The organism is Streptomyces sp. NPDC059875, from assembly GCF_042731085.1.
In the GTDB taxonomy this organism is placed as follows: Bacteria; Actinomycetota; Actinomycetes; order Streptomycetales; family Streptomycetaceae; genus Streptomyces.
In genome coordinates this window covers 1-57671 of sequence record NZ_JBHWJZ010000045.1, presented here as the reverse complement: position 1 = coordinate 57671, position 57671 = coordinate 1, and the positions used below count along the sequence as shown (strand labels likewise).

Genomic DNA, 57671 nt, shown 5'->3' with positions numbered 1-57671 from the left:
GTCGGAGGCGGGCTCCTGGGCGAAGCGTTCGACCGCGCGCAGGATGCGGGCGGCTACCGCGCCGGCTGTCAGGCCCGTACAGGTCTTGAGGACCTCGATCAGGCCGTCGTCGCCGAGCATCCGGGTGCCCTCGCGGCGTTCGGTGACGCCGTCGGTGACGCAGAGCAGGACGTCGCCCGGGTCGAGCGTGATGGTCTGCTCGTACAGCTCCAGGTCGTCGAGGACGCCCAGGAGGGGCTGGGGATCGGCTGCGGGGACGACCGTGCCGTCCTGGCGCAGGCGGAGCGGCAGCGGGTGGCCGGCGCAGACGACCTTGAGGATGGCCGAGCCGTCCTCCTGCGGCCACAACTCGCCGTACAGCAGCGTCAGGAAGCGGCTGCGGGCGCCCTCGTCGAGGATCGCGGCGTTGAGCCGTTCCAGGACCGCCGGGCCGCCGAAGCCCTCGCGGGCCAGTAGGCGCAGGGCGTGCCGGGCCAGGCCCGTGACGGCCGCGGCTTCCGGGCCCGTACCGCAGACGTCGCCGATCGCGAAGCCGTAGGCGTTGTCGCGGATCGGGAAGAGGTCGTAGAAGTCGCCGCCGACCTCGTTGCCCTCGCCGGCCGCGCGGTAGATGACGTCCACCTCGACACCGGGGATGTCCGGGAGGCCGGGCGGCAGCAGACTGCGCTGGAGGGACTGACTGATCGCCATGCGCTCCGAATAGAGGCGGGCGTTGTCGAGGGCCAGCGCCGCTCGGCGGGAGAGATCCTCCGCGAGCTCCAGGATCTCCTGGCGGAAGTGGTCGTCGGACGGCTTGCCCAGGGTGAGCATGCCGATGACGCGGTTGCGGGCCACGAGCGGCAGGACCACGGTCTCCCCGCCGACGACGGCCGCGGTCGCGAGCGTGGTGTCGATGCCGGAGGACAACGGGCCGCCCGTACCGCCCAGTTCGCGCAGCGAGGTGGAGAGGGCGGCCCGGTGGGCGGCCTCGCCCGGGGCGGCCCAGACGCGGGCGCCGGGGGTGGGCACCGGGTCGGGCGGGGCGATGGACGACAGGAGGGCCTTCAGTCCGTCGATGCGGTCCTCGTCCTCGTGGAGGACGTACGAGAGGTACGGCTCCGAGACTTGGTCGGCGATCGTGTAGACGGCGCACCAGGTGGCCAGGGTCGGGACCGTCATCTGGGCCATCAGGGCCAGGGTTTGGTCGCGGTCGAGGGTGCCGGCCAGGAGGTCGGAGGCCTCGACGAGGAAGCTGAGGGAGCCGCGGCGGAGGCGTTCGAGCTCGCCGAGGCGGGCCGATTCGACGGCGAGCGCGATGCGGTCCGCGGCGAACTGGAGGCGCAGGGCCTCCTCGTTGGAGTAACGGTTTGAGCTTTCGGCGGCGACGCCGAGGGAGCCGGTGAGGCGGCCTTCGACCTTCAGGGGCACGGTGACGACGGAGCGCATCCCGGTGCCCTCGAGGAGGGGTACCGCGCCGGGGACGGCGGCCAGGTCCTCGTGGACGGCCGGCATGCGGGCGGAGCCGTAGCGGCTGGCGCCGGTCTCGACGGGGACGCGGGCGAACCGCTGGCGCGCGGAGGGGAGGCCGGTGGTGGCTCGTACCTCCAGCTCGGTCTCGTCGTCCGTGGCGAGGAGCAGGAAGGCGGAGTCGCCGTCGAGCATGTCGCGTGCGCGCTCCACGGTGCGCTGGAGGAGGCCGTCGAGGTCGTCCGGGGCGGGGGAGCCGATGAAGACCTCGAAGGGGTCGGTGGTGCGGCTCTCGGCGCCGGAGTCGGAGACCGCGGGGCGCTGCGGGGTCTGGAGGACCGCCCGCTCGTACTCCCGTACGAGGAGGCAGACCGTGGACGGCTCGCCTTCGGCGTCGCGGACGCGCAGATGGGAGGCGTACACGGGGATGACCCGGCCGTCGGCGCAGCGGATGCCGTAGCTGCCTTCCCAGCGGGAGAGCCGGAGGGCTTCGACGAGGCCGGTGCCGATGCCGGGGGTGTGCGGCCAGGCGGCGAGGTCGCCGAGGGGCTTGCCGGTGACCTGCTCGGCGCTGTAGCCGAAGAGTTCTTCGGCGTCCTCGTTCCAGGCGGTGATGGCGCCGGCGCGGTCGATCTGGGCGACGGCGACGCGGACGCGGGCGTCCGTGACCGGGAGGAGGGCGTCCGGGAGGACCGGGCCCGCGGAGCGGGTGCCGATGGCACGCTCGGGCAGGTCGAGCTGGAACCAGACATGTTTGTGCGTGGGGGTGTACTCGACGCCCCAGCGGGTGGCGAGGGCGGCGCACAGGAGCAGGCCCCGGCCGTTCTCCCGGTCGGGGTGGGCGAGCGTGCGGCCGCCCTGGACGGGGATCTCGCGCTCGGGGTAGTGGTCGGCGACCTCGACGCGGACTCCGTCGTCGCTGCGCAGGCACAGGACGTCGGCTGCGGTGCCGGCGTGGATGACCGCGTTCGTGACGAGTTCGCTGGTGAGGACGACGGCGTCGTCGACGACCTCGGCGTACCCCCACCCCTGGAGGGTGTCCCGGACGAAGGCGCGGGCGGTCGCGACGGACCGCCCGACGGGGTCGAAGGTGGCAGCCGCCCGCGCGGTGATCACAGAACTCCTCGTACGCGTCTCGACGCCCGGCTCCGCCATGGTCGGTCTGCCCCTCCCGCTGCCCGGTGGTCGTCTTCGCGCCACCCCACCCCCGCCGGGCGGACCGGGGCGGTTGGACAGCCGGATGCCAGGTTACTTACCTTCGCTGTCCGAGCGGATGCCGGTCACCACTGTTTCCGTCCCCCGAGGGCGGGGACGCTATGCGAAGTCGCCGAACTGTTATGGCCGGGTTCGGCTGCGGTGAAACACTGGGCAGGCTTGTGGTGACGGCCCGGGCAGTTCGGTCAACCCCTTCGGGAGGGACACGGTGGAGTCTGGCACGGCGGCGCGGCGCGGCAGCATCAGCGGCACGCGCGCGAAGGGCGGGCGGTCCCGGAGTGGTGGGACGGTGCAGGTGGACGCAGCGGCCATGGAGCGGCTGCTCGCTGCTCTGGTCTCGATGCGGGACGGGAATTTCCGCAAGCGGCTGACGGTGTCCGGCGACGGTCTGATGACGGAGATCTGCGCCGTCTTCAACGAGGTCGCCGACCGGCAGATGCATCTGACCGGCGAGTTGTCGCGGGTGCGGCGCATGGTGGGGCGCGAGGGCAAGCTGTCCGAGCGGCTCGAGGCGGGGGCCAGTGAGGGCACCTGGGCTGCGGCGATCGAGGCCGCGAACGCGTTGGTCGACGACATGACGCGGCCTGTGTCGGAGGTGGGGCGGGTCCTCTCGGCGGTGGCCGAGGGCGATCTCGACCAGCGGATGGACTTGCGTTCGGACGGGCCGGACGGGGCCGCGCGGCCGCTGCGTGGGGAGTTCCTGAAGGTCGCGCGGACCGTGAACAACCTGGTCGACCAGCTGTCGGCGTTCACGGACGAGGTGACGCGGGTCGCGCTGGAGGTCGGTACCGAGGGAAAGCTGGGCGGGCAGGCCCAGGTGCGCGGTATGTCCGGTTCGTGGAAGGATCTCACTGATTCGGTCAACACCATGGCGTACCGGCTGACGGCGCAGGTGCGTGACATTGCTCTCGTGACGACGGCGGTCGCCAAGGGCGATCTGTCGCGGAAGGTCACGGCGCATGTGGCCGGCGAGATGCTGGAGCTGAAGAACACCGTCAACACGATGGTGGATCAGCTGTCCTCGTTCTCCTCCGAGGTGACCCGTGTCGCGCGTGAGGTGGGCACCGAGGGGGAGCTGGGTGGCCAGGCCGAGGTGGCCGGGGTCGCGGGTGTCTGGAAGGACCTCACCGACTCCGTCAACACGATGGCGGGAAATCTCACCAATCAGGTGAGGGGTATCGCCGAGGTGACGACGGCGGTCGCCAACGGCGATCTGTCGCAGAAGGTCACGGTGAGCGCGCGCGGCGAGGTCGCCCAACTCGCGGACACCATCAACCAGATGACCGAGACGCTGCGGACGTTCGCCGACGAGGTGACGCGCGTGTCCGGCGAGGTCGGCGCGCAGGGTCTGCTCGGCGGGCAGGCGCAGGTGCCGGGTGCGGCGGGTACGTGGAAGGACCTGACCGATTCGGTCAACACGGTCTTCCGGAACATCACCACGCAGGTGCGGGACATCGCGCAGGTGACGACGGCGGTCGCCAACGGCGATCTGTCGCAGAAGGTCACCGTCGACGTGGCCGGCGAGATGCTGGAGCTGAAGAAGACCGTCAACACGATGGTCGACCAGCTGTCCGCGTTCGGTTCCGAGGTGACCCGGGTCGCGCGGGAGGTCGGCGTCGAGGGTCTGCTCGGCGGGCAGGCGGAGGTGCCGGGTGCGGCGGGTACGTGGAAGGACCTCACGGACTCGGTGAACACGGCGTTCCGCAACCTGACGGGTCAGGTGCGGGACATCGCGCAGGTGACGACGGCGGTCGCCAACGGCGATCTGTCGCAGAAGGTCACCGTCGACGTCGCGGGCGAGATGCTGGAGCTGAAGAACACCGTCAACACGATGGTGTCGCAGCTCTCCTCCTTCGCCGACCAGGTGACGAGGATGGCCAGGGACGTGGGCACGGAGGGCCGCCTCGGCGGTCAGGCCCGGGTCGACGGCGTCTCGGGTACGTGGAAGGAGCTCACCGACTCCGTCAACTTCATGGCCGGCAACCTGACGTCGCAGGTGCGCCAGATCGCCCAGGTGACGACGGCGGTGGCGCGTGGTGATCTGTCGCAGAAGATCGACGTGGACGCGCGCGGCGAGATCCTGGAGCTGAAGAACACCATCAACACGATGGTCGACCAGCTGTCCGCCTTCGCGGAGCAGGTGACCCGGGTGGCCCGTGAGGTGGGTACGGACGGCCGGCTCGGCGGTCAGGCGCAGGTGCCGGGCGTCGCCGGTGTGTGGCGCGATCTGACCGACTCGGTGAACGGCATGGCCGGGAACCTCACCGCCCAGGTCCGTAACATCGCGCAGGTCGCCACTGCGGTGGCGCGCGGTGACCTGTCGCAGAAGATCGACGTGGACGCGCGCGGCGAGATCCTGGAGCTGAAGAACACCCTCAACACGATGGTCGACCAGCTCTCCAGCTTCGCGGAGCAGGTGACCCGGGTGGCCCGCGAGGTGGGTACGGAGGGCATCCTGGGCGGTCAGGCCGAGGTGCAGGGGGTCTCCGGCACCTGGAAGGACCTCACCCAGTCCGTGAACTTCATGGCGAACAACCTGACCTCTCAGGTGCGCAACATCGCCGAGGTCACGACGGCGGTCGCCAAGGGCGATCTGTCGAAGAAGATCACCGTCGACGCCAAGGGCGAGATCCTGGAGCTGGTGACGACCGTCAACACGATGGTCGACCAGCTGTCGAACTTCGCGGACGAGGTGACGCGAGTCGCCCGCGAGGTGGGTACGGAAGGCATCCTCGGCGGGCAGGCGCGGGTGCGAGGCGTCACTGGCACCTGGAAGGACCTGAGCGACAACGTCAACCTGATGGCCAACAACCTGACCAGTCAGGTGCGGAACATCTCCCGGGTCTCCGCGGCCGTCGCCAACGGCGATCTGACGAAGAAGGTGACGGTCGAGGCGCGCGGCGAGGTCGCCGAGCTCGCCGACACCGTCAACACGATGGTGACGACCCTGTCGTCGTTCGCGGACGAGGTGACGCGAGTCGCCCGCGAGGTGGGTACGGAAGGCGAACTGGGCGGCCAGGCGCGGGTTCCGGGCGTCTCCGGCACGTGGAAGGACCTGACCGAGTCGGTGAACTCGATGGCGTCGAACCTGACCGGTCAGGTGCGCCAGATCGCGACGGTCACCACCGCCATCGCCAAGGGCGATCTCACCAAGAAGATCGACATCGACGCGCGCGGCGAGATCCAGGAGCTGAAGAACACCATCAACACGATGGTCGACCAGCTGTCCAACTTCGCCGAGGAGGTCACGCGTGTGGCCCGCGAGGTGGGTACGGACGGACAGCTCGGCGGCCAGGCGCGGGTCCGGGACGTCGACGGCACCTGGCGGGACCTGACCGAGTCCGTGAACGAGATGGCCGGGAACCTGACCCGGCAGGTGCGCGCGATCGCGGCCGTCGCCACCGCGGTGACCCGCGGCGACCTCAACCTGAAGATCGACGGTGTGGACGCGGCGGGCGAGATCCAGGCCCTCCAGGACAACATCAACACCATGATCGCCAACCTGCGCGACACCACCCTCGCCAACGAGGAGCAGGACTGGCTCAAGGGCAACCTGGCCCGCATCTCCGGTCTGATGCAGGGCCGGCGCGACCTGGACGACGTCGCCTCGCTCATCATGAGCGAGCTGACCCCGGTCGTCTCCGCCCAGCACGGTGCCTTCTTCGTGGCGATGCCGACCGGCTCCGCGACCGGCAGCGCCGAACTCGGCGGGCAGGGGGAGGGCGCGTACGAGCTGCGGATGCGCGGCAGTTACGGGTACTCGGCCGGGTCCATGCCCACGTCCTTCCGCCCCGGCGAGACGCTGATCGGGACGGCGGCCGAGGAGAAGCGGACGATCCAGGTCAACGTGCCGCCGGGCTATCTGAAGATCTCCTCCGGGCTCGGCGAGGCGGCACCGGCGCATGTGATCGTGCTCCCCGTCCTCTTCGAGGGGAAGGTCCTCGGGGTGATCGAGCTGGCTTCCTTCCAGCCGTTCACGCAGATCCAGCGGGACTTCCTCAACCAGCTCGCCGAGCTGATCGCGACCACCGTCAACACCATCAGCGTCAACACCAAGACCGAGGTGCTGCTCCAGCAGTCGCAGGAGCTGACCGAGCAGCTGCGGGAGCGCTCGGCCGAGCTGGAGCACCGGCAGAAGGAGCTTCAGGGCTCCAACGCCGAGCTGGAGGAGAAGGCCGAGCTGCTCGCCCGGCAGAACCGGGACATCGAGGTGAAGAACACCGAGATCGAGGAGGCCCGGCAGGTTCTGGAGGAGCGGGCCGAACAGCTCGCCGTCTCCATGCGGTACAAGTCCGAGTTCCTGGCCAACATGTCGCACGAGCTGCGCACCCCGCTCAACTCGCTGCTGATCCTGGCCAAGCTGCTCGCCGACAACGCGGACACCAACCTCTCGCCCAAGCAGGTGGAGTTCGCCGAGACGATCCACGGCGCGGGCTCCGACCTGCTCCAGCTGATCAACGACATCCTCGACCTGTCCAAGGTCGAGGCGGGCAAGATGGACGTCTCCCCGACCCGTATCGCGCTGGTGCAGCTCGTCGACTACGTCGAGGCGACGTTCCGGCCGCTCACCGCGGAGAAGGGGCTCGACTTCTCGGTCCGGGTCTCGCCCGAGCTGCCCGCCACGCTGCACACCGACGAGCAGCGGCTGCTGCAGGTGCTGCGCAACCTGCTGTCCAACGCGGTGAAGTTCACCGACACCGGCGCGGTGGAGCTGGTCATCCGGCCGGCCGGGACGGATGTGCCGCAGTCGATCCGCGAGCAGCTTCTGGAGGCCGGTTCGCTGCGCGACCCGGAGGCCGAGCTGATCGCTTTCTCGGTCACGGACACCGGCATCGGGATCGCGGCGGGCAAGATGCGGGTCATCTTCGAGGCGTTCAAGCAGGCCGACGGGACGACCAGCCGCAAGTACGGCGGTACGGGTCTGGGGCTCTCCATCAGCCGCGAGATCGCGCGGCTGCTCGGCGGTGAGATCTACGCGGCGAGCGAGCCGGGCCGCGGCTCGACGTTCACCCTCTATCTGCCGCTGAGCCCGAGCGAGCTGCCGCCGCACGGGTACGGGCAGGGGGAGCCGGGTGCGATGGACCCGCAGTCGGGTCTGGAGGCCGGTCCGGACGACGTGACCGCGCACTACGCTCCCGCCCCCCTGGCGGCCGATCTGCGCTCCGGCGCGGGCGCGCTGTTCCGGCACCGCCGCAAGACGTCGCAGGCCGGGGTGGACGCGCGGGCGGCGCTGCCGGGCCAGCCAGGCCGGACCGGTCAGACCGAGCAGACGGCGGCCGACGACCGGGCGGATGCCGAGCCGCGCCGTACGTTCTCCTTCGGCGGCGAGAAGGTGCTGATCGTCGACGACGACATCCGCAACGTCTTCGCGCTCACCAGCGTCCTGGAGCAGCACGGTCTGGCGGTGCTGTACGCCGAGAACGGCCGGGAGGGCATCGAGGTCCTGGAGCAGCACGACGATGTGACGGTTGTTCTGATGGACATCATGATGCCCGAGATGGACGGATACGCGACGACGACCGCGATCCGGCGGATGCCGCAGTTCGCCGGGCTGCCGATCATCGCGCTCACGGCGAAGGCGATGAAGGGCGACCGGGAGAAGGCCATCGAGTCGGGCGCCTCCGACTACGTCACCAAGCCCGTCGACCCCGATCACCTGCTCTCCGTGATGGAAGAGTGGATGCGCGGAAACGGAACCGGAGGTTGTTGACGGACTGTCGCCGAGGGCGTGTGAGAGCGCGATATTCGGGGAACCTTCTGGTCTCTCACCGCGTTTCTGCTACGTGCACAGTGACATCGCGGTGACAGGGTGTGGCGACAGGCGGGGTGCGGCTACCATGACCGGCACAAGGACGGACGGCGCATGGGAGTCGTCTTCTGGGGCGGCGCCCGGTGCTTCCCCCGGCTCGGCGAGTCGGGGAGAGCCGATGCCGGGGCGAGGAGGACGGGGCATGGTGCAGAAGGCCAAGATCCTCCTGGTCGATGACCGGCCGGAGAATCTGCTGGCGCTGGAGGCCATTCTCTCCGCGCTCGATCAGACGCTGGTGCGGGCATCGTCCGGGGAGGAAGCGCTCAAGGCGCTGCTGACCGACGACTTCGCGGTCATTCTGCTGGATGTCCAGATGCCTGGAATGGATGGATTCGAGACCGCCGCGCACATCAAGCGGCGCGAGCGGACCCGGGACATCCCGATCATCTTCCTCACCGCGATCAACCACGGTCCGCACCACACCTTCCGTGGTTACGCCGCAGGTGCGGTCGACTACATCTCGAAGCCCTTCGACCCGTGGGTGCTGCGCGCCAAGGTCTCGGTCTTCGTCGAGCTGTACATGAAGAACTGTCAGCTGCGCGAGCAGGCCGCGCTGCTCCGGCTCCAGCTCGAGGGTGGCCACGGCGGCCACGCCAAGGAGTCGGCCGGACTGCTCGCCGAGCTCTCCGCCCGCCTCGCCGCGGTGGAGGAGCAGGCCGAGGCGCTGTCCAAGCAGCTCGACGACGACTCGGCCGACGCCGCGGCCGTCGCCACCGCCGCCCATCTGGAGCGCAAGCTCACCGGGCTGCGGCGGGCCCTCGACGCCCTGGAGCCGGGCACCAGCGGTCCGCCCGTACTCCCCTCGCAGAGCTGACATATCGTCATCGATCGGGCGCCCGCGGTGAATGGGCGTCAGTTTCGTGCCCCGGTAAGCACGACACGAACGGGTGAGCCCGGACGCGCACGTGTCCGACGCCGCTCACACCGGTAACCTCAGCATCATGGCCTCACGTACGTCCGGCAAAGGTTCCCAGGGCACGGCGGGCACCGCGAAGCCGCGCGCCGGCCGTACGTCGGGCGCCGCGAAGAAGGCGGCGTCCGCGAAGTCGCCCGCCAAGCCCGCCGCGAAGAAGACCGCGGCCAAGAAGGCCGCGCCCGCGAAGCGCGCTCCCGCCAAGAAGACCGCGGCGAAGAAGGCCGCGCCCAGGCCCGCGCCGTCCCCGACCGGGGGCGTCTACCGGCTGGCCCGTGGTCTGTGGCTCGGCCTCGCGCACGGTGTCGGGGCGATGTTCCGGGGGATAGGGCGCGGAGCGAAGGGTCTCGACCCGGCGCACCGCAAGGACGGCATGGCGCTGCTGCTGCTCGGTGTCGCGCTGATCGTCGCCGCCGGGACCTGGTCCAATCTGCGCGGCCCCGTCGGCGACCTCGTGGAGATGCTCGTCACCGGCGCCTTCGGCCGCCTCGACCTGCTCGTACCGCTGCTGCTGGGTGCCATCGGCATCCGGCTGATCCTCTACCCGGAGAAGCCCGAGGCCAACGGCCGGGTCGTCATCGGCCTCTCCGCCCTCGTCATCGGCGTGCTCGGGCAGGTCCACATCGCCTGCGGCTCCCCGGGACGCGGCGAGGGCACCAAGGCCATGCAGGACGCCGGCGGGCTCATCGGCTGGGCCGCGTCCAAGCCGCTCGTCTTCACGATGGGCGAGGTCCTCGCCGTACCCCTGCTGGTGCTGCTCACGATCTTCGGGCTCCTCGTCGTCACGGCCACCCCCGTCAACGCCATCCCGCAGCGGCTGCGCACCCTCGGCGCCAAGCTCGGCCTCGTCGAGCCCGCGTACGACCCCGAGGCCGCCGAGGAGGGGTACGAGGAGGACTGGCGCGAGGCCACCGCACAGCCCGCCGCCCGCTCCCGGCGCGGGACCCCCGGACCCGCCCAGGTGTACGACGTCGACCGGGCCGAGGAGGAGGCGCTCACCCGGCGCAGCCGCCCGCGCCGCCCCTCGGTGCAGCCCGCCTTCGACCGGCCCATGGACGCGGTGGACGTCGCCGCGGCGGCGGCCGCCGCCCTGGACGGCGCCGTGCTCAACGGGATGCCGCCCTCCCCGCTGGTCGCCGATCTGACCCGGGACGTCACCGCCGAGCGGGCCGCCGCCCTGGCCGCGGCCGCCGCGGCGGCCGCCGAAGCCGGCGAGGCGCCGCCCGCCGCCCCGCTGCCGACCGCCCGCGGCGAGAAGGCCGGGCGCATCCCCGGAGCCGTACCGGATCTGACCAAGCCGGCCCCCGAGCACAGCGAGCTGCCGCCGCGCGCGGAGCAGCTGCAGCTCTCCGGGGACATCACGTACGCCCTGCCCTCGCTCGACCTGCTGGAGCGCGGCGGCCCGGGCAAGACGCGCAGCGCGGCGAACGACGCGGTCGTGGACGCGCTCTCCAACGTCTTCACCGAGTTCAAGGTCGACGCGGCCGTCACCGGCTTCACCCGCGGGCCGACGGTCACGCGATACGAGGTCGAGCTCGGCCCGGCCGTGAAGGTCGAGAAGATCACGGCCCTGACGAAGAACATCGCGTACGCCGTGGCCTCCCCGGACGTGCGGATCATCTCGCCGATCCCCGGCAAGTCCGCGGTCGGTATCGAGATCCCGAACTCCGACCGCGAGATGGTCAACCTCGGCGACGTGCTGCGGCTGGCCGCCGCGGCCGAGGACGACCACCCGATGCTGGTCGCGCTCGGCAAGAACGTCGAGGGCGGCTACGAGATGGCCAACCTGGCGAAGATGCCGCACGTCCTGGTCGCCGGCGCCACGGGCTCCGGAAAGTCCTCGTGCATCAACTGCCTGATCACGTCGATCATGATAAGAGCGACCCCCGAGGACGTCCGGATGGTGCTCGTCGACCCCAAGCGGGTCGAGCTCACCGCGTACGAGGGCATCCCGCACCTGATCACGCCGATCATCACCAACCCGAAGCGGGCCGCCGAGGCCCTGCAGTGGGTCGTGCGCGAGATGGACCTGCGCTACGACGACCTGGCGGCCTTCGGCTTCCGGCACATCGACGACTTCAACGAGGCCATCCGCAACGGCAAGGTCAAGCTGCCCGAGGGCAGCGAGCGCGAGCTCAAGACCTATCCGTACCTGCTGGTGATCGTGGACGAGCTGGCCGACCTGATGATGGTCGCGCCGCGGGACGTCGAGGACGCCATCGTCCGCATCACCCAGTTGGCCCGCGCCGCCGGCATTCATCTGGTGCTCGCCACCCAGCGGCCATCGGTGGACGTCGTCACCGGTCTGATCAAGGCGAACGTGCCCTCGCGGCTCGCTTTTGCGACCTCCTCGCTCGCCGACAGCCGGGTCATCCTCGACCAGCCCGGAGCCGAGAAGCTCATCGGAAAGGGTGACGGTCTGTTCCTGCCGATGGGCGCGAACAAGCCCGTCCGCATGCAGGGCGCCTTCGTCACCGAGGCCGAGGTCGCGGCCGTCGTCCAGCACTGCAAGGACCAGATGGCGCCGGTCTTCCGGGACGACGTCACCGTCGGAACCAAGCAGAAGAAGGAGATCGACGAGGAGATCGGCGACGACCTCGACCTGCTGTGCCAGGCCGCGGAGCTGGTCGTCTCGACCCAGTTCGGCTCGACCTCGATGCTCCAGCGCAAGCTGCGCGTCGGGTTCGCCAAGGCCGGTCGCCTGATGGACCTGATGGAGTCGCGGAACATCGTCGGGCCGAGCGAGGGGTCCAAGGCGCGCGACGTGCTCGTCAAGCCGGATGAGCTGGACGGGGTACTGGCCGTCATCCGCGGGGAATCGGAAGCGTGAACCGCGAGGCATCGGAGGCGTGAACCGCGGGGCATCGGAGGCGTGACCGCTGGGCATCAGGTGTGGTCCGCGGGGAAGCCTTCCCATAACGAGACCGGGTCGAGACTCACCCGTAAGGGAACGGGGGCAACCGTTTCCCTTGGGCGTACGTCAAGTTGGAGGGAGGGACAGAAGGATGTCCCAGCCTCATGGCGTACAAACAGCTCCGCCCGGTTGCCCCACCCTTTCGTACCACCCATAGACTGAACGTCCAGCAGGTGGTTACACGCTCGAAAGGCGCTCTCGTGTCCATCGGCAACTCCCCCGAATCCCCCGAAGACGACCGGAACTTCCCGGCAGACGACCGGGATTCGATCGGTCGTGCTCTCCAGCAGGCCCGGATCGCCGCCGGTCTCACCGTCGACGAGGTCAGTGCCTCCACGCGGGTCCGCATCCCGATCGTTCACGCGATCGAGGAGGACGACTTCTCGCGCTGCGGTGGCGATGTCTACGCCCGCGGGCACATCCGTACGCTCGCGCGTGCCGTGGGACTCGATCCCGCGTCGCTGATCGAGCAGTACGACGCCGATCACGGCGGTCGGCCCGCGCCCACGCCCGCCGCACCCCTCTTCGAGGCGGAACGTATCCGCCCCGAGCCGCGTCGGCCCAACTGGACCGCCGCCATGGTGGCCGCGATCGTCGCGGTCGTCGGCTTCGTCGGCTTCACGATGTTCAACGGGACCGACGCGACGACCACCGGCGGCGCCGTGGCCGAGGGCCCGGCCCCCGAGAAGAAGACCACCACCCCCACCTCGAAGCCGACCAAGACCACCAAGCCGGCGCCCACCAACAGCGCCATCGCCGCCGTCCCGAAGGACAAGGTCACGGTCAAGCTGACCGCGATCGACGACAAGAGCTGGATCTCCGCCAAGGCGAGCGACGGAAAGCTGCTCTTCGACGGCCTCCTCCTCGAGGGCGAGTCCAAGACCTTCCAGGACGACGAGCGCGTCGACCTGATCCTCGGCAACGCCGGCCCGATCGAGCTCTACGTCAACGGCAAGAAGATCCAGGACAAGTTCGAGTCCGGTGCCGTGGAGCGGCTCTCCTACGCCAAGGGCGACCCCGAGGCCGGCTGAGCCGTACACCGGGCCACCACGGCCTGCACACCGGGCCACCACCCGGTTACACGCCGACCGTCGCGCAGGTGAACCCTGCGCGGCGGGGGTACGGCCAGGACGAAGTAGTCTTGAGTCCATGCCCGAACGCCGTACCGTCGCCCTTGTCACTCTTGGCTGCGCCCGTAACGAGGTGGACTCGGAGGAGCTCGCAGGCCGCTTGGCAGCGGACGGCTGGGAGCTCGTCGAGAACGCCGCGGACGCCGATGTCGCCGTCGTCAACACCTGCGGATTCGTCGAAGCCGCCAAGAAGGACTCCGTCGACGCCCTCCTCGAAGCCAATGATCTGAAGGATCACGGCAAGACCCAGGCCGTCGTCGCGGTCGGCTGCATGGCCGAGCGGTACGGCAAGGAGCTCGCCGACGCCCTGCCCGAAGCCGACGGCGTGCTCGGCTTCGACGACTACGCCGACATCTCCGGGCGGCTCCAGACCATCCTCAGCGGTGGCAGCGTGGAGGCCCACACCCCGCGCGACCGGCGCAAGCTGCTCCCGCTGTCCCCGGTGGAGCGGCAGCAGGCCGCCGCCGAGGTCGCCCTTCCGGGCCACGGCGCCGTCGAGGCGCCCGAGAACGTGCCGGCCGACCTTCCCGACGGGCTCGCCCCGGCCTCCGGCCCGCGCGCCCCGCTGCGCCGCCGGCTGGACCGCAGCCCCGTCGCCTCGGTGAAGCTCGCCTCCGGCTGCGACCGCCGCTGCTCCTTCTGCGCCATCCCGTCCTTCCGCGGCTCCTTCGTCTCGCGGCGGCCCTCCGACGTCCTGAACGAGACGCGCTGGCTCGCCGAGCAGGGGGTGAAGGAGATCATGCTGGTCTCCGAGAACAACACCTCCTACGGCAAGGACCTGGGCGACATCCGCCTCCTGGAGAGCCTGCTGCCCGACCTCGCGGCCGTCGACGGCATCGAGCGGGTCCGCGTCAGCTACCTCCAGCCCGCCGAGATGCGGCCGGGCCTCATCGACGTCCTCACGTCGACCGAGAAGGTCGCCCCGTACTTCGACCTGTCCTTCCAGCACAGCGCCCCGGACGTGCTGCGGGCCATGCGCCGCTTCGGCGACACGGACCGCTTCCTGGAGCTCCTGGACACGATCCGGGGGAAGGCCCCGACGGCCGGCGCCCGGTCCAACTTCATCGTCGGCTTCCCCGGCGAGACCGAGGCGGACTTCGCCGAGCTGGAACGCTTCATCACCCACGCGCGGCTCGACGCCATCGGCGTCTTCGGCTACTCCGACGAGGACGGCACGGAAGCCGCCACCTACGAGCACAAGCTCGACCAGGAGGTCGTCGACGAGCGGCTCGCCCACCTCTCGCGGCTCGCCGAGGAGCTCACCGCCCAGCGTGCGCAGGAGCGGATCGGAGAGACCCTGGAAGTACTCGTCGAATCCATCGACGACGAGGACGGCGTGATCGGCCGGGCGGCCCACCAGGCGCCCGAGACCGACGGCCAGGTCGTCATCACGGACTCCGAGGCGAGCCGCGACCTCGTTCCCGGCCGTATGGTCGTGGCCAAGGTCGTGGGAACGGAAGGCGTCGACCTGGTGGCCGAGTGTCTTTTCGAGGAGGCGGGCAGATGACCGGAGTGCCGGCATCCGCGACGGGCGGGACCGGTAGGCCCGCGCCCGGCGGCAAGCTGGGCACTGCGGCCGTCAATCAGGCCAGCCTCTGGAACATCGCGAACATCCTCACCATGATCCGCCTGGTGCTCGTGCCCGGCTTCGTGGTGCTGCTGCTCCAGGACGGCGGGCACGACCCGGTCTGGCGCGCGTGGGCATGGGCCGCCTTCGCCGTCGCCATGATCACGGACGTCTTCGACGGCCATCTGGCACGGGCGTACAACCTGGTCACGGACTTCGGGAAGATCGCCGACCCGATCGCCGACAAGGCGATCATGGCGGCCGGACTGATCTGTCTGTCGTCGCTCGGGGACCTGCCCTGGTGGGTGACGGCCGTGATCCTCGCGCGTGAGCTGGGCATCACGCTGATGCGGTTCTGGGTGATCCGGCACGGGGTGATTCCGGCCAGCCGCGGCGGCAAGGTGAAGACGCTTGCGCAGGGCACGGCGGTCGGCATGTATGTGCTGGTGCTCACCGGTCCACTCGCCACGTTGCGCTTCTGGGTGATGGCGGTCGCCGTCGTGCTGACGGTCGTCACCGCTCTGGACTATGTGCGAGAGGCGATCGTCCTGCGACGCAGGGGGTTGGCGGCGGAGCGGGCCGCGAAGGCCGACGGGCCCGGCGGATCCGGTGAACCCGGCGGGTCCGGTGGGTCCGGCGGGGAGTCCGTTCCGGGGCCCGCGGCGGGGCCGGAAGGCCGGGCACCCGAGACGGGAGGGGCGTCCGGGGCGTCCGCGAAGGGGCCGGCGGCGGGGTCGGCGCGATGAAGGAAGCCGCCCGGGTTCTGGAGCTGCTCGCGGAGCGTGGTCACACCGTGGCCGCCGCGGAGTCCCTCACGGGCGGTCTGGTGGCCGCGGAGCTCACTGCGGTACCTGGAGCATCGAAAAGCTTCCGCGGGTCCGTCACGGCGTATGCCACGACCCTCAAGCACGAAATCCTGGGGGTCGACGAGACCCTTCTGGGGGAGCGCGGCGCCGTCGATCCCGAGGTCGCGCTGCAGATGGCGGCGGGTGCACGCCTGCGCCTGGGTGCCGACTGGGGGGTCGCGACGACCGGCGTCGCCGGGCCCGAACCCCAGGACGGACAGCCCGTCGGGACGGTGTACGTGGCCGTGGCGGGACCCGTGGGGGCCGGGAAAGTGGCCGCATTGCGGTTGAACGGCGGCCGTGCGGAAATCCGTAGAGAGAGTGTACGGAGCGTGCTGGAGCTGCTCGTCGACGAACTCTCGGGAAATGAGCGGGCACAGGATACGGAACAGAACGGGGGGAATTGATGTTTGCAGCCCTGAGTGAACACGACATCGCTCCCCGCACGGCCGCAGCGCGAGGCGGTACGGTGGGGCGTGAAGGATGCGGCTACGCGGTCCGAGGAGGGAGCCACCGATGATTCTGCTCCGTCGCCTGCTGGGTGACGTGCTGCGTCGGCAGCGCCAGCGCCAGGGCCGTACTCTGCGCGAAGTCTCCTCGTCCGCCCGAGTTTCGCTCGGCTATCTCTCCGAGGTGGAGCGGGGGCAGAAGGAGGCTTCCTCCGAGCTGCTCTCCGCGATCTGCGACGCGCTTGACGTACGGATGTCCGAGCTCATGCGCGAAGTGAGCGACGAGCTGTCGCTGGCCGAACTGGCCGAGTCGGCAGCGGCGAGCGAACCGGTGCCCGCACCGGTACGCCCGAGGCTCAATTCGGTGTCGGTGACGTCGGTGGCAGGTGTGCCCACCGAGCGGGTGACCATCAAGGCGCCCGCGGAAGCGGTCGACGTCGTCGCTGCCTGAACCGAAGTGGGCGAAAGCCCCGGGTGGTGTCCAGTACGGGCACCGGCCGGGGCTTTCGTCGTCTCTGTGCCGGGTCCGGTCCGTGTGGGAGCCCGGGCCAGTTCGTCCGAGATGCCCGGCTTTGTGGGTTCGTGCCATGGTGGGGAGGAACGTACGACTGGTTGGAGATTCCGCATGTCTGTCGTGAAGAGCTCCCTGTCCGACGCCGACCTCAAGACGGTCGGCGGCGCCCTGCAGGGCGCGCTCGTCGACCTGGTCGATCTCGCCCTGGTCGCCAAGCAGGTGCACTGGAACGTGGTCGGACCCCGCTTCCGCTCCGTCCATCTGCAGCTCGACGAGGTCGTGGTCACCGCGCGTCAGCACTCCGATGTCGTGGCCGAGCGCGCATCGGCGATCGGCGTGACCCCGGACGGGCGATCCGCGACGGTCGCGTCGACGAGCGCGATCGGCACCGTGCCCGTACCCGACGGGTGGATCAAGGACGGGGACGCCGTGCGGATCCTGGTCGAGTCGCTCGGCGCGGTGATCGTACGGATGAGGGAGCGCATCGAGGTGACGGGCGGGCCCGATCCGGTCAGCCAGGACGTGCTCATCGGTCTGACGGCCGACCTCGAGAAGCATGCGTGGATGTTCCAAGCAGAGAGCGCCTAGGCGTGGCGCGGGTGCATCGCGCACCGTATTTCCGGTGCTCGCCGTGCTTGTCGTGTTCGGCGTGCGCCGGTTCTGCCTCCGGTGCGCCCTCCCACCGCGTGATACGCCCGGTCTAGCGTCGACCGGAGGAGGCGGCCATGGTACGGCGACGGGTTCCGCTGGTGACGCTCGCGTGGATCGCGGGCGGGCTGGCGGCCGGCGGGCTGTGGTGGTGGGCGGTGCTGCGACTGGTGCTGGTCCCGGAGCAGTCGGGGCTGGTGGAGGGGGCGGTCGCGGCCGGTGGCTGGGGGCTGAGTCTGCTGCCGGTGCACGTGACGGCGTCCGCCACCGTGGGCGGTCGGGCGCGTGTCGGCCGGGCCGTGGAGGGCAAGGGGGGCGCACAGGTCACCACGGCATCGCGACCCCGCCGTTGGGGCGGAGGATCTGACCCGTCGTGAACGACGCAGCGTCGGAGGCGAGGTGGAGGACCGCGTGTGCGATGTCCTCCGGCTCGCCCACCCGGCCCAGGGGGGAGTGCCGGACCATGGCCGCCTCCGCCTGCTGCTGCGCCGCGGGCTCGTGACGGTCGGTCATGGGGGTGCGGATCCAGCCCGGGGCGACCGCGTTGACCCGGATGCCGTGCGGTCCGACCTCGGTGGCCAGGGTCTTGGTCAGCTGCACGACGGCGGCCTTGGTGACGCTGTAGCAGAGCAGGCCCGGACTCGCGGTGTCCATTGCGCCCGAGGCCATCGTGACGATGGAGCCGCGGGTGCCGGTCGCGATCATCGAGCGGGCCGCCTCCTGGCAGGCGTAGAGGACCCCTTTGAAGTTGACCGCGAGAACGCGGTCCAGGTCCTCGTCCCGGGTGTCCAGAACCGTGCTCGTGTGCATGATTCCGGCGACGGCCGCCATCGCGTGCAGCGGGCCCGCGCTCGCGACGGCGGCGGCGAGGGCGGCGCGGTCGGTGACGTCGAGGGTGTGGGTGTGCGCGGTGCCGCCCCGTTCCTCGACGAGTTCCGCGGTCCCGCGGAGGCCAGGTTCGTCGAGATCCGCGCAGTGGACGGTGGCGCCCGCCTCAGCGAGGAGCGCGGCGGTCGCGCGGCCGATCCCGCTCGCGGCGCCGGTGACGAACGCGGTGCGGCCGGTGAGGTCGTACGCCGTGAGGGCCATGACCGGACCGTACGACCGTATCTGACGGTCCGTCAATTGGCGGGGGAGGATTGGTCGGTGGGGCCACCTGAGGGGCCCTTCTGGCAGCCGGGGCACCAGTAGGAGACGCGCTCGCCGAGCTCGGCCCTTTTGATGGGGGCGCCGCAGCGCAGACAGGGGTGGTTCCTGCGGCCGTAGACGTAGAGAGGTTGCCCGGGATGCCGGGTCGTGGTCGTGCGGCGTTCGGGGCGGTCCTTGTTCGCGTCGAGGAGGCGGTGGGCGGTGGCGACGAGCCGCTCGGGGACGCCGGGCGGGAGCTCGCCGACCGGGAGCCACGGGGTGACAGCGGCGAGGAAGGCCAGCTCCGATTTGTAGACATTGCCGATGCCCGCGAGATTTCGCTGGTCCAGGAGCGCCTCGCCGAGAGGGCGGGCCGGATCGGCGGTGAGCCTGCGGACGGCCTCCGCCGGGTCCCAGTCCGGACCCAGCAGGTCCGGACCGAGGTGGCCCACGGCGTCGTGCTCGTCGGCGGTGCGGATCAGTTCGAGGACGGGCAGGCGGTAGCCGACGGCGGTCTGCTCCTCGTTGCCCAGGATCGCCCGGATCTGGTGGGCGGGGCCGCCCCGCCAGCGCTCACCGGTGGCGTACACCTGCCACGCGCCCTCCATCCGTAGATGCGAGTGGAGGGTCAGGCCGCCGTCGAAACGGGTGAGCAGGTGCTTGCCGCGTGGGGTCACGTCCAGGACCGTGCGGCCGGTCAGATCGGCCGTGGCGAATCGGGGCACGCGCAGATCCGACCGGGTCACGACGCGTCCGGCGAGCGCGGCGTGCAGGCGACGGGTGACCTGCCAGACGGTGTCTCCTTCGGGCATGGCATCCATGATGCGGGACCGGGCGGGAGCACGGGGGCGGGGCGGTGGACCGCCGGGTGGGGTGCGGGACGGGGTGATGGCGCGGGACGGGACGGGGCGGGGTACGGGGCGGCGTGATGGCGCCGGGGCGGGCGCGGGTGCTACGGGCGGAGGCGGAGTCCTCTGGGGGTGGCGTGGAAGCCGGCGGCCTCCAGCGAGCGGGCGAGCGGGGAGGTGAGGGCCGCGGCCCCGTTGACCCGCTCCACCGTGACCGTGCCCAGGGATCCCGCGAGGGCGGCCGCGGCCAGCGACTCGGCCGCGGCTCTCAGCGCCGGGTCGTCCGGGTCGGCCGGCCAGGACAGCAGGGTCTTCCCGCCGCGCTCCATGTAGAGCGTCAGCTCCCCGTCGACCAGGACGACCATCGAGCCGGCCTTGCGACCGGGCTTGTGCCCCGCGCCGGTCGGCGGCTCGGGCCAGGGCAGCGCCGCCCCGTACGCGTTGGCCGGGTCGGCCGCCGCCAGGACCACCGCGCGCGGGCCCGCGCCCGCCTCCACGCCGCGGTCCCGGGCGGTCGCCGCCGCGCGCAGCCGGTCGACGGCTCCGTCCATCGCGAACTGGGCGGCGCCCAGCCCCTCCACCACGTAGCCGCGGCGGGCCTGCCCGCTGTCCTCGAAGGCGGACAGGATCCGGTACGTGGCCGAGAAGCCGCCCTCGACGCCTTCGGCGGCCACCGCGCCCCGGGTGACCACGCCGTGCCGGTCCAGCAGCGTGCGGGCCAGGGCGTGGGCGCGGTGGGTCGGCTCGGGCTCGGCGGGCGGCAGCAGCGACCAGCGGCCGCTGACGGTGGGAGGTCCGGTCCGTGAGGCGGGCCGGGCGGCCGCGGTGAGCGCGCCGTAACGGCCGCGCGGGACCGTGCGCTTGGCGCGGTGGGCCGTGGACCCCGCCGTACGGCCCGAGCCCAGGAGCGAGCGCAGCGGGGCGAGGGTGTCGTTGGTGAGCCGCCCCGACCAGGCCAGATCCCACACCGCGTCGGCGAGTTGGGGATCGGTGGCGTCCGGGTGGGTGGTGGCCCGCACCTGGTCGGCGATCTGACGGAAGAACAGGCCGTATCCGCCGGTCAGGGCGGTCAGCACCGACTCGTGGAGCGCCGTGGTCTCCAGCGGATGCGGGGGCGGCAGCAGCAGGGGCGCCGCGTCGGCGAGGTAGAGGGAGATCCAGCCGTCCTTGCCGGGCAGGGCGCCGGCGCCGGCCCAGACGACCTCGCCGGTCGTGGTCAGCTCGTCGAGCAGGGCGGGGGAGTAGTCCCTGACCCGGGACGGCAGGATCAGCTTCTCCAGGGCCGAGGCCGGTACGGGCGCGCCCTGCAACTGCTCCACGGCACGGGCCAGTCCGTCGATCCCGCGCAGGCTGTTGCTCCCGAGGTGCTGCCATTGCGGCAGGAACGTGGCGAGCGCGGCCGGCGGTACGGGCTCCAATTCGTGTCGCAGCGCGGCGAGCGAGCGGCGGCGCAGGCGGCGCAGCACGGCGGCATCGCACCACTCCTGGCCGATGCCCGAGGGATGGAACTCGCCCTGGACGACCCGGCCGGCGGCGGCGAGGCGCTGAAGGGCGCCGTCGGTGACGGCCGGGCCGAGGCCGAAGCGGGCGGCGGCCGCGGAGGAGGTGAACGGGCCGTGCGTGCGCGCGTGGCGGGCCAGAAGATCGCCCAGGGGGTCCTTGACCGGCTCCGTGAACGCCTCCGGAACCCCTACCGGGAGGGCGGTGCCGAGCGCGTCCCGTAGCCGGCCCGCGTCCTCGATCGCCGCCCAGTGCTCGGCGCCGCCGATCCGGACCCGGATGGCCCGTCGTGCGGCTCCCAGCTCGTGGACCCATGCGGGCTCGCCGCCGCGCTCGGTCAACTCCGTCTCGGTGAGCGGGCCGAGCACCCGCAGCGCGTCGGCGACGCCCTCCACGTCCTTGATCCGGCGGTCCTCCGTGAGCCACTGGAGCTCCCGCTCCAGCTCGGTCAGCACCTCCGCGTCCAGCAGCTCGCGCAGCTCCGCCTGGCCGAGCAGCTCGGCCAGGAGGCGGGAGTCCAACGAGAGGGCGGCGGCCCGCCGCTCGGCGAGCGGGGAGTCGCCCTCGTACAGGAACTGGGCGACATAGCCGAAGAGCAGGGAGCGGGCGAAGGGGGACGGCTCGGGGGTGGTCACCTCGACCAGGCGGACCCGGCGGGACTCGATGTCGCCCATCAGCTCTTGGAGCCCGGGGACGTCGAAGACGTCCTGGAGGCATTCGCGGACGGCTTCCAGAACGATCGGGAACGAACCGAACTCGCTTGCCACCTGGAGCAGTTGGGCGGCCCGCTGGCGCTGCTGCCAGAGCGGGGTGCGCTTGCCCGGATTGCGCTTGGGCAGCAGCAGGGCCCGCGCGGCGCACTCGCGGAAGCGGGACGCGAACAGGGCCGAGCCGCCGACCTGGTCGGTGACGATCTGCCCGATCTCGCCCTTGTCGAAGAGGGCGTCCGCCGCACCGATCGGGGCCTGGTCGGAGTCGTACGTCGTGTCGAAGTGCCGGTCAGGGCTCACCGGCTCCTGGTCGAGGAGGTCCAGTCCCATCAGGTCGGCGTCCGGCAGCCGCAGCACGATCCCGTCGTCCGCGTGCATGACCTGGGCGTCCATGCCGTAGCGCTCGGCGAGCCGGGCGCCCAGGGCCAGCGCCCACGGGGCGTGCACCTGGGCGCCGAAGGGGGAGTGGATGACGACCCGCCAGTCGCCGAGCTCGTCCCGGAACCGCTCCACCAGGATCGTGCGGTCGTCCGGCACATGACCGCAGGCCTGGCGCTGCTCGTCCAGATACGCCAGGACGTTGTCGGCGGCCCAGGCGTCCAGGCCCGCGGCGACCAGCCGCAGCCGCGCGTCCTCGGTCTCCAGCGAACCGACCTCGCGGAGGAACGCGCCCACCGCACGACCCAGTTCGAGCGGGCGGCCCAGCTGGTCGCCCTTCCAGAACGGCAGCCGGCCCGGCACGCCCGGAGCGGGGGAGACCAGGACCCGGTCCCGGGTGATGTCCTCGATCCGCCAGGACGTCGTGCCCAGCGTGAAGACGTCGCCGACCCGGGACTCGTACACCATCTCCTCGTCCAGCTCGCCGACTCGGCCACCGCCCTTCTTGGGGTCGGCGCCCGCGAGGAAGACCCCGAAGAGGCCGCGGTCGGGGATCGTGCCGCCCGAGGTGACGGCGAGCCGCTGTGCGCCCGGGCGGCCGGTGACCGTCCCCGTGACCCGGTCCCAGACGACGCGTGGGCGCAGCTCGGCGAACGCGTCCGAGGGGTAGCGGCCGGCCAGCATGTCCAGGACCGCGGTGAACGCGGACTCGGGCAGCGAGGCGAACGGCGCGGCCCGCCGGACCGTCGCCAGCAGGTCGTCCACCTGCCAGGTGTCCAGGGCGACCATCGCGACCAGCTGTTGCGCGAGCACGTCCAGCGGGTTCGCCGGGATGCGCATCGACTCGATCGAGCCGCTGCGCATCCGCTCGGTGACCACGGCCGCCTGGACCAGGTCGCCGCGGTACTTGGGGAACACCACGCCTGTGGAGACGGCGCCGACCTGGTGCCCGGCACGGCCCACCCGCTGGAGACCGGACGCGACCGACGGCGGCGACTCGACCTGCACGACCAGGTCCACCGCGCCCATGTCGATGCCCAGCTCCAGGCTGGAGGTGGCCACCACGGCGGGCAGCCGGCCCGCCTTGAGGTCCTCCTCGACCTGGGCGCGCTGCTCCTTGGACACCGAGCCGTGGTGGGCGCGGGCGAGCAGCGCGGGGGTGCCCTGCGCGGCACCGGACTGGGCCATGATCTCGGCGGGCGGGGAGGTGTCGGGGAGTGCCTCGCCGGTGGCACGCTCGTACGCGATCTCGTTGAGGCGGTTGCACAGTCGCTCGGCGAGCCGGCGCGAGTTGGCGAACACGATGGTGGAGCGGTGGGCCTGGACCAGGTCGGCGATCCGCTCCTCGACATGGGGCCAGATCGACGGCTTGTCCCCGCCGTCCGTCCCCTCGGAGGCCGGGGAGCCTCCCAGCTCGCCCATGTCCTCGACCGGGACGACCACCGACAGGTCGAACTCCTTGCCGGACGGCGGCTGGACGATCTCCACCTTGCGCTGCGGGGAGAGATAGCGGGCCACCTCGTCGACCGGGCGGACCGTCGCCGAGAGGCCGATACGACGGGCCGGGCGGGGCAGGAGCTCGTCGAGCCGCTCCAGGGACAGCGCGAGATGGGCGCCGCGCTTGGTCCCGGCGACCGCGTGGACCTCGTCCAGGATCACCGTCTCGATCCCGGACAGCGCCTCGCGCGTGGCGGAGGTCAGCATCAGGAACAGCGATTCGGGGGTCGTGATCAGGATGTCCGGCGGCTTCGTGGCCAGCCCGCGGCGCTCGGCGGGCGGGGTGTCGCCGGAGCGGATGCCGACCCGTACGTCCGGCTCCGGGAGACCGAGCCGGACCGACTCCTGGCGGATACCGGTCAGTGGGGAGCGCAGATTGCGCTCGACGTCGACGGCGAGCGCCTTCAGCGGGGAGACGTACAGCACCCGGCAGCGCTTCTTCGGCTCCGCGGGTGGCGGGGTGGAGGCCAGCTGGTCCAGGGAGGCGAGGAAGGCGGCCAGGGTCTTGCCGGAACCGGTCGGCGCGACCACCAGCACGTCCGAACCCGCGCCGATGGCCTGCCAGGCACCCTCCTGCGCCGAGGTGGGCGCGTGGAAGGCCCCGGTGAACCAGCCGCGGGTCGCGGGGGAGAAGGAGTCGAGCGCAGACCTGACCATGCCACCCATCGTGCACCCCGCCACTGACAACCGCCGGGACCTGGGGAAACCCGCACGATGGCGGAGCGGGCGGTGGCGCAGAATGGAGACATGGCGAGTGGGGAGCGGGCGCGGTACTGGCAGTATCCGGAGCTGCCCGGAGTCGACCTGCTGCACGCCCACTACGTCCGCAAGGCCTTCGCCCGGCACACCCACGAGACCTTCGTCTTCGCGGCCATCACGGAAGGTGTCGAGGCCTTCCACTACCGCGACGAACTCGTGCAGGCGGGGCCCGGGCAGATCGCCCTGGTCAACCCCGACACCCCGCACACCGGGCAGGCGGGCGTCCCCGAGGGCTGGACCTACCGCACGATCTACCCGGACGCGGAGCTGATCCGGTCGATCGCGGCCGACACGACCGCACTGCGCGGATCCGTCGGCTTCACCACACCCGTCGTGGACGACCCGTACGCCGCACAGCTGCTCATCGGGGTCCACCGGGCCGCCGAGGAGGGCAACGCGCTCGCCGCCGACAGCCTGCTGCGGCTGGTCACGGCGAGGATGCTGCGCAGCCACGGGGGCCGGCTCACGCCGCTCGCCCCACGCTCGGCGGGCGCACGCGACGCGGCACGCGCGCGTGCCGTCCTCGAGGAGCGGATGGCCGACCCGCCGACGCTGGAACGGCTCGCCGCCGAGCTCGGCACCAGCCCCTTCGCCCTGCTGCGTGCGTTCCGGGAGGCGTACGGGATGCCGCCGCACACCTGGCTGACCGACGCGCGCGTACGGCGGGCGCGGCGGCTCCTCGACAGAGGTACGGCGCCCGCGGAGGCGGCCGTGGCCGTCGGCTTCACCGACCAGCCGCACCTCAACCGGCACTTCACGCGGAGTGTGGGCGTCCCGCCCGGGGCGTACCAGCGGGCGCGCGGCGCCAGAACGTAGCGGCGCGGGGGCGTCGGAGCGCGTGACGGTGCGAGAACGCGGCGGCGTCGGAGCGCGGCGTGCAAGAACGTACAAGACCGTCGGTGGATGGGGCTCGTAACGTCCCTCGCGTGGCAGAACAGACAGCAACCCCAGTCATACGGGAGAGCGCGAAAGCGGACTCGGCGGTCGTCCGCGATGCGCTCGGCGTCGGGATCGCCGTGGGTCTCTCCGGCTTCGCCTTCGGAGTGACGTCCGCGGGATCCGGACTCAGCCTGCTCCAGACCTGCGTGCTCAGCCTGCTCGTCTTCACCGGCGCCTCGCAGTTCGCGCTGGTGGGGGCGCTCGCGGCGGGCGGGAACCCGTTCACGGCCGCGGCGGGCGCGTTCTTCCTGGGCACGCGCAACGCGTTCTACGGGCTGCGGCTCTCGCAGCTGCTCGCCCTGCCGCGCCGTGCCAAGCCCTTCGCCGCCCACTGGGTGATCGACGAGACGGCGGCGGTGGCGCTCGCGCAGCCGACGCGGCGGGCCGCGCGGATCGGGTTCACCGCCACCGGGCTCACGCTGTACGTGCTGTGGAACGCGACGACGCTGCTCGGCGCACTCGGGGCGGAGGCCATCGGCGACACCGACGCCTGGGGCCTGGACGCGGCCGGGCCTGCGGTCTTCCTCGCCCTGCTCGCCCCGATGCTCAAGACGGCGACGGAGCGGTACACCGCCGGCATCGCCGTCGTCCTGGGCCTCGGCCTGCTGCCTGTGCTCCCGGCCGGTGTCCCGGTCCTGCTGGCGGCGCTCGCCGCACCGGCCGTGCTGTGGATGCGAGGCCGCCACATGGGCGGGTCCGGCGGGACGAGTGGGACCGGCAGGTCCGGTGAGTCCGGTGAGTCCGGTGAGTCCGGTGATTCCGGTGGGAACGATGAGGAGGCTGCCCGATGAGTGTCTGGATCGCGATCGGCCTCACGGTCGTCGGCTGCTACCTCGTCAAACTGGTCGGGCTCCTCGTGCCCGCGGACACCCTGGAACGTCCGCTCGTCCAACGGCTGGCGGCCCTCCTGCCGGTCGCCCTGCTGGCGGCGCTCACGGCCCAGCAGACCTTCAGCACCGACGGCGTCCTCACCCTGGACGCCGCCCGGACGGCGGGCGTCGCGGCGGCCGCCGTCGCCCTCATCCTGCGTGCGCCCTTCCTGGTGGTCGTGGCGGCGGCGGTGCTGGTCACGGCAGGAGCGAGGGCCCTCGGCGGGTGACGGACGGCCGCGGAGCCTCAGGAGCACCGGTCGCCCCCACGCGCGCGTGGTCCGGAGGGCGGGCCGCGCCCTCAGTGCGCCACCGCGTACGCCCGTCGACGGCGTCGTAGGTGTGGTCATCGGTCTGTACTGTGACCCGTCACAGTCGAGAGGTGTGGTCATGGCCGAGGTGTCCGAGGCGGCCCGCGCGCTGGCCCTGCGCTGCGAGCCCAAGGTCAACGAACTGGCGCGGCGGATGGCCCGCGACTCCTTCGAGCAGCTCCCCGGCTACGCCGGGCTGCCCGCTGAGATGAAGGACCTGGAGATCGCGGCGACCGTACGGCACGGGGTACGGCTCTTCCTGCGGCGGGTCCTGGATCCGGCCGGGAAGTCGGCCCCCGGCGCCACCCGCCTCTTCCGCGAGCGGGCCGCCCAGCGCGCCGAGGAGGGCATGCCGCTGCATCTGCTGCTGCGCAGCCACGCGCTCGGGATGTACGTCCTGTGGCAGGCGCTCCGCGAGGCTGCCGAGCCCGGGGAGGAGGCGGCGCTCGTCGAGCTCGCCGATCTCCTCCTGGGATCCCAGCACGGCATCGTCGGCGCCGTCGCGGAGACCTACCTCGACGAGCGGTCGGCGCTGGACGCCGAGCAGCGGGCCCAGCGCCGCTCCCTGGTGCGCGGGCTCCTCGACGGGATGCTGCCGCCCGGCCACGTCCTGCTGGAGCGGCTCGGCCTCGACGGGCCCTCCCTCGTCCTGGCGATCGGCGCCGAGGCCGCCCCGAGCGAGGGGGACGTCGCCGTGCGCCGGCGGCTGCGCCGGATCCAGACGGCCCTGGACCACTCCTTCGGAGTGGAGGTGCCCGCCCTGCTCGACGGGGGCACCGACATCGGACGGGCGATCGTGCCCGGAGGCGAGGAGCCGCCCGAAGACCTCGCCCGGCGGCTCTCGCGCGCAGCCGGCACGGAACTGCGGGTCGCCGCCGTCACTGCCCCGACCCCCGCCGACGTCCCGGAGGCCGCGCACACCGCCGGGGAGATCCTGCGGGTCGCGCGCGGCTGCGGGCTGCCGCCCGGGATCCACCGGCTCGACGACGTCCTGCTCGAGTTCCACCTCTCCCGGCCCGGCGAGAGCGGCCGTCGGATCGCCGCCCTCCTCGACCCGGTCGCCGACCGCCCAGAGCTGCTGGAAACCCTTCGGGTCCACCTCGCCCGCGGCCAGGACCGCCGCGCCACGGCCACCGCGCTCGGGCTGCACCCCAACACCGTGGACAACCGGCTTGCCAAGACCGCCGAGCGCACCGGGATCGACCTCGCCACGCCGCGCGGCACGGCCATGGCCATCGCGGCGCTGCTGCTCCGCGAAGCACCGTAGGGCGAGCGTCCGCGTCAGTCGATCCGGCGGCCGTGGGCGCGCAGCGTCCGCAACGCCTCGATGGTCACCATCGGGCGCGCCTCCAGTGCCGTGCCCGGCGCCCACTGCCGCCAGGTGACCGGCCAGCCGCCGTCCTCCTGCTGGCCGGCGGCGAGGTGGTCCAGTGACCGTGCCATCTCCTCGTCCGTGAACCAGCGGCGGGCCAACGAGTCCGGCACACGCGCGTAGTCGTACGGGAAGTGGTGCTCGCCCGGTGCGTACCCCGGTGCCACGGGGAACTCGTCGAGGCGGTCGGGGTCCAGGACCGCCAGTCGCTGCTCCCGCACCAGCCGGCCCAGCCGGTCCGCCACCGCCTGCGCGCGCGAGCGGTCCGGGACCCCGTCGAGGAAGGCGACCGCGGCCTGGATCTCGTACGGATGGGACTTCTCCAGGGACTCGACCGCCGACCAGCAGAACTCGGTGGCGCGGAAGAGCCAGGCGTGCCACACCTGGTTCCGGTGGAGCAGCCCGACCACGGGACCGGTGGACAGCAGCGCGCTGGGCGGGTCGTCGACGATCGGGACGAACGGCGCGGCGGGGTAGCCGCGCAGCGACGGATGGACCGCGGGCAGTGCCCCCTCGTGCGTGGACACGTCGGTGAGGTAGCGGCAGATCCGCTCGACCCGCAGCCCTCCGCAGCGGCCGATCGAGTCGAGGACCCGGAGCGCGTGCCCCGTGTGCAGCGGCTGGCTGACCGGGCCGCGCAGGTCCGGTTCGAGGGCGTGACCGTAACCTCCGTCCTCGTTGAGGTACGCGTTGAGGGCGACCTCGACCGCTTCCGGGCCGCCGCCCAGGAAGTGATAGGCGAACCGGCGCTGTTCGAGCACGCGGGCCGTCAGCCAGATGAAGTGCTCGGCGCGCCCGAGGAGGGTCGGGGGCGACGGGGGCGTCGGGTGCGGAGCCGCGAGAGGAGTTCCAGCCATGGTCCGACCGTAGGCCGCGAAAGGCGTGTGACAAGGCTTACGGGCCGGGCTGCACTCTTGGGGGCGGGATACTGGGTTCATGCGGTTGACGATTTTCTGGGAGCGGATGGCGGACCACTTCGGTGCGTCCTACGCCGAGTCCTTCGCGCGGGACCATGTGATGTCGGAACTGGGCGGTCGTACGGTGCGCGAGGCACTGGACGCCGGCTGGGAGGCGAAGGACGTGTGGCGGGCGGTCTGCTCGGCCGTCGAGGTACCGGCCGACAAGCGCTGAGGCGCGGGGCCGGGGCGGAATGTCCGCGCGGTGCGCGAGACTGGCGTGGTGGCTCCGACTGACGACACCGACGAGACCGACAAGACGACCCCCGACGGGACCTTCGGCGGGGCCCGCGGCGGGACCTCCGACCAGGCCGTGACCGCCGGCGTTCCCGACGCGGGGCAGGCGGGACGTACGGCGGTGCGCAGCGCCCCCGTGGCCGCCTCCGAGGGCGAGCCGGCCGGGCCGTCGGCCCCCTCCGTGCCCGCCCCGTCCGTGCCCGCCCCGTCCGTGCCCGCCGCCTCCGGTGGCGGACCCGGCGCTCCGGGACGCGGTGCGGCCGGATCCGGGGCGCGGATGCCCCGCTGGCTGCCGCGTGCCCTGCTGCTCGCCCTCGCGCTCTACGCCTGCTTTCAGCTGGGCAGCTGGGCCTTCCACCAGCTCGTCGGGCTGCTCGTCAACATCCTCGTCGCGTTCTTCCTGGCCCTCGCCATAGAACCGGCCGTCGGGCGCATGGCCGCCCGGGGGATGCGCCGCGGCCTCGCCACGTTCCTCGTCTTCTTCACCGTCATGGTCGTCGGCGTCGGCTTCGTGGTGCTGCTCGGGTCGATGCTGGCGGGCCAGATCGTCGACATGGTCGAGAACTTTCCCAAGTACCTCGACTCGCTGATCAACTGGATGAACCAGACCTTCCACACCGAGCTCTCCCGGGTCGAGGTCCAGGACAGCGTGCTCCGCTCCGACTGGCTCCGGAAGTACGTGCAGAACAGCGCCACCGGCGTCCTCGACGTCTCCGCGACCGTCCTCGGCGGCCTCTTCAAGCTGCTGACGATCTTCCTGTTCTCGTTCTACTTCGCGGCCGACGGGCCCCGGCTGCGCCGCGCCCTGTGCTCGGTCCTGCCGCCGGCCCGCCAGACCGAGGTGCTGCGGGCCTGGGAGATCGCCGTCGACAAGACCGGCGGCTACCTGTACTCCCGCGGCCTGATGGCGCTGATCTCCGGAGTCGCGCACTTCGTCCTGCTGGAGATCCTGGGGGTGCCGTACGCGCCCGCGCTCGCGGTCTGGGTCGGCCTGGTCTCGCAGTTCATCCCCACGATCGGTACGTATCTGGCGGGCGCGCTGCCCATGCTGATCGCGTTCACCGAGGACCCCTGGTACGCGCTGTGGGTGCTGGTCTTCGTCGTGGTCTACCAGCAGTTCGAGAACTACGTCCTCCAGCCGAAGCTGACGTCCAAGACCGTGGACATCCACCCGGCGGTGGCGTTCGGCTCGGTGATCGCGGGTACGGCGCTGCTCGGCGCCGTCGGAGCACTGATCGCGATCCCGGCCGTCGCCACCCTGCAGGCGTTCCTCGGCGCCTATGTGAAGCGGTACGACGTCACCGACGACCCGCGCGTCCACGGCCACCGGCGCTATGGGGAGGCGGTCGTCGCCCGGCTCCAGAAGGCACTGCACCAGAGGAAGGACCAGGGCCAGGCGCCGTCATCCGGGGACGTGTCCGCCCGGGACGGCGCCTGACCCGCGGCCTCGCGGGTGGGCGGCGTCAGTCGCGTTCCAGCCGCACCCCCGGCAGGGCGCGCTCCAGCGGGGCGGGCAGCCACCACGCGCGCCGGCCGAGCAGCTGCATCACCGCCGGCACGATCAGGCACCGGATGACGACCGCGTCCAGCAGGATCGCGACGGCGAGGCCGAGACCGAACTGCTGGAGCATCCGGTCGGGGCTCAGCACGAAGGCCGAGAACACCACGATCATGATCGCCGCGGCGGCCGTGATGACCTTTCCGGTCGCCGCCAGGCCCTCCCGGACCGCGCCCTGCGGGTCCTTGGCGCGCTCCCATTCCTCGTGGATCCGGGAGAGCAGGAACACCTCGTAGTCCATCGACAGACCGAAGACGATCGCGAAGATCATGACGGGGATGAACGCCTCGATCGGTCCGGGCTGCACCCCGAACCAGCCGTGCTGGAAGACCAGGGTGATCACCCCGAGGGCCGCCCCGATACTGACCAGGTTGAGCAGCGCGGCCTTCACCGGGATGAGCACGGACCGGAACACGAGGAGCAGCAGCAGCGCGGAGAGACCGACGACGATCGCGACGAACAGCGGCATCCGGTCGGAGACGGTGGACGCGAAGTCCTCGGTCGCCGCCGTCGGCCCGCCGACCAGCAGATCGGCGCCGGTCTCCCGCTCCAGCGGCGGCAGGACGTCCGACCGCAGCCGGTCGACGAGCTCCGAGGTCGCTTCGGCCTGCGGAGCGGATTCGGGGAAGGCGATCACGGTCGAGACGGAGGCGTCCTTCGTCGGGATCGGCGCGGTGGCCGCCGCGATGCCGTCCGTCTTCTCCAGGGCCTGACGCAGGGCGTTCGCCGCCCGCTCGCCGCCGCCGTCCGCGACCACGATCAGCGGCCCGTTGAACCCGGGCCCGAAGCCTTCGGCCAGCAGGTCGTACGCCTGCCTGCTGGACTTCGCCGGGGCGTCGTTGCCCGCGTCGGCGAAGCCGAGCCGCATGTCGAGCGCGGGCGCGGCGAGCGCGCCCAGCGCCGCGACGGAGACGAGCAGCGCCGTCCACGGCCGCTTCTGCACCGCCGTCGCCCAGCCGCGCCACCGCTCGCCCTCCGGGCGCGTCGACTTCGCGGCCCGCTTGGCCACCTGACGCCGGATCCGCCGGCCGAAGATCCCGAGGAGCGCCGGGAGCAGGGTGAGCGAGGCGGCCATCGTGACCAGGACGGTCAGGGCGACGGCGAGGGCGACGCCCTGCAGCGAACCGAGCCCGAGCGCGACCAGACCCATCAGCGCGATGATCACCGTGCAGCCGGCGAAGAAGACCGTGCGTCCCGCCGCGTCCAGCGCGGTCCGGGTGGCCTGCTCGGGCTCGGCGCCGTGCAGCAGCTCCCCGCGGTAGCGGGAGAAGATCAGCAGCGCGTAGTCGATGCCGACGCCGAGACCGACCAGCATCATGATCGGTGGGGTGAAGTCCGCGACGTCGGCGAGGTGCGAGGCGAGCGCGATCAGCCCGATCGAGCTGCCGACGGCGAAGACCGCGGTGACCACCGGCAGGCTCGCGGCGACCAGGGAGCCGAACAGGAAGACCAGGATGACCAGCGCACCGAGCATGCCCGCGCCCTCGGCCGCGCCACCTCCACCCTCCTCCGCGCCCCGCGCCGCGTCACCGCCCACGGCGGCGGTCAGTCCGTCGCCCTGAGCCGCGTGCACGGTCTTGATGATCTTCAGTACCTCGGCGCGGTCCGTGTTCTCCGCCTCGCCGTCGAGGGTGACGGTGGCGTAGCCGACGGTTCCGTCCCGGGATACGGCCGCGCCGTCCTCGTACGGACTGCGGACGGCGGTCACCCCGGGAAGCCCCTCGACCCTGTCGAGCAGGCCCTCCACGCGCGCGTGGACCGTCTTCTCGCGGACGCCCTGCTCGTCCTTGACGACGATCTGGAGCGTCGCGTCCGTGGCCTGCGCGGAGCCGTGCCGCTCCAGGACGGTCCGCGCCGCCTGGGAATCGGTGCCGGGGAGCGAGAAGTCGTTGTGGTACGCGCTGCCGGCGACCGTCGAGGCGCCGGTCGCGGCGGCCACGACCACGATCCACAGCAGCACGGCGGACCAGCGGTGGCGGTACGAGAAGGCGGCCAGGCGCTCGAAGACGCTGCCTCGGCGGCGCGTCGGGTTCGGCGGGTTCGCCGGGTTCGCCGTGGGATCGGTGTCCCGCGTGAAGGTCATGATCGTTTCTCCTTCTGGGAGTTACAGGTACGAGGGACGGGTCACCCGGTGCCGGAAGGTGCGCCAGGTCCACACCTGGGCGGCGACGAGGAGCGGGGTGACGACGAGCAGCGCGGGGACGAGGAGGGTGAGGGTCGCGCCGTCCGCGGCCCGCTCGGCCAGCGGGAGGGCGCTCCCGGCGAGCAGGGGGAGCACGGCCAGGAGGACCGCCGTGAGGGCGAAGGACTGCCACGGGCGGCCGGACCGCCCCACCAGCAGGCGGGCGCGTTCGTACGGCAGGCCGGTCAGCCGCACCATGGCGAAGCCCAGCCCGTGCGCGGCGAACAGGGCGGCCGAGGCAAGGGCGGTGAGGAACGCGGCGGGGCCCGTGGCGGTCTCGTACGGCGTGCCGGTGAGGGCCGCCGCCAGCAGCCAGCCCCAGGCCAGCGCGACCGTCCAGCTGCCGCACACCACCGCCCCGTCGCACACCGCGCGCCAGACCCGACCACGCCCGCGACCGCGCGACCACAGCCCGACGTCACGGACGATCCAGCCGGTCAACAGCGGGACGAGCACCGCGAACTGGCCCGTCAGCAGCTCCCCCTCGAGATCGGGGAAGCAGCCGACGAGCACACCGGCCGTGGCGATCAGCCACACCTCGTTCCCCAGGAAGAAGGGCGCGAAAGAGGCGATGACGAGCCGCCGTTCGTGATCCGTGCGACCGAGGTACGGAGTCAGCATCCCGGTCCCGATGTCCGCACCGGCCAGCACGAAATAGCCGGTGGCGAAGAAGGCGAGCAGGGCGATGGCGAGGGATTCCACGTCGGCTCCTCAGTAGCTCGTGGCGGGCAGGGAGTCGGCTTCGTCCTCGTTCTCGGACCGGCCCCGGTCGTCGTGGCCGAGACCCTCGTCGACCGGGCCCCGGCGGGCCCACCGGGCGAGCAGCCAGGCATTGAGGACGACGAGCAGCGCGAAGAGGGAGGTGAAGACGATCAGGGAGGCACGCATGGAGCCGGGGGAGAGGTCGGAGACCGCGTCCTCGGTCTTCAGTAGCCCGTACACGACCCAGGGCTGCCGGCCCGCCTCACGGAAGACCCAGCCGCTGATCATCGCCAGATACGGCAGCGGCACCGCGGCCATCAGGGTCAGATGCCAGAGCCGGAAGCGGAAGACGACCTTCTTGAAGCAGGCAAGGATCACTCCGGCGAAGGTGAAGTACATCATCAGGGCGAAGCAGACGAGCATGACCAGACCGCCGCCGCGGGTCCACGCCTCGGAGGGGACGTAGTCGCCGGGTCCGAACCGAGCGACCATGTCCGCCTGGATCTGCGCGATTTCGGCTGTCTTCTGGCTGAACACGGCCGACTTCATGGGCTGGAGGGTGCTCAGCGCGGCGAACTGGATGCCGCCGAAGACAGCGGTGACCATGAGCGCGGGGAAGGAGAGGAAAACCCCGATCCGCAGGCTCCGGCCGAAGAACTCCCGCTCCGGCGTGCGCCGGAAGAGGTGGTACGCGCTCACCCCCGCGACGAAGAAACCCGCCGTCAGCAGCGCCCCGGCGAGGATGTGCCCGAAGGCGAGCAGCGCCGAGGGATTGGTCAGCACGGCCACCGGGTCGTCCAGGACCAGCTTGCCGCACTCGGTCCGGTGCCCGACCGGGTTGTTGAGAAAGCCGTTCGAGACGAGGATCCAGTACGCGGAGAGATACGCGGTCAGGGTGACGATCCAGATCATCGCCAGATGCACCCACCGGTTGAAGCGGTGCCAGCCGAAGATCCACAGACCCAGGAACGTCGACTCGACGAAGAACGCGACGATCGTCTCGACCGCGAGCGAGGCGCCGAAGACATTGCCCGCGTAGTGCGTCAGCCCGCTCCAGCTCATCCCGAACTGGAACTCCATCACGATGCCGGTGACGATCCCGACCGCGTAATTGATCACGTACAGCTGGCCCCAGAACCGGACCATGCGCGCGTGGAGCGGCTTCCGCCCGATCGTCGCCACCGTCTGGACGACGGCGACGACGGTCGCGAGCCCCAGCGTGAGGGCGACGAAGAGGAAGTGGCCGCCCGCCGTGAGGGCGAACTGCAGTCGGGCGAGATCGAGGACGTCTGGATTCACGCTGCCAGCGTCGGCGTACGGCTACCGGGGCGGCGTCGCCCGGTGGTGGTCAGTGGGCTTACCCCCGCGGTTGCGCCGCCCCACGCGCGCGTACCCCAGGAGTTGCGCCCCCGCGCCCGTGACCCCTAGGGGACGCTCCATGGATCAGGCGCGCCGGCGTCACCCCAGCCAGCCGGGCGTGATCATCCCCGACTCGTACGCAAGGATCACCAGCTGCGCCCGGTCCCGGACGTCGAGCTTGGTCATGATCCGGCTGACATGCGTCTTCGCGGTCGCCGGCGACAGGACGAGCCGCTGCGCGATCTCGTCGTTGGAGAGCCCCGCGCCCACCAGACCCATCACCTCGCGCTCCCGCTCCGTGAGGGCGTTCAGGCGCGGGCTGGGATCCGGCTGCTTCGAGCGTCCGGCGAACTCCGCGATCAGCCGGCGGGTGACCGCCGGGGCGATCAGCGCGTCGCCGCGGGCCACCACCCGTACCCCGTGCAGCAGCTCCATGGGCTCGGTGTCCTTCACAAGGAAGCCGCTCGCCCCGGCGCGCAGCGCCCCGTAGACGTAGTCGTCGACGTCGAAGGTGGTCAGGATGATCACCTTGACCTCCTCGATGCGGGCGTCGGCGGTGATCCGCCGGGTGGCCTCCAGGCCGTCCACGCCCGGCATCCGGATGTCCATCAGGACCACGTCCGGACGCAGTTCGCGGGCGAGCGCGACCGCCTGCTCGCCGTCCGCGGCCTCCCCGACCACCTCGATGTCGTCCTCGTCGGCCAGGATCGAGCGGAAGCCCGCCCGGACCAGGGTCTGGTCGTCGGCCAGTACGACGCGGATCATCGAGGGTCCCCCTTGGACGTGGTGGTGGATGCCGGAGTCTCGATCGGCAGCCGGGCGTCGACCCGGAAGCCCCCGGCGGTGCTGTGCACGGTCAGGTCGCCGCCGAACGCCCGGGCGCGCTCGGCCATGCCCCGGATGCCGCTCCCCAGCGGCTGCTCCTCCGGAGCGCCCTCGCCGTCGTCCTCGATCCGCAGGCGCAGCTCGTCCGCGTGCCAGTCGAGAGCGATCGTGGCGGTACGGGCCCCGGAATGCCGGGTGACATTGGTCAGCGACTCCTGCACGATCCGGTACGCGGCGAGATCGACCGGCGGCGCCAGCGGTACGGGCGTCCCCGTCTGCTCCGTACGGACGTCGAGGCCGGTGCTCCTGGCCCGCTCCACCAGTGCGCCGAGCAGGGCGAGTCCGGAGGTCGGGGCGGTCGGCGCGGCCTCGTCGGCCTGGCGCAGCACCCCGAGCGTGGCGCGCAGTTCGCGCAGCGCGTCCTTGCTGGTGGCCTTCACGGCCTCCAGCGCCTCCTCCGCGGCGGCCAGCGCGACGTCGGGCGCCGGCTTCTTGCCGAGCCGGTGCAGCACCGCGCCGGACTGGACGTTGATCAGCGAGATGCTGTGGCCGAGCACGTCGTGCAGCTCCCGGGCGATCCGCAGCCGCTCCTCGGTGGCGCTCTGCCGGGCGCGCGCCTCCTGCTCCCGCTCGGCCGCCAGCGCCCGTTGCTCCACCTCGTGCAGATAGGCGAGCCGGGTCCGCTGGGCGCGGCCCACGGCGACCAGGCTGATCAGCCAGCCGGCCAGCATCGCGAGCGAGGTGTCGTCGATCTGGCGGTGGCCGGGTGCCTGTCGGATCTCGCCGAGGCCGACGGCGAGCAGTGTCACGGCGGCGAGCGCGACGGCGGCGGCGAAGCGGCCCTCCGCGGCCGTGGTGTAGAGCGCGAGCGCGAAGGCGATCATCAAGGGCCCGTCCTGCGCGGACACGGGGTAGTAGACGACGCAGGCGAGGAGGGTGACGACCGCGACCGTGACGGGCGCCCGCCGCCGGAAGCACAGCGCACCGCACCCGACCACGATCAGCGCCCAGCCGATGACGGTACGGCCCACGGGCTCGCTCGCGTACCGCGCCGACACCAGCGTCCAGACGGCCACGACGAGCGTGACGACCAGCGCCACGACGACATCGGCGGCCCGCGGGGACATGCGGCCGCGCCGGACGCGGAAGGGGAGGGCCATGTCAGGAAGGATAGGCGGGCGCGGCAGGTCGGGGGCGGCGCCGCGGATCTCCGCTCCGGTGGCGGGCGGACCGCCGAGGGGCGGGTCTCGCCGACCCGCGTGGTGCGCTTGACACCAAAATCGAACATCCATTCTTATGGGATTCCGGCCCTTGGAATCGCGGGGTTGTGGGCGAGTTATCCACAGGTCGGAGGGACGTCGGGGCCCATTGTCAGTGGCAGGGGTTAGCGTCTTTCACATGAAGCGATCGACTCAAGCAAACCGGGTGGAACCCATGGCAGGTACCGACCGCGAGAAGGCACTCGACGCCGCGCTCGCTCAGATTGAACGGCAATTCGGCAAGGGTGCCGTGATGCGCATGGGCGACCGCACCCAGGAGCCGATCGAGGTGATCTCCACCGGCTCGACCGCCCTCGACATCGCCCTCGGTGTCGGCGGCCTGCCGCGCGGCCGTGTCGTGGAGATCTACGGACCGGAGTCCTCCGGTAAGACGACCCTGACCCTGCACGCCGTGGCCAACGCCCAGAAGGCCGGCGGCCAGGTCGCGTTCGTGGACGCCGAGCACGCCCTCGACCCCGAGTACGCCAAGAAGCTCGGCGTCGACATCGACAACCTCATCCTGTCCCAGCCGGACAACGGTGAGCAGGCCCTCGAGATCGTCGACATGCTGGTCCGCTCCGGCGCCCTCGACCTGATCGTCATCGACTCCGTCGCCGCGCTCGTCCCGCGCGCGGAGATCGAGGGCGAGATGGGCGACTCGCACGTGGGTCTGCAGGCCCGCCTGATGAGTCAGGCCCTCCGGAAGATCACCAGCGCGCTCAACCAGTCCAAGACCACCGCGATCTTCATCAACCAGCTCCGCGAGAAGATCGGCGTCATGTTCGGCTCGCCGGAGACCACGACCGGTGGCCGCGCCCTGAAGTTCTACGCCTCGGTGCGCCTCGACATCCGCCGCATCGAGACCCTCAAGGACGGCACGGAGGCGGTCGGCAACCGCACCCGCGTCAAGGTCGTCAAGAACAAGGTCGCGCCGCCGTTCAAGCAGGCCGAGTTCGACATCCTCTACGGCCAGGGCATCAGCCGCGAGGGCGGTCTGATCGACATGGGCGTGGAGCACGGCTTCGTCCGCAAGGCCGGCGCCTGGTACACGTACGAGGGCGACCAGCTCGGCCAGGGCAAGGAGAACGCCCGCAACTTCCTGAAGGACAACCCCGACCTCGCCGACGAGATCGAGAAGAAGATCAAGGAGAAGCTCGGCGTCGGGGTCAAGCCGGTGGCCGCGTCGGCCGAGGCCGGCACGGACGCCGCCGCGGGTGGCGCGGAGCCGGCGGCGACCGACGAGGCGGCCAAGACCGTCCCGGCGGCCAAGGCCACCAAGGCGACCAAGGCCCCGGCGGCCAAGAGCTGACCCGATGACCGGTCGCACCGAATGGCCGGGCGACAGCCCCGACTCGTCGAGGGCCGAGAAGGAGCTGTCGCCCCAGGATCCGGCTGAGCGGGCGCGGGCGATCTGCCTGCGCCTGCTCACCGGGACCCCCCGCACGCGCAAGCAGCTCGCCGACGCCCTGCGCAAGCGCGAGATCCCCGACGAGGTCGCGGAGGAAGTCCTCTCCCGCTTCGAGGACGTGGGGCTGATCGACGACGCCGCCTTCGCGGACGCCTGGGTGGAGTCCCGGCACCACGGGCGCGGACTCGCCCGCCGGGCCCTCGCCCGGGAGCTGCGGACCAAGGGCGTCGACCCCTCGCTGATCCAGGAGGCGGTGGGGCAGCTGGACTCCGAGCAGGAGGAGATCACCGCGCGCGAGCTCGTCGACCGCAAGCTCCGCGCCACCCGCGGTCTCGACCGGGACCGCAGGCTGCGGCGGCTCGCGGGGATGCTCGCCCGCAAGGGATACCCGGAGGGCATGGCCCTGCGGGTCGTCCGACAGGCCCTGGAAGAAGAGGGTGAGGACACGGAGGGGCTGGACGAGCCCTTCTAGGCAAGGCCCAGCCGTGACCCTCCCGCCCCCACCGAGGAAGGGGGCGGGGGCCGTCGGCCGTACGCAGTGGGGCTACCCCAGGGCCGCCGGTGGCAGGACCGGCAGACCCGCCGCCTTCCACGCCTGGAAGCCGCCGATCACATCGGTCGCGCGGTGCAGCCCCAGCTGCCGTAGCGACGCCGCCGCCAGCGAGGACGCGTACCCCTCGTTGCAGAACACGATCACCCGCAGATCGTGGCTGTCCGCCTGCGGCGCGCGATGGCTGCCCAGCGGGTCCAGCCGCCACTCCAGCTCGTTGCGCTCCACGATCAGCGCGCCGGGGATCAGTCCGTCCCGCTCGCGCAGCGCCGCGTATCGGGTGTCGACAAGCAGCGCGTCACCCGCCTCGTACGCCTCGTGGGCCGCATGGGCCTCGATGCGGTCCAGGTCGGACCGGACACGCTCCAACAGCTCGTCGATTCCCACGCGTTCGGCCTCGCTGTGCTGGTTCCGCTCGCTCACTGCCAGTCCTCCGGACGCTCGACCTGCTCAAGACGGAGCACCGCGCCCGAGCGGCTGAATCGCCGGATCAGCGGGAGCGGCGGAAAGTACGCGTGCACCGAGACGGCATGCGCGTCACGGGACTCGTTGAGCACCTCGTGCACATGGTGCTGCCCGAACGCACGCCCCTTGCCCGCCGGCAGCCGCCGTTCCCGATCGACCCCGTCGGACAGTTCCAGGGTCTTCCAGCCGCTGGACGGGAGCCGTACCGCCAGCGAGTTCTCCGTCAGGGTGCCGCGCGCGGTGGTGAACGCGCCGTGCGACTCGGCGTGGTCGTGCCAGCCGGTGCCGGTACCGGGCGGCCAGCCGATGAGCCATGCCTCGCTGCCGCCGGGGCCGTCGAGCCGTACCCACGTACGCCCCTCGGGGTCGAGCGGCAGGGAGTCGATCAGTGCGGTGTCGGCGGCGGTGCGGCGGACGAAGTCCAGAAGGTCGGCGGCGCTCGGCGCGGAGGAGCCGGGCGCGCGGGACGAGACGGGGGAGCCGGACGAGACAGGGGAGGGCGAGGGCGCGGAGACATGGTGGGGCACGGAAGACCGTCCTGAGGTTCGCGGAAGAAGCGCGCGACGAATGCGCCGACGTCAGCGGCAGCGGGCGCGCGAAGGGAGAGGCGAATTCAGCAGGACGGGCGACACACGCAGCCCGCGTAGCGGACGAGGTCCATATGGACCCTCCGCCACAGGCGCACATCGGTGTCGGTCACGCTCCGGAGTACACCATGTGCGCCTGCGAGGGTCAATTGATGTCCGCCGTGCGGTCGCTCGTCTCGGACACGGACTTGGACGCGGCATTGGACACCGACTTGGCCACTGGCTTGGACACCGATGGGGAAACGGACTTGGACGGTGACGTGGACCCGGATGCGGGCAGGGGCTCGGAGGTGCTCTTGGGCGCGGCCTCCGCCGTGACCCTGGGCGCCGGCTCGGAGGCCGTACCGCCCCGCGTCGCGTCCGCCGCCGCGTACAGCTCCGCCGGCCGGACCCCCGGGAAGGAGGCGACCAGATGACCGTCCGGCCGTACCAGCAGGACGGTGTGGGCCGCGGCTCCCGGATAAGCCTCCGTCACCAGCAGCTCCGCCTTCACCGGAAGGGCCCCCACCGCCTCCACGAGTCGGGGCATCACCCCCGCGCTCATCCAGTGCCGCCGGTCCCACACACCCGTCCCGGGCGCCACCAGGACCACCAGGAGCCGCCCCCGCCCGAGTCGGTCCCGGAGCCGTACGGTCGTGCCGTCCGGGGCGGTCACCCGGACGTCCTCGACCGGTGCGCCCTCGCCCGTACCCACCGCCACCTGGGACGCCCCGGCGTCCTGGGGTGCGAGAGGGGAGTGCGGGTACGCGGGGGGCGCGCCCAGCGGGCCGCGCCCCAGATGACCGTCCGTCAGCAGGCTGTCGTGGCCGCGCGTGCCGCCCGAGAGGTACGTCCGCAGCCCCCCGCCGCCGCGCAGCACGGGCAGCGACTGGTCGGCGGCCCTGAGCCGCGAGGCCACGGCAGCACGCCGCTCGCTCTGGTAGCTGTCGAGCAGCGTGTCCGAGGCCCCGTGGTGCCAAGCGTACGCGAGCTTCCAGGCCAGGTTGTCGGCGTCCCGCAGCCCCTCGTCGAGGCCCTGGGTGCCGACCGCGCCGAGTAGATGCGCGGCGTCTCCCGCGAGGAAGACCCGGTCGACCCGCCAGCGTCGTGCGAGCCGGTGGTGCAGGGTGTGGACCCCGGTGTCGATCAACTCGTACGGAGGCGTCTCCCCGCCGCACCAGCCGGCCAGGGTGTCGCGGATCCGGGTGACGAGCGCGTCCGGGGTGACGAGATCGCCCCGCGGCGGCAGCAGCCAGTCGATACGCCACACACCGTCCGGCAGCGGGCGGGCCGTGACCTCCTCGCCGCCACCCCGCCACGGCGGCTGACGGTGCAACAGGGCCTCGCCGGGCCAGGGAAGTTCGGTGCGCAGCGCGGCGACCGCGTGTCGCTCCACCGCCGTCCGGCCGGGGAAGCGGATGGAGAGCAGCTTGCGCACCGTGGACCGGGCGCCGTCGCAACCGACCAGATGGCTGCCGCGCCACCAGGTCCCGCCGGAGCCGGGGCCCGGACCGCGGGTGTGCGCCACGACGCCGTCGGTGTCCTGCTCGATCCCGTCGAGCCGGGCGTCGGTGACGAGCTGGACGAGCTCCTGCCCCGCGATCGCGTCGCGCAGACCGCGCGCGAGTGCGTGCTGGGGGATGTGCAGGGGAGCCGCCGGGCCCTCGCCGTCACTCTCCGTACCGCCGAGACCGAGACTCAGCTCGATGTGCCTCATCTGTTGCTTGCGACGCAGTGAGCGCCAGCCGACCCAGCGGACCCCCTCGTCACGGAGCGTGGTGCAGCCGAGCCGCTCCACCATCGCGGCCATGTCGGCACGCAGCACGACGGTGCGGGCGGGGCGCGGTTCCTCCTTGCCGGGGCCTTCGTCGAGGACGACGCTGGGCACGCCCTGCGAGGCCAGGGCAAGGGAGAGCGCGAGGCCCACGGGCCCCGCGCCGACGATGATCACCGGGTCCACGGCGCGGCTCCTGAAGGCCGTTCGGTCATGCGGGTAGCACAGCGAAGTGTGGCGCGAGCCCGGTGCGTGATCACAGAACGTATGCAACCCACTGCGGGTGCTTGCGTCAAGTGACGGGGGCAGCGGCGCGGCCGCCACTGCCCCCGGATGATGTCACATACTGTCAGTTCTTCGAGATGCCAGGCCCGTCGGGCCCGTCGATCCCACCGCTGACCGTGTTGCCGAATGCCTGCCCGGCGTCGGCACCGAGCACGACCTCCTTGGCCGCGGTGTCGGAGGCCAGGATCCCCGTCTTCGCCCGACGGCCCCGCTTCTCGATCCACGTGGCGAGCGCGGAGAGCGCCAGACACATCGCGATGTAGATGATGCCGATGACCACGATGGTGGACACGTACGGGTACTGGCCGTTGACCTGCGTGTTGGAGGCGATCAGGCGGGCCGTCTGGAGCAGCTCGGGGTAGAGGATCACGAAGCCGAGCGAGGTGTCCTTCAGGGTGACCACCAGCTGGCTGATGATCGTCGGCAGCATGGCGCGGACGGCCTGCGGCATCAGGACGGTCGTCATGACCTGGGTCTTGCTCATGCCCAGCGCGTACGCGGCCTCGCGCTGCCCCTTCGGCACGGCATTGACACCGGCGCGCAGGACCTCGGCCTGCACACAGCCGTTGTAGACCGACAGGCCGAGCGCCAGCGCCCACATCGAGTAGTCGGTCAGGAAACCGACCCACACGGCGTAGATCGTGATCAGCAGTGGGATGGAGCGGAAGACCTCGATGAAACCGGTGGCCAGCAGGCGGACCGGCTTGTGGTCGGAGAGCCGGCCGACGGCGAGGAGCACACCGAGGACGATCGAGCCGACCGCCGCGAGGCCGAACGCCTTCAGGGTGGCGAGGACGGCGTCGGCGATGTTCTGCCGGATGCCCGCGTAGTTGAAGATGTCCCACATCGCGGGGTCCAGGTGACCCTTTTCGCTCAGCCGGACGATGCTCACGGCGATGAGCGCGATGATGGCGAGGGTGCCCAGGACGGCGTAGATCCGGTTGCGGACGCGTGCCTTGGGGCCCGGGGTGTCGTAGAGAACGCTGGCACTCATCGGGCGACCTCCATGCGGCGCTCAAGGAGACGGAAGATCCCGCTGATCGTGAAGGTGACGACGAGGTAGGCGGCGGCGACCCACACGAAGATCGGGATGATGTCGTAGCCCTGCTCGCTCATCAGCGTCTGCCAGCCGAAGAGTTCGGTGACGCTGAAGGCGCCCGCGATGGCCGAGTTCTTGGTGAGTGCGATGAAGATCGAGCTCAGCGGCGGCAGCACGGTCCGGGTGGCCTGCGGCAGCACGATCATCCGCAGGGTCTGGGAGAACGTCATGCCGAGCGAGCGGGCGGCCTCCGCCTGGCCGAGTGGCACCGTGCTGATGCCGGACCGGACGGCCTCGCAGATGAACGCGGACGTGTAGAAGCCGAGCGCGAGCGAGCCGAGCACGAAGGGGCTCATACCCGGGAACAGGATCTCCGGGATCACGAAGAACGAGACCAGGAAGAGCAGCGTCAGCGGGGTGTTGCGCAGCAGCGTGACCCAGAGGGTGCCGAAGAAGCGCAGGGGCGGCACGGGCGAGACCCGGAAGCCGGCGACGACGATGCCGAGGACCAGCGCGATGACCGAGCTGACGGCGGTGATCGACACGGTTCCTATGAAGCCGTCGCGGAACTCCGGGAAATGATCGAGCAGTACGTTCATGAGGTCTCCGCGTCGGCGGTCAGCGGCCTACGGACAAGGCAGACGGGCAAGGCAGGGGGGCACGCGCGCAGGGGGAGGGGCGCCCCGTACGTGCCGTACGGGGCGCTCGCTCCAAGCGGGCGATCAGTAGCGGTTGACCGCCGGCGGCTCGACGTACGCGGAGCCGGAGAGACCCAGAGTCGCCTCGTAGATCTTCTTGTACGTGCCGTCCTTGGTGTACTTCTCAAGGATGTCGTTGATCTTGTTGCGCAGGACGGTGTCGTCCTTCGGGACGCCGACACCGTAGGGCTCCTCGGTGAACGGCTTGCCGACGACCTTGAGCTTGCCGGCGTTGGCGGCGGCGTAACCCTTGAGGATCGAGTCGTCGGTGGTGACGGCGTCGACCTGCTTGGTCAGCAGCTGCTGCACGCAGTCCGAGTACTTGGCGAGCTCGGTGGTCTCGGCGCCGTACTGGGGCTTCTTGATCTCCTGCAGCGGGGTGGAGCCCGTGATGGAGCAGACCTTCTTGCCCTTGAGGGTCTCCGGACCGGTGATCGCGGTCTCGTCCTTGCGGACCAGGAGGTCGGCGCCGGCCTTGTAGTACGGGCCCGCGAAGCCGACCTGCGCCTTGCGCTTGTCGTTGATCGTGTACGTACCGACGTAGTAGTCGACCGAACCCTTGGAGATCGCCGTCTCGCGGGACTTGGAGTCGACCGTCTTCCACTCGATCTTGTCCTCGGTGAAGCCGAGCTCCGCCGCGATCATCTTGGCGATCTCGACGTCGAAGCCGGACCGCTCCTTGGTGGCCTGGTCCTCGAAGCCCAGGTACGGCTGGTCGGCCTTGGAGCCGATGACCAGCTTGCCGCGCTTCTGCGCCTCCTTGAAGGTCGGCGACTCCAGCTTCACATCAGTGGCGACGATGTACTTGGGGAGCTGGGGGGCGCTCGAGTCGCCGGGCTTCACGGCGGGCTTGTCGCCGGCCGAGCCCTCCTTGCCACCGCAGGCGGTCGCGGTGAGTGCGAGCACGGCGACGGCCACGGCCGCGGACTTGCGGAGCTTCATGGTGAACATCCCTTGGTTCGTGGGTTGTTGGTCGGCAGGGTGAATCATGCGGGCTGACCGTCGTCAGTGGTGCAGGATTTTCGAAAGGAAGTCCTTGGCCCGGTCGCTGCGCGGGTTGCTGAAGAACTCGTCCGGCGTGGCCTGTTCGACGATCCTGCCGTCCGCCATGAACACGACGCGGTTGGCGGCGGAGCGCGCGAAACCCATCTCGTGGGTGACGACGACCATCGTCATTCCGTCGCGCGCCAGCTGCTGCATGACCTCGAGGACCTCGTTGATCATCTCGGGGTCGAGCGCCGACGTCGGCTCGTCGAACAGCATGACCTTCGGATCCATCGCCAACGCCCGTGCGATCGCGACGCGTTGCTGCTGACCGCCGGAGAGCTGCGCCGGGTACTTGTCCGCCTGGGTGCCGACACCCACCCGGTCGAGCAGCGCGCGGGCCTTGGTCTCGGCGGCCTTCTTCTCGGTCTTGCGGACCTTGACCTGTCCCAGCATCACGTTCTCGAGCACGGTCTTGTGCGCGAAAAGGTTGAAGGACTGGAAGACCATGCCGACGTCGGCGCGCAGCCGGGCCAGCTCCTTGCCCTCCTGGGGCAGCGGGCGGTTGTCGATGGTGATGGCGCCGGAGTCGATCGTCTCCAGGCGGTTGATCGTGCGGCACAGCGTGGACTTACCGGACCCGGAGGGTCCGATGACGACCACGACCTCGCCACGGGCGATGGTCAGGTCGATGTCCTGGAGCACATGCAGCGCGCCGAAGTGCTTGTTCACGTTGGACAGCACGACCAGGTCGCCCGCCGCCGCTACGGCGTCTTCCGAGCCCTTGGTCACTGACACTCCGCTCATCGGCTTTTGCTCCGTCCTCCTCGGTTGGGGAGGACACTAGGCACGGGGTGCGACGACCGTCATTACATCTGAGCGGAAATTGAGGATAACGATACGGTCGCAGTCGGACACACTGTGTGAAGGGGACTCCCGATGGCGTACCGGGTGCATAACAGAAACCCCGGCTGAACAGGGGGACACTTGACTGTGACGCCGACGATCGGCGTTCATGCCCTGGTAGACAGTTAGCCATCAGCGGACCAGCGTCGACGACAGCCGTCGACGGATGGCCGTCGACCGACCGCCGCTGACAGCCACCACGCGATCACGAAGCCACCGGAGGGGGGCCATGAGACTTCTGCTCGTCGAGGACGACGATCATGTAGCCGCGGCCCTGTCCGCCGTACTGGCGAAGCACGGGTTCACGGTCACGCACGCCCGCAACGGCGAGGAGGCGCTGCAGGCGGTCCTGCCGGCCGCGCACGGAGAGCGCCCCTCGTTCGGAGTGATCCTGCTCGACCTCGGCCTGCCCGACCAGGACGGGTACCAGGTCTGCGGCCGGATCCGTAAGCTCACCACCACCCCCGTGATCATGGTGACCGCGCGGGCCGACGTACGCTCCCGCATACATGGCCTCAATCTCGGGGCCGACGACTACGTGGTCAAGCCGTACGACACCGGGGAACTGCTCGCCCGGATCCACGCCGTCAGCCGACGCACGGCAGGCGGCGAGGAGACCGGCGCGGCCGGCGACGACGCCGCCCTGCGGCTCGGGTCCGTCGTCATCGAGCTGCCCACCCGCCGGGTCAGCGTCGACGGTACGCCCGTCCAGCTCACCCGCAAGGAGTTCGACCTGCTGGCCCTGCTCGCCCAGCGCCCCGGCGTGGTCTTCCGGCGCGAGCAGATCATCAGCGAGGTCTGGCGCACCAGTTGGGAGGGGACCGGCCGCACGCTCGAGGTGCACGTCGCCTCGCTGCGCTCCAAGCTGGCGATGCCCGCCCTGATCGAGACCGTGCGCGGCGTCGGCTACCGCCTGGTCGCCCCGGCCGCGTAGCCGCCCGGGCCCCACGTGCGCACTCGCCTCCTCCCGCTCCTCCTCGTCCTGATGGCCGGGGTGCTGCTCGCCCTCGGCTTCCCGCTCGCCGCCAGCCTGGCCGCGGCCGAGCAGCAGCGCGTGGTCGTCGACCGGCTCGACGACGCGGCGCGGTTCGCCGCGCTCGCCCAGTTCGTCAGCGAGTCGGAGCCCGCGGTCGACGAACGCCGCACCACACTCCGCGGCGAACTCGCCAGCTACCACGACGTGTACGGCATCCGGACGGGCATCTTCTACCGCGACAACCTGGCCATGGCCGCCGCACCCGAGGACTGGGTGGTCCCCTACGAGGGCGAGGGCCGCCGCGCCTTTCAGGAGGCCCTGCTCGGCCGGCGCAGCCACGACCCGCCCCAGGTCTGGCCCTGGCAGCCCGACGCCCGCCTCGTCATCGCCTCGCCCGTCGTACGGGACGGTGATGTCGTCGCCGTCGTCGTCACCGACTCGCCCACCGGGCAGCTGCGTTCGCGCATCCTGCACGGCTGGCTGATCATCGCCGTGGGCGAGTCGGCGGCGATGCTGCTCGCCGTCGGCGCCGCCTTCCGGCTCACCGGCTGGGTGCTGCGACCCGTGCGCGTGCTGGACGCCGTCACCCACGACATCGCCACCGGCCGGATGAAGTCCCGGGTGGCCGCGGCCGGCGGACCGCCCGAACTGCGCCGTCTGGCCCACTCGTTCAACGAGATGGCCGACAACGTCGAGGACGTGCTGGAACAGCAGCGCGCGTTCGTCGCCGACGCCTCGCACCAGTTGCGCAACCCGCTCTCCGCGCTGCTGCTGCGCATCGAGCTGCTCGCCCTCGAACTCCCCGAGGGGAACGAGGAGATCGCCTCCGTCCGGACGGAGGGCAAGCGGCTCGCGCAGGTCCTCGACGACCTGCTCGACCTGGCGCTCGCCGAACACGCCTCCGCGGATCTGCGGCTCACCGACATCGGCGCGCTGGCGGCCGAGCGGGTGGCCGCGTGGCGCCCGCTCGCCGAGGAGAAGGGCGTGCGGCTGAGCGGAGAGCGGCGGGCGGTGACGGCGTGGGCGGACCCGGTGGCGCTCTCCAGCGCGCTGGACGCGGTGATCGACAACGCCCTGAAGTTCACGCCGGCGGACGAGGAGGTGACGGTCGCGGTGGCGTCCGAGGGCGACACCTGCACGATCGTGGTGGCGGACCACGGGCCGGGGCTGACGAGCGAGGAGCTGGACCGGGTCGGCGACCGCTTCTGGCGCAGCAACCGCCACCAGAACATCAAGGGCTCGGGCCTGGGCCTGTCGATCTCCCGGGTGCTGCTGTCGGCGGGCGGCGGCTCGATCACGTACGCGCCGAACGAGCCGCACGGGCTGAGGGTGACGGTCACGGTGCCGAGGACGGGGCCGCAGGGGCGGTGAGGGCGGGGCGGGTGGCCGCGGAGGCCCCGGAGGCCGTCTTGCGGCCCGTTCCTCGGTCCTACGGCTCTACAGCACTACGGCTCTACAAGCACTGCGGCACTGCGGCACACGGCTCTACGGCTTCACGGAGCGGTAGTAGCGCCGCGCGCCCTCGTGCAGGGACAGGGGTTCCGTGTAGATGGCGGTCCGCAGGTCCACCAGCTGCGCCGGGTGCACCTGGCTGCCGATGCGGTCCCGGCTTCTGATCACGGTGCCGGTGAAACCCTCCACCAGTGACGGATCCGTCGCCTCGTTCGTCACCAGGAGGTTCGCCACGGCGAGCGTCTCCACCGGCTGTCCGTCCTGTGCGCGGGTGTAGGCGTCCGCCGGGATGTCGGCGGAGCGGTAGTGGCGGGTCGACTCGCCGACGCCGTGGAGGTTGTCGATCAGTGTCGCCTCCAGCGGGACGAGCCGTACCGGAAGACGGTCGGAGAGCGCTTGGACGGCTTGGGTGGGCAGACCGCCCGACCAGAAGAAGGCGTCCAGCTGCTCGCGCTCCAGCATGTCCGGCATCGTGTCGATGCCGGCCGACACCGGCTCGAGGTCGACGTCGGGGGTGAGCCCGCCTGCCGCGAGGACCCGGTCCGCGATGAGCCGGACCCCGGAGCCCTGCTGTCCGACGCCGACCCGCAGCCCGCGCAGGTCGGCCACCGACCGCACGGGCGAGTCCTTGCGGACGACGAGCTGGACGTAGTCGTCGTAGAGGCGGGCGCAGCCGCGCAGCCGCTCGAACCCCGGCTTGCGGTCCCGCTGGTACTGGGCCACGGCATCGGCGGTCGCGACGGTGAAGTCCGCCTCGCCGGAGGCCAGCCGCGCGAGGTTCTGCTGGGAGCCCTCGCTGTTCCGGAGCGTTATCGAGACGTCCGGGAGATCACGGGCGAGGGCCTGCTGCAGCAGCTCGCCGTATCGCTGGTAGACGCCGGTGGGGACACCGGTACTGAACGTGACCCGACCACTCGGAGCCGGCGTACCGAAAGGAACAAGCCACCACACGAGCAGCCCGCACACCACCAGAAGCGCCGCCGACACCTGGAAGAGGCGACGACGGGCGGCACGGGAGAGCGAGGCGAGCATGGCGCGATCCTGCCAGCTCCCGCCCCACCCTGACCAGGCCACCCGCCCGACCCGCCCTGCCGGCCGGGGGCGGCTGCGCGCCGAGTGGCCCACCTTGCCACGCGCGCGTGGCCCTGGCCGGGACGGCGGAGGGCTCCCGCGCCGACCGGGCGGAGGGCCACCCTGGCCTGGGCGACGGGCTGCCCAGCGCCGACCGGGCGGACGCCATCGTCCTCGGCCTGGGGCTCGCCCGCAGGCCGCTCACGGCGTCAGCTGGGCCGCGCAGGGCCATCGACCCGCTCCGGGGCCTTTGAGCCCTCGGCCCGGCCCAGAACGTCAGGCGCCGGGTGCCTCGGCTTGCGGGGCTGCCGGTGCGTGGGGTGTCGGGAGGGTGTCGTGCAGGAGGTCCAGGAGGGTCTGGGCGGCGGGGCTGGAGGGGCCGTCGGTGCGCCAGGCCAGGGCGATCCGGCCACGCGCGCGTGGCTCGGCGAGCGAGCGGAGCCGTAGCCCGGACGACTCCGCCGTCTCCACCGGAAGCGACGGAACGATCGCCACGCCCAGCCCGCGCGCGGCAAGCTGCACCAGCAGATGGGGCGCGGCCGCCTCGAAGGCGATGTGCGGGGTGAAGCCAGCCGCCGCGCAGAGCCGGTCGAGGACCCCTCGTACCCCCGTGCCGCGCGGCAGACAGATCAGCCGGCGGCCGCGCAACGCGGAGAGCGGCAGTTCGCCCTCCCCGGAGGCCAAGGCGTCGCCCGGGGCCATGGCCGCGACCAGCGGCTCGTCGACCACCAGCCGCAGCGCGAGCCCCGGCAGCGGCCCCGTCTCCGCGAGTCCGACCATCGCGATGTCGAGCTCACCCTCCCGCAGGGTGCCCAGCATCCGCTCGGACGTGTCCTCGGTGAGCGCGATCTCCACCTCGGGATGCGAGGCGTGGAACCCGGCCAGCAGGCCCGCCATGTCGAACTCGTGCGTGGCAGCACCCGACACGATGCCGATCGCCACCCGCCCGCGCAGCAACCCGGTGAACTCGTCGACCGTCTCCCGTACCGCGTCGACGGCGCCCAGCGCCGCCCGCGCGTACGGCAGCACCGCGGCTCCCACCTCCGTCGGCGTCACAGCGCGCCCCGACCTGTCGAGCAGCCGCTGCCCCAGCTCCCGCTCCAACTGCCCGATCTGCGCGCTCACCCCCGGCTGCGCGACATGGAGCCGAGCCGCGGCCCGGGTGAAATTGGCCTCCTCGACCACCGTCACGAAGTACCGCAACTGACGAAGTTCCATAAGCGACGATTCTAGGGGCGAGATCATTCATGTCTTGGACTTATGGTCTGCCCGCGACCAGGCTGAGGACATGGGAATCGCCATGGGAATCAGAGACGACATCGCCTCCGAACGCCGCGAGCTGGCGGCTCTTCTGGACACGCTGTCGGACGCACAGTGGGACGCGCCCAGCCTCTGCGCGGGCTGGCGGGTACGCGAGGTGGCCGCCCACCTGACCATGGCCATGCGCCACTCCGTACCGCGGATCGCGGCCGAGCTCGTCAGGTCCCGGTGCAGTCTCGACCGCATGACCGACCGCCTCGCCCGGCGCGACACCTCCGCCATGAGCGGCCCGGAGCTGGCGGCCTCCCTGCGCGACAACGCGGATCACCCCTGGAAGCCGCCGGTCGGCGGTCACGCGATGGCGCTCGCCCACGACGTGATCCACGGCCTCGACATCACCGTCGCCCTCGGCCTGGACCGACGTGTACCGGAGGACCGCCTGCGCACCGTCCTCGCCCGGGTGAGCCCACGCGGTGCCCGGTTCTTCGGCGCCGACCTCGATGGGATCGCCCTCCGCGCCGACGACATCGACTGGTCCTTCGGCAGTGGTACGGCAGAGGCGACGGTGACGGGTACCGCGCAGGACCTCCTGCTCCTCGCCTTCGGTCGCCGACTGCCCCGCGGTCGCCTGCGCGGCGCGCAGGCGGACCGCTTCGTCAGCGGGTGAACGGGTTCCCCCCGAGCCGCCGAGGGCCCTCGCGTCACATCTCGGCCACCTGGCTCCGCAACCACCCGAGCAGGCTCGCGATCCGGCCGTCCTGCTCGGGCGGCCGCGGGCTGAGCAGGTGATAGCCCGTGCCGTCCTCGATCAGGCCGAACGGCGCCACCAACTGTCCGCGCATCAGGTCGTCGTGGACGAGCGCGTACGGACCGATGGCGACGCCGACACCGGCGACGGCCGCCTGCAGCGCCAGGTAGAAGTGCTCGAAGGTCTGCTCCGCCGCGGCATCGACCCGTAGGCGCGTGAGGCGCTGCCAGTCGTCCCAGGCCCGAGGCCGGGTGCTGGTGTGCAGAATCGTCACGTCCACGACGCCACCCCTGCCCATCACCCGCTCCGCCATGTCCGGGCTGCAGACCGGGCCGATCCGTTCCAGGAAGAGCGGAGAACGGCTCACGTCCTCCGGTACGGGAAAGTCGTCGCGGCGCAGCGCGACGTCGACGGTGTCCCGATCGAATGACACGGGCCCGCCGCCCGCCGACAGGTGCACGGTGAGACCGGGCACCCGGACCGCGAGGTCCGGCAGGCGGGGGATGAGCCAGCGCATCAGCAGGGTCGGCTCGCACGACAGCGCGAGCGGGCCGCCGCGTTCCCGGCGGGAGACCTCCCGGGCGGCCGTGTCGAGTTGATCGAGCGCGTCGCGCACGGCGGCCGCCAGGCGGTGCGCCTGAGGGGTGGGTCGCAGTGACCGGGTCCCGCGCTCGAAGAGCGTGATGCCCAGGGATTTCTCCAGGTTCTGGATCTGGCGGCTGATCGCGCCGTGGGTGACGTGGAGTTCCTGGGCGGCCCGGGTCATGCTCGCGTGCCGCACGGTCGCCTCGAAGGGCAGCAGCGAATTCAGAGGAGGAAGGTCGGGCCGGCGCATGTGTGAAATCTACTCACACGTGAGGTGAGAAGGAATCGCTTGTCCAGCGGCTTTCCGGGCGCCAGTGTTGATGTCGTCACCGGCCGGCGATCCGAGGAGGACGACGTATGAGGGTGGGACCCCAGGCCGATCCCGTTTCGAGCATCGCGGTCCTCGCGGACGACCTCACCAGCGCCGGCGACGGCGCGGCGCCGTTCCGCAGGGCCGGACACCGGGCGAAGGTCTTGCTGTCCGACGCCCCTGCCGCGTTCGAGGCGGTCTCGCCGTCCCTCGACGGAGTCGTCGCGGTCGATCTCGGCAGCCGCCTGCTCGACGAGCCGGCAGCCGTGATCCGGACCGCGCGCGCCGCTCGTGCGTTCGCGGGCGTCGAACTGCTGGTCAAGACCGTGGACTCCACCCTGCGGGGACATGTGGCGGCCGAGATCCGCGCGGCCAGGACCGGGTCGGGGCGGCAGGCCGTCGTCGTCGCACCCGCGTTCCCGGCCGAGGGCAGGACCACGGTCCGCGGGGTCCAGTACGTCCAGGGCGTTCCCGTCGACGAGACGGAGTTCGCCCGTGATCCGGTCCACCCCGTTCGCTCCTCGGACCTCGGGCATGTGCTGCCGGAGGCGGACCACCTGGAACCGGATCACTTCGGAAAACTGCCTGAACTGATCGAAGAGGGAGGCGTGTTCGTCTGCTCGGCGGTCACGGACGCCGACCTCGACCACCTCGTCTCCTCGGTGCCCCGCGCGGGCGACGTGCTCTGGGTCGGCTCCCCGGGGCTCGCCGCGGCCCTCGCCCGACACCACTCCCGCACACCGGCTGCGGAACTCCCCGGACTTTCCGGTGCCCGACGCCCGTTGGTGGTCGTCGGCAGCGCGAACGCGGCCACCCGGCGTCAGTTGGGCCGGCTGCGTACGAGGGAGGACGTGGCCGCCGTCGCCACCGTCGACGACCCGGTCGCGGCCGCCGACGCGCTGCGCCGATCACCGGCCTCGGTTCTCGTCGTCCACACCCCCGACGAGCGCCGCGCGTCCTCGGACTCGCTCACCCGTGATCTGGCCGTGGCGGTACGGGAGCTGGTGGCGACCGACCTGGTCGACGGGCTCGTGCTCACCGGCGGGGAGACCGCCGTGGCGGTTCTCGAAACTCTTCGGACGGAGGGCATCGACCTGTTCGACGAGCCCGAGCCCGGCATCGCGCGTGGCGTGCTGCTCAGCCCGCCCAGGATCCCCGTCCTGATCAAGGCCGGCGGCTTCGGCGACGAGGGAACCCTCGACCGGCTGTGCCGTCTCCTCGTGGACGGGCCGGTCTCATGACGCCACACAGCGCCACTCCGCCCCCCGCCACTCCGCCCCCCGCCACGCCGCCCCCCGCCACGCCACCCACCGCCACGTCACCCGCCACCAAGCGACCCATCGCCGTCACCATGGGCGACCCGAACGGCATCGGGCCCGAGATCACCGTCAAGGCGTATGCCGACCCACGCCGCCGCTCTCCCGTCGTCGTGATCGGCGACCCGGACACTCTTGCCCGGGCCTGCCGCATCACGGACACCCGCCTCACCGTGCGGCCGGTCGATTCCGTCGCGGAGGCGGCCCACACCCCCGGAACCATGGACGTCCTGGCCGAGGGCGCGCTGCCGGCAGACCTGTCGCCGGGCACGGTGGACGCCCGCGCCGGTGCGGCGTCCTTCCAGTACGTACGCCGTGGCATCGAGCTCGCCCTCGGTGGCGAGATCCGGGCCCTCACCACCGCACCGATCAACAAGGAGGCACTGAGACTGGCCGGGCTGTCCTACCCGGGTCACACCGAGATCCTCGCCGAGCTCTCGGGCACGAGCGACTACGCCATGATGATGGCCAACGACGAGCTACGGGTCGTCCTGGTCACCGTCCACCAGTCGCTGCGTACGGCGCTCGACGCGCTCACCACCGCCCGCGAGCTGGAGATCATCCGGCTCACTCACCGCACGCTCCGGACCGGCGGGCGGGCGGGCCCCCGCCCCCGTATCGCCGTCGCCGCCCTCAACCCGCACGCGGGGGAGAACGGGCTCTTCGGACGCGAAGACCTCGACATCATCGAACCGGCCGTCCGGGCCGCCCGGCGGGAAGGCATCGACGCCAGCGGTCCCTGGCCCGCCGACACGGTCTTCATGCGCGCCCGCGCCGGCGAGTTCGACGCCGTCGTCGCGCAGTACCACGACCAAGGGCTCATACCCGTCAAGTACATGGGCCTGGAGCACGGGGTCAACATCACCATCGGCCTGCCCTTCGTGCGGACCAGTGTCGACCACGGCACGGCCTTCGACCTCGCGGGCCGGGGCACCGCCGACCACACGAGCCTCCTCACCGCCCTCCACCACGCAGACGAGCTCTCGGGCGCGGGCGCCGGAGCCCCGGCGGAGGGCCCGTCGGGCACCGACGCCATTGCCCTGCCCGATTCCTCGGCCGGTCAGTCGATCGTCTGCCGACCGACACCTGACCGGCATCCCGCACACACAGGCCCCGCCCCGACCCGGAGGACCCCGCCGTGGACTTCATCTTCATGCTCACCCGTGACGACCGGACCGTCACCGACTGCCTCGACGTCCTCGACACCGTCCGGGACCTCGGGACCAGTGGGACCGGCGGCATCGGCCACATCGGCTTCAAGGACGTCGGCGTCGAGCCCGGCACGCTCGCCCGCCTTCACCAGCAGATCAAGGACATGGGAGCGACCAGCTACCTCGAGGTGGTCAGCACCACGCGCGAGCAAGCCCTCGCCTCGGTGAAGTCCGCGATCGACCTGGGCGTCGACCGGCTCATGGGCGGCACCTGGGTCGAGGAGACCATGGCCCTGCTCGACGGCACCGGCATCGAGTACCTCCCCTTCGCGGGCGAACCGCTCGGCCATCCCACCCGCCTGGCCGGCGATCCGGCCCGCATCGCCGAGGACTGCCGCCGGGCCGAGGCAGCCGGCTGCGCGGGCGTGGACCTCCTCGCCCACCGCGCCACCGACGCCGACCCGATCGCGCTGGTCCGCGCCGCCCGGGCCGCGACCACCGGCCGCCTGGTGGTGGCCGGCGGCATCACCAGCGCAGCCCAGATACGGGCGCTCGCGGACGCCGGGGCCGACGCCTTCACCATCGGCTCCGCCGCCTTCGGCGGCACGCTCCGGCCGGACGCGGGAACGCTCGGCGCCCAGCTCGCCGCCGCCGTCGAGGCCACCATGGCGGCCGCCCGCTGAAGCGGAGCGGCCGCCTGGCACCGGCCTCGCAGCGGCTCGGGGCGGCTCGGGGCGGGGCAATGCCCGGCACCGCATACCCTTGTTCCATGACCAGCAGCGACCGGAGCCAGACAGTGGACGTCCAGCGAACCTACGAAGTGCGCACCTACGGGTGCCAGATGAACGTCCACGACTCCGAGCGGCTCTCCGGTCTGCTGGAGGACGCCGGCTACGTCCGCGCCCCCGAGGGCTCCGACGGTGACGCCGACGTCGTCGTCTTCAACACCTGCGCCGTCCGCGAGAACGCCGACAACAAGCTGTACGGCAACCTCGGCCGCCTCGCCCCCAGGAAGACCACGCGTCCTGGCATGCAGATCGCCGTCGGCGGCTGTCTCGCCCAGAAGGACCGCGAGACCATCGTCGAGAAGGCCCCCTGGGTCGACGTCGTCTTCGGCACGCACAACATCGGCAAGCTGCCGGTCCTCCTGGAGCGCGCCCGCGTCCAGGAGGAGGCCCAGATCGAGATCGCCGAGTCGCTGGAGGCCTTCCCCTCCACGCTGCCGACCCGCCGCGAGTCGGCGTACGCCGCCTGGGTCTCGATCTCCGTCGGCTGCAACAACACCTGTACGTTCTGCATCGTCCCCGCGCTGCGCGGCAAGGAGGAGGACCGCCGGCCCGGCGACATCCTCGCCGAGATCGAGGCCCTGGTCTCCGAAGGGGTCTCGGAGATCACCCTGCTCGGGCAGAACGTCAACGCGTACGGCTCCGACCTGGGCGACCGCGAGGCCTTCTCCAAGCTGCTGCGCGCCTGCGGCGAGATCGAGGGCCTGGAGCGGGTCCGGTTCACCTCGCCGCACCCCCGCGACTTCACGGACGACGTCATCGCGGCGATGGCCGAGACGCCGAACGTGATGCCGCAGCTCCACATGCCGCTGCAGTCCGGCTCGGACACGGTCCTGAGGGCGATGCGCCGCTCGTACCGGCAGGAGCGTTTCCTCGGCATCATCGAGAAGGTGCGCGCGGCCATCCCGCACGCCGCCATCTCCACCGACATCATCGTGGGCTTCCCCGGCGAGACCGAGGAGGACTTCGAGCAGACGATGCACACGGTCCGTGAGGCACGCTTCGCCAACGCCTTCACCTTCCAGTACTCCAAGCGACCCGGGACCCCTGCGGCCGAGATGGACGGGCAGATCCCCAAGGAGGTCGTGCAGGCGCGTTACGAGCGTCTCGTCGCCCTCCAGGAGGAGATCTCCTGGGAGGAGAACAAGAAGCAGGTGGGCCGGACGCTGGAGGTCATGGTCGCCGAGGGCGAGGGCCGCAAGGACGGCAGCACGCACCGCCTCTCCGGCCGCGCCCCCGACAACCGGCTCGTCCACTTCACCAAGCCGGCGGACGAGGTCCGCCCCGGCGACGTGGTGACCGTCGAGATCACCTACGCGGCCCCGCACCACCTGCTCGCCGAGGGCCCGACGACGTCGGTACGCCGTACCCGCGCCGGTGACGCCTGGGAGAAGCGCACCGCCGCGGCCGCCGCAAAGCCGGCGGGCGTCCTGCTCGGGCTGCCCAAGATCGGTGTGCCGGAGCCGCTGCCAGCGGCCTCGGCCCCGGCCTGCGGCAGTCACTGACACCTGCGCCATCGGCGCGCCGCGGCGCACGACGCCACGGGACGCAACTGCGGCCACTGAGGTCACTGAGGTCACTGAGGTCACTGAGGTCACGAAAGCCGCGGAAGCCACGAAGGCCACGAAGGCCACGCCGGGGTGGCGTTCCGGGCTCCGTGGCCGGGGACCGGAAGGCGTCGCAGTAGGCTGCGGATCATGCTTGTCGCCGCAGCTGTGTGCCCCTGTCCTCCCCTGCTCGTGCCCGAGGTGGCGGCCGGGGCCGCCGGTGAGCTCGACGGAGCCCGCACGGCCTGTTCCGACGCCGTCGGGCTGCTCGCCGCCTCCCGGCCCGACCGTCTCTATGTCCTCGGCCCGGCGGACGAGAGCGGGCGCGGACCGTTCCCCGCCGGTTCGGCCGGCAGCTTCGCCGGCTTCGGTGTCGACCTCTCCGTACGGCTCGGCGAAGGGCCGGCCGGGGACCGGCCCCTGCCCGCCTCCCTGGCCGTCGCCGCCTGGCTCCTGGAGCGCACCGACTGGGCCGACGCGCCGGTCGAGGGGCTCGGCGTCGGAGAGCCGCTGGAGGTGTCGACGTGCGTCGCCACCGGCCGGGAGCTGGCCGCCTCGGCGGACCGTGTCGCGCTGCTCGTCATGGGGGACGGCAGCGCTTGCCGGACCCTGAAGGCCCCGGGCTACCTGGACGAGCGCGCCGCCGCGTTCGACGCGGAGGCCGCCCGCGCACTGGGCGCCGCGGACCTGGACGCCCTCCTCGCCCTGGACGCGAACCTCGCATACGAGCTGAAGGCGGCCGGTCGGGCCCCCTGGCAGGTCCTCGCGGGCGCCGCGGAGGGCGCGGGGCTCGACGGCAGGCTGCTGTACGAGGACGCGCCGTACGGCGTCGGCTACTTCGTCGCCGCCTGGTCGTAAGCCCTTCCCGGAACCTTCCCAGCCCCTTCCCGGCGCCTTTCCGGAGCGTTCCGGGCGCACGAACGGCGGACGGCCGCGGAGCAGAACGCTCCGCGGCC

General features: G+C 71.7%; 48 protein-coding genes (1 of these 48 running past the window's edge). 27 read left to right on the top strand and 21 right to left on the bottom strand.

The genetic code is table 11. From position 1 onward, the window contains the following. Window positions 1-2601, bottom strand: partial view of a SpoIIE family protein phosphatase gene (locus ACFV9D_RS34840; RefSeq protein ID WP_385155582.1) — the 5' portion only. It extends 51 nt beyond the left edge of the window; the window shows 2601 of its 2652 coding nt (coding positions 1-2601); the start codon lies at window positions 2599-2601; its stop codon lies off the left edge, out of view. Window positions 2602-2869: 268 nt separating this feature from the next. Here ACFV9D_RS34840 and ACFV9D_RS34835 point away from each other — a divergent pair, with 268 nt between their 5' ends. The 10 genes from ACFV9D_RS34835 to ACFV9D_RS34790 all read left to right on the top strand — a co-directional run bounded on the left by ACFV9D_RS34835 (window position 2870) and on the right by ACFV9D_RS34790 (window position 17827). Further along, complete coding sequence (locus ACFV9D_RS34835) at window positions 2870-8371, top strand: HAMP domain-containing protein (protein ID WP_385155579.1); 5502 nt, start codon at window positions 2870-2872, stop codon at window positions 8369-8371. Window positions 8372-8612: 241 nt separating this feature from the next. Further along, the gene (locus tag ACFV9D_RS34830) at window positions 8613-9284 is read left to right on the top strand and encodes a two-component system response regulator (RefSeq protein ID WP_385155576.1); all 672 of its coding nucleotides are present in this window, start codon (window positions 8613-8615) and stop codon (window positions 9282-9284) included. Between the two features lie 127 nt (window positions 9285-9411). Then, window positions 9412-12213, top strand: a complete 2802-nt coding sequence (locus ACFV9D_RS34825) for a DNA translocase FtsK (protein ID WP_385155573.1) — start codon at window positions 9412-9414, stop codon at window positions 12211-12213. Between the two features lie 284 nt (window positions 12214-12497). Further along, a complete protein-coding gene (locus ACFV9D_RS34820; RefSeq protein ID WP_385155570.1) occupies window positions 12498-13328 on the top strand; it encodes a helix-turn-helix domain-containing protein in 831 nt (276 codons plus the stop codon). A gap of 118 nt (window positions 13329-13446) precedes the next feature. Continuing rightward, window positions 13447-14934, top strand: a complete 1488-nt coding sequence (gene rimO, locus ACFV9D_RS34815; RefSeq protein WP_385155567.1) for a 30S ribosomal protein S12 methylthiotransferase RimO — start codon at window positions 13447-13449, stop codon at window positions 14932-14934. Then, window positions 14931-15740, top strand: coding sequence for a CDP-diacylglycerol--glycerol-3-phosphate 3-phosphatidyltransferase (gene pgsA, locus ACFV9D_RS34810; protein WP_385155564.1), 810 nt, complete (start codon window positions 14931-14933; stop codon window positions 15738-15740). The genes rimO and pgsA overlap by 4 nt, the downstream gene beginning before the upstream one ends. Then, window positions 15737-16246, top strand: a complete 510-nt coding sequence (locus tag ACFV9D_RS34805) for a CinA family protein (protein ID WP_385155561.1) — start codon at window positions 15737-15739, stop codon at window positions 16244-16246. Before pgsA ends, ACFV9D_RS34805 begins: the two co-directional genes overlap by 4 nt. A gap of 109 nt (window positions 16247-16355) precedes the next feature. Beyond that, entirely contained in the window at window positions 16356-16739 is a 384-nt protein-coding gene (locus tag ACFV9D_RS34800) for a helix-turn-helix domain-containing protein (RefSeq protein WP_058944287.1), read from the top strand. 174 nt (window positions 16740-16913) lie between these two features. Continuing rightward, on the top strand, window positions 16914-17390 hold the full coding sequence (locus ACFV9D_RS34795; protein WP_385155558.1) for a Dps family protein: 477 nt from the start codon (window positions 16914-16916) through the stop codon (window positions 17388-17390). 137 nt (window positions 17391-17527) lie between these two features. Then, a complete protein-coding gene (locus ACFV9D_RS34790) occupies window positions 17528-17827 on the top strand; it encodes a hypothetical protein (RefSeq protein WP_385155555.1) in 300 nt (99 codons plus the stop codon). Here ACFV9D_RS34790 and ACFV9D_RS34785 read toward each other — a convergent pair. The 3 genes from ACFV9D_RS34785 to ACFV9D_RS34775 form a co-directional block, all read right to left on the bottom strand. Continuing rightward, window positions 17775-18539: an SDR family NAD(P)-dependent oxidoreductase gene (locus ACFV9D_RS34785; RefSeq protein ID WP_385155552.1), complete on the bottom strand. Its 765-nt coding sequence runs from the start codon at window positions 18537-18539 to the stop codon at window positions 17775-17777. The two genes, ACFV9D_RS34790 and ACFV9D_RS34785, sit on opposite strands and share 53 nt — an antisense overlap. A 32-nt stretch (window positions 18540-18571) precedes the next feature. Continuing rightward, the gene (locus ACFV9D_RS34780; protein ID WP_385155549.1) at window positions 18572-19390 is read right to left on the bottom strand and encodes an Fpg/Nei family DNA glycosylase; all 819 of its coding nucleotides are present in this window, start codon (window positions 19388-19390) and stop codon (window positions 18572-18574) included. A gap of 140 nt (window positions 19391-19530) precedes the next feature. Beyond that, window positions 19531-24168, bottom strand: a complete 4638-nt coding sequence (locus ACFV9D_RS34775) for an ATP-dependent helicase (RefSeq protein WP_385155546.1) — start codon at window positions 24166-24168, stop codon at window positions 19531-19533. A gap of 90 nt (window positions 24169-24258) precedes the next feature. Between ACFV9D_RS34775 and ACFV9D_RS34770 the strand changes: the two genes are divergently transcribed. The 4 genes from ACFV9D_RS34770 to ACFV9D_RS34755 all read left to right on the top strand — a co-directional run bounded on the left by ACFV9D_RS34770 (window position 24259) and on the right by ACFV9D_RS34755 (window position 27656). Next, window positions 24259-25086: an AraC family transcriptional regulator gene (locus ACFV9D_RS34770; RefSeq protein WP_385155543.1), complete on the top strand. Its 828-nt coding sequence runs from the start codon at window positions 24259-24261 to the stop codon at window positions 25084-25086. A 110-nt stretch (window positions 25087-25196) separates the two neighbouring features. Then, window positions 25197-26000, top strand: a complete 804-nt coding sequence (locus tag ACFV9D_RS34765; RefSeq protein WP_385155540.1) for an AzlC family ABC transporter permease — start codon at window positions 25197-25199, stop codon at window positions 25998-26000. Beyond that, entirely contained in the window at window positions 25997-26308 is a 312-nt protein-coding gene (locus ACFV9D_RS34760) for an AzlD domain-containing protein (protein WP_385155537.1), read from the top strand. Before ACFV9D_RS34765 ends, ACFV9D_RS34760 begins: the two co-directional genes overlap by 4 nt. 160 nt (window positions 26309-26468) lie before the next feature. Beyond that, a complete protein-coding gene (locus ACFV9D_RS34755) occupies window positions 26469-27656 on the top strand; it encodes a PucR family transcriptional regulator (RefSeq protein ID WP_385155534.1) in 1188 nt (395 codons plus the stop codon). A gap of 14 nt (window positions 27657-27670) precedes the next feature. Here ACFV9D_RS34755 and ACFV9D_RS34750 read toward each other — a convergent pair whose 3' ends face one another. Then, entirely contained in the window at window positions 27671-28618 is a 948-nt protein-coding gene (locus tag ACFV9D_RS34750; protein ID WP_385155532.1) for a hypothetical protein, read from the bottom strand. 79 nt (window positions 28619-28697) lie between these two features. Here ACFV9D_RS34750 and ACFV9D_RS34745 point away from each other — a divergent pair, with 79 nt between their 5' ends. After that, window positions 28698-28892, top strand: a complete 195-nt coding sequence (locus ACFV9D_RS34745; RefSeq protein ID WP_385155530.1) for a DUF3046 domain-containing protein — start codon at window positions 28698-28700, stop codon at window positions 28890-28892. A 339-nt stretch (window positions 28893-29231) separates the two neighbouring features. Continuing rightward, window positions 29232-30392: an AI-2E family transporter gene (locus ACFV9D_RS34740; protein WP_385155585.1), complete on the top strand. Its 1161-nt coding sequence runs from the start codon at window positions 29232-29234 to the stop codon at window positions 30390-30392. A 25-nt stretch (window positions 30393-30417) separates the two neighbouring features. Here the strand turns inward: ACFV9D_RS34740 and ACFV9D_RS34735 are convergent, their stop codons facing one another. The 5 genes from ACFV9D_RS34735 to ACFV9D_RS34715 all read right to left on the bottom strand — a co-directional run bounded on the left by ACFV9D_RS34735 (window position 30418) and on the right by ACFV9D_RS34715 (window position 36740). Then, a complete protein-coding gene (locus ACFV9D_RS34735; RefSeq protein WP_385155527.1) occupies window positions 30418-32595 on the bottom strand; it encodes an MMPL family transporter in 2178 nt (725 codons plus the stop codon). Between the two features lie 21 nt (window positions 32596-32616). Further along, window positions 32617-33396, bottom strand: coding sequence for a cytochrome d ubiquinol oxidase subunit II (locus ACFV9D_RS34730; RefSeq protein WP_385155524.1), 780 nt, complete (start codon window positions 33394-33396; stop codon window positions 32617-32619). Between the two features lie 9 nt (window positions 33397-33405). Then, window positions 33406-34695 (bottom strand): cytochrome ubiquinol oxidase subunit I, encoded by a 1290-nt coding sequence (locus ACFV9D_RS34725; protein ID WP_385155522.1) that lies wholly within the window; start codon window positions 34693-34695, stop codon window positions 33406-33408. Between the two features lie 159 nt (window positions 34696-34854). After that, window positions 34855-35520: a response regulator gene (locus tag ACFV9D_RS34720; protein WP_385155519.1), complete on the bottom strand. Its 666-nt coding sequence runs from the start codon at window positions 35518-35520 to the stop codon at window positions 34855-34857. Continuing rightward, a complete protein-coding gene (locus ACFV9D_RS34715; RefSeq protein ID WP_385155516.1) occupies window positions 35517-36740 on the bottom strand; it encodes a sensor histidine kinase in 1224 nt (407 codons plus the stop codon). The genes ACFV9D_RS34720 and ACFV9D_RS34715 overlap by 4 nt, the downstream gene beginning before the upstream one ends. Window positions 36741-37014: 274 nt before the next feature. Between ACFV9D_RS34715 and recA the strand changes: the two genes are divergently transcribed. Beyond that, entirely contained in the window at window positions 37015-38148 is a 1134-nt protein-coding gene (gene recA / locus ACFV9D_RS34710) for a recombinase RecA (RefSeq protein ID WP_385155513.1), read from the top strand. Window positions 38149-38152: 4 nt separating this feature from the next. Further along, window positions 38153-38719: a recombination regulator RecX gene (recX, locus tag ACFV9D_RS34705; RefSeq protein ID WP_385155510.1), complete on the top strand. Its 567-nt coding sequence runs from the start codon at window positions 38153-38155 to the stop codon at window positions 38717-38719. Window positions 38720-38791: 72 nt separating this feature from the next. Here recX and ACFV9D_RS34700 read toward each other — a convergent pair whose 3' ends face one another. The 8 genes from ACFV9D_RS34700 to ACFV9D_RS34665 form a co-directional block, all read right to left on the bottom strand. After that, a complete protein-coding gene (locus tag ACFV9D_RS34700) occupies window positions 38792-39220 on the bottom strand; it encodes a rhodanese-like domain-containing protein (RefSeq protein ID WP_385155507.1) in 429 nt (142 codons plus the stop codon). Beyond that, on the bottom strand, window positions 39217-39789 hold the full coding sequence (locus ACFV9D_RS34695; RefSeq protein ID WP_385155504.1) for a cysteine dioxygenase: 573 nt from the start codon (window positions 39787-39789) through the stop codon (window positions 39217-39219). The genes ACFV9D_RS34700 and ACFV9D_RS34695 overlap by 4 nt, the downstream gene beginning before the upstream one ends. An 86-nt stretch (window positions 39790-39875) precedes the next feature. Next, a complete protein-coding gene (locus ACFV9D_RS34690) occupies window positions 39876-39947 on the bottom strand; it encodes a putative leader peptide (protein ID WP_309544753.1) in 72 nt (23 codons plus the stop codon). A 47-nt stretch (window positions 39948-39994) separates the two neighbouring features. Beyond that, entirely contained in the window at window positions 39995-41788 is a 1794-nt protein-coding gene (locus ACFV9D_RS34685; protein ID WP_385155501.1) for an FAD-dependent monooxygenase, read from the bottom strand. 163 nt (window positions 41789-41951) lie between these two features. Next, window positions 41952-42881: an amino acid ABC transporter permease gene (locus tag ACFV9D_RS34680; RefSeq protein WP_385155498.1), complete on the bottom strand. Its 930-nt coding sequence runs from the start codon at window positions 42879-42881 to the stop codon at window positions 41952-41954. Further along, window positions 42878-43525, bottom strand: a complete 648-nt coding sequence (locus ACFV9D_RS34675) for an amino acid ABC transporter permease (RefSeq protein WP_385155496.1) — start codon at window positions 43523-43525, stop codon at window positions 42878-42880. The genes ACFV9D_RS34680 and ACFV9D_RS34675 overlap by 4 nt, the downstream gene beginning before the upstream one ends. Before the next feature lie 123 nt (window positions 43526-43648). Further along, the gene (locus ACFV9D_RS34670) at window positions 43649-44566 is read right to left on the bottom strand and encodes a glutamate ABC transporter substrate-binding protein (RefSeq protein WP_329115132.1); all 918 of its coding nucleotides are present in this window, start codon (window positions 44564-44566) and stop codon (window positions 43649-43651) included. 63 nt (window positions 44567-44629) lie between these two features. Then, window positions 44630-45415: an amino acid ABC transporter ATP-binding protein gene (locus tag ACFV9D_RS34665; protein WP_385155492.1), complete on the bottom strand. Its 786-nt coding sequence runs from the start codon at window positions 45413-45415 to the stop codon at window positions 44630-44632. Window positions 45416-45743: 328 nt separating this feature from the next. On the opposite strand from ACFV9D_RS34665, the gene ACFV9D_RS34660 reads away from it, so the two are divergent. Continuing rightward, window positions 45744-46448 (top strand): response regulator transcription factor, encoded by a 705-nt coding sequence (locus ACFV9D_RS34660; RefSeq protein WP_385155489.1) that lies wholly within the window; start codon window positions 45744-45746, stop codon window positions 46446-46448. Window positions 46449-46463: 15 nt separating this feature from the next. Next, window positions 46464-47861, top strand: a complete 1398-nt coding sequence (locus tag ACFV9D_RS34655) for an ATP-binding protein (RefSeq protein ID WP_385155486.1) — start codon at window positions 46464-46466, stop codon at window positions 47859-47861. A 114-nt stretch (window positions 47862-47975) separates the two neighbouring features. On the opposite strand, the gene ACFV9D_RS34650 is transcribed toward ACFV9D_RS34655, so the two are convergent. Next, complete coding sequence (locus tag ACFV9D_RS34650) at window positions 47976-48974, bottom strand: TAXI family TRAP transporter solute-binding subunit (protein ID WP_385155483.1); 999 nt, start codon at window positions 48972-48974, stop codon at window positions 47976-47978. A 107-nt stretch (window positions 48975-49081) separates the two neighbouring features. Between ACFV9D_RS34650 and ACFV9D_RS34645 the strand changes: the two genes are divergently transcribed. Continuing rightward, complete coding sequence (locus tag ACFV9D_RS34645; RefSeq protein ID WP_385155480.1) at window positions 49082-49267, top strand: hypothetical protein; 186 nt, start codon at window positions 49082-49084, stop codon at window positions 49265-49267. A 22-nt stretch (window positions 49268-49289) separates the two neighbouring features. Here the strand turns inward: ACFV9D_RS34645 and ACFV9D_RS34640 are convergent, their stop codons facing one another. Continuing rightward, a complete protein-coding gene (locus ACFV9D_RS34640; protein WP_385155477.1) occupies window positions 49290-50231 on the bottom strand; it encodes a LysR family transcriptional regulator in 942 nt (313 codons plus the stop codon). 82 nt (window positions 50232-50313) lie between these two features. Between ACFV9D_RS34640 and ACFV9D_RS34635 the strand changes: the two genes are divergently transcribed. Beyond that, window positions 50314-50940, top strand: coding sequence for a maleylpyruvate isomerase family mycothiol-dependent enzyme (locus ACFV9D_RS34635; RefSeq protein ID WP_385155474.1), 627 nt, complete (start codon window positions 50314-50316; stop codon window positions 50938-50940). A 34-nt stretch (window positions 50941-50974) separates the two neighbouring features. Here the strand turns inward: ACFV9D_RS34635 and ACFV9D_RS34630 are convergent, their stop codons facing one another. After that, window positions 50975-51856: a LysR substrate-binding domain-containing protein gene (locus ACFV9D_RS34630; protein ID WP_385155471.1), complete on the bottom strand. Its 882-nt coding sequence runs from the start codon at window positions 51854-51856 to the stop codon at window positions 50975-50977. Between the two features lie 107 nt (window positions 51857-51963). Between ACFV9D_RS34630 and ACFV9D_RS34625 the strand changes: the two genes are divergently transcribed. From ACFV9D_RS34625 to ACFV9D_RS34605, 5 genes are all read left to right on the top strand, one after another. Then, a complete protein-coding gene (locus ACFV9D_RS34625; RefSeq protein WP_385155468.1) occupies window positions 51964-53157 on the top strand; it encodes a four-carbon acid sugar kinase family protein in 1194 nt (397 codons plus the stop codon). Continuing rightward, window positions 53154-54611: a 4-hydroxythreonine-4-phosphate dehydrogenase PdxA gene (gene pdxA, locus ACFV9D_RS34620; protein WP_385155465.1), complete on the top strand. Its 1458-nt coding sequence runs from the start codon at window positions 53154-53156 to the stop codon at window positions 54609-54611. The genes ACFV9D_RS34625 and pdxA overlap by 4 nt, the downstream gene beginning before the upstream one ends. Next, the gene (locus ACFV9D_RS34615; RefSeq protein WP_385155462.1) at window positions 54548-55066 is read left to right on the top strand and encodes a HisA/HisF-related TIM barrel protein; all 519 of its coding nucleotides are present in this window, start codon (window positions 54548-54550) and stop codon (window positions 55064-55066) included. Before pdxA ends, ACFV9D_RS34615 begins: the two co-directional genes overlap by 64 nt. A gap of 86 nt (window positions 55067-55152) precedes the next feature. After that, complete coding sequence (gene miaB, locus ACFV9D_RS34610) at window positions 55153-56673, top strand: tRNA (N6-isopentenyl adenosine(37)-C2)-methylthiotransferase MiaB (RefSeq protein WP_385155459.1); 1521 nt, start codon at window positions 55153-55155, stop codon at window positions 56671-56673. Between the two features lie 192 nt (window positions 56674-56865). Further along, window positions 56866-57573: a class III extradiol dioxygenase subunit B-like domain-containing protein gene (locus ACFV9D_RS34605; protein ID WP_385155456.1), complete on the top strand. Its 708-nt coding sequence runs from the start codon at window positions 56866-56868 to the stop codon at window positions 57571-57573. Window positions 57574-57671 lie beyond the last annotated feature (98 nt).

Bases quoted from the DNA above. Each gene is read 5' to 3' on its own strand.
- ACFV9D_RS34830 (WP_385155576.1), top strand. From the start codon at position 8,613: ATGGTGCAGAAGGCCAAGATCCTCCTGGTCGATGACCGGCCGGAGAAT.
- ACFV9D_RS34825 (WP_385155573.1), top strand. From the start codon at position 9,412: ATGGCCTCACGTACGTCCGGCAAAGGTTCCCAGGGCACGGCGGGCACC.
- rimO (WP_385155567.1), top strand. From the start codon at position 13,447: ATGCCCGAACGCCGTACCGTCGCCCTTGTCACTCTTGGCTGCGCCCGT.
- pgsA (WP_385155564.1), top strand. From the start codon at position 14,931: ATGACCGGAGTGCCGGCATCCGCGACGGGCGGGACCGGTAGGCCCGCG.
- ACFV9D_RS34805 (WP_385155561.1), top strand. From the start codon at position 15,737: ATGAAGGAAGCCGCCCGGGTTCTGGAGCTGCTCGCGGAGCGTGGTCAC.
- ACFV9D_RS34800 (WP_058944287.1), top strand. From the start codon at position 16,356: ATGATTCTGCTCCGTCGCCTGCTGGGTGACGTGCTGCGTCGGCAGCGC.
- ACFV9D_RS34795 (WP_385155558.1), top strand. From the start codon at position 16,914: ATGTCTGTCGTGAAGAGCTCCCTGTCCGACGCCGACCTCAAGACGGTC.
- ACFV9D_RS34790 (WP_385155555.1), top strand. From the start codon at position 17,528: ATGGTACGGCGACGGGTTCCGCTGGTGACGCTCGCGTGGATCGCGGGC.
- ACFV9D_RS34785 (WP_385155552.1), bottom strand. From the start codon at position 18,539: ATGGCCCTCACGGCGTACGACCTCACCGGCCGCACCGCGTTCGTCACC.
- ACFV9D_RS34780 (WP_385155549.1), bottom strand. From the start codon at position 19,390: ATGCCCGAAGGAGACACCGTCTGGCAGGTCACCCGTCGCCTGCACGCC.
- ACFV9D_RS34775 (WP_385155546.1), bottom strand. From the start codon at position 24,168: ATGGTCAGGTCTGCGCTCGACTCCTTCTCCCCCGCGACCCGCGGCTGG.
- ACFV9D_RS34770 (WP_385155543.1), top strand. From the start codon at position 24,259: ATGGCGAGTGGGGAGCGGGCGCGGTACTGGCAGTATCCGGAGCTGCCC.
- ACFV9D_RS34760 (WP_385155537.1), top strand. From the start codon at position 25,997: ATGAGTGTCTGGATCGCGATCGGCCTCACGGTCGTCGGCTGCTACCTC.
- ACFV9D_RS34755 (WP_385155534.1), top strand. From the start codon at position 26,469: ATGGCCGAGGTGTCCGAGGCGGCCCGCGCGCTGGCCCTGCGCTGCGAG.
- ACFV9D_RS34750 (WP_385155532.1), bottom strand. From the start codon at position 28,618: ATGGCTGGAACTCCTCTCGCGGCTCCGCACCCGACGCCCCCGTCGCCC.
- ACFV9D_RS34745 (WP_385155530.1), top strand. From the start codon at position 28,698: ATGCGGTTGACGATTTTCTGGGAGCGGATGGCGGACCACTTCGGTGCG.
- ACFV9D_RS34740 (WP_385155585.1), top strand. From the start codon at position 29,232: ATGCCCCGCTGGCTGCCGCGTGCCCTGCTGCTCGCCCTCGCGCTCTAC.
- ACFV9D_RS34735 (WP_385155527.1), bottom strand. From the start codon at position 32,595: ATGACCTTCACGCGGGACACCGATCCCACGGCGAACCCGGCGAACCCG.
- ACFV9D_RS34720 (WP_385155519.1), bottom strand. From the start codon at position 35,520: ATGATCCGCGTCGTACTGGCCGACGACCAGACCCTGGTCCGGGCGGGC.
- ACFV9D_RS34715 (WP_385155516.1), bottom strand. From the start codon at position 36,740: ATGGCCCTCCCCTTCCGCGTCCGGCGCGGCCGCATGTCCCCGCGGGCC.
- recA (WP_385155513.1), top strand. From the start codon at position 37,015: ATGGCAGGTACCGACCGCGAGAAGGCACTCGACGCCGCGCTCGCTCAG.
- recX (WP_385155510.1), top strand. From the start codon at position 38,153: ATGACCGGTCGCACCGAATGGCCGGGCGACAGCCCCGACTCGTCGAGG.
- ACFV9D_RS34680 (WP_385155498.1), bottom strand. From the start codon at position 42,881: ATGAGTGCCAGCGTTCTCTACGACACCCCGGGCCCCAAGGCACGCGTC.
- ACFV9D_RS34675 (WP_385155496.1), bottom strand. From the start codon at position 43,525: ATGAACGTACTGCTCGATCATTTCCCGGAGTTCCGCGACGGCTTCATA.
- ACFV9D_RS34670 (WP_329115132.1), bottom strand. From the start codon at position 44,566: ATGAAGCTCCGCAAGTCCGCGGCCGTGGCCGTCGCCGTGCTCGCACTC.
- ACFV9D_RS34665 (WP_385155492.1), bottom strand. From the start codon at position 45,415: ATGAGCGGAGTGTCAGTGACCAAGGGCTCGGAAGACGCCGTAGCGGCG.
- ACFV9D_RS34660 (WP_385155489.1), top strand. From the start codon at position 45,744: ATGAGACTTCTGCTCGTCGAGGACGACGATCATGTAGCCGCGGCCCTG.
- ACFV9D_RS34650 (WP_385155483.1), bottom strand. From the start codon at position 48,974: ATGCTCGCCTCGCTCTCCCGTGCCGCCCGTCGTCGCCTCTTCCAGGTG.
- ACFV9D_RS34640 (WP_385155477.1), bottom strand. From the start codon at position 50,231: ATGGAACTTCGTCAGTTGCGGTACTTCGTGACGGTGGTCGAGGAGGCC.
- ACFV9D_RS34635 (WP_385155474.1), top strand. From the start codon at position 50,314: ATGGGAATCAGAGACGACATCGCCTCCGAACGCCGCGAGCTGGCGGCT.
- ACFV9D_RS34630 (WP_385155471.1), bottom strand. From the start codon at position 51,856: ATGCGCCGGCCCGACCTTCCTCCTCTGAATTCGCTGCTGCCCTTCGAG.
- ACFV9D_RS34625 (WP_385155468.1), top strand. From the start codon at position 51,964: ATGAGGGTGGGACCCCAGGCCGATCCCGTTTCGAGCATCGCGGTCCTC.
- pdxA (WP_385155465.1), top strand. From the start codon at position 53,154: ATGACGCCACACAGCGCCACTCCGCCCCCCGCCACTCCGCCCCCCGCC.
- ACFV9D_RS34615 (WP_385155462.1), top strand. From the start codon at position 54,548: ATGGGAGCGACCAGCTACCTCGAGGTGGTCAGCACCACGCGCGAGCAA.
- miaB (WP_385155459.1), top strand. From the start codon at position 55,153: ATGACCAGCAGCGACCGGAGCCAGACAGTGGACGTCCAGCGAACCTAC.
- ACFV9D_RS34605 (WP_385155456.1), top strand. From the start codon at position 56,866: ATGCTTGTCGCCGCAGCTGTGTGCCCCTGTCCTCCCCTGCTCGTGCCC.